The sequence below is a fragment of the Arthrobacter sp. AD-310 genome, from assembly GCF_054656615.1.
This window is the reverse complement of the sequence record NZ_BAAHNO010000024.1, coordinates 1-54,995: the sequence shown is the minus strand read 5'-3', so window position 1 is coordinate 54,995 and position 54,995 is coordinate 1. Positions and strand designations below refer to the sequence as shown.

At 66.2% G+C, this 54,995-nt stretch carries 51 protein-coding genes, 1 pseudogene and 1 riboswitch; of the genes and pseudogenes, 18 read left to right on the top strand and 34 right to left on the bottom strand.

The genetic code is table 11. The features are described 5' to 3' along the window. The 21 genes from ACYQ1Z_RS14890 to ACYQ1Z_RS14790 form a co-directional block, all read right to left on the bottom strand. Window positions 1-1,392 (bottom strand): NAD(P)/FAD-dependent oxidoreductase (locus ACYQ1Z_RS14890; protein ID WP_459793325.1); only part of this gene is annotated, 1,392 nt, incomplete at its 3' end. A gap of 59 nt (window positions 1,393-1,451) precedes the next feature. Beyond that, window positions 1,452-2,846: a S8 family serine peptidase gene (locus ACYQ1Z_RS14885; protein ID WP_459793324.1), complete on the bottom strand. Its 1,395-nt coding sequence runs from the start codon at window positions 2,844-2,846 to the stop codon at window positions 1,452-1,454. A gap of 5 nt (window positions 2,847-2,851) precedes the next feature. After that, window positions 2,852-3,796 carry a Ppx/GppA phosphatase family protein gene (locus ACYQ1Z_RS14880; protein ID WP_459793323.1) on the bottom strand — a complete coding sequence of 315 codons (945 nt, stop codon included), beginning with the start codon at window positions 3,794-3,796 and terminating at the stop codon, window positions 2,852-2,854. Beyond that, entirely contained in the window at window positions 3,793-4,461 is a 669-nt protein-coding gene (locus ACYQ1Z_RS14875; protein ID WP_459793322.1) for a DUF501 domain-containing protein, read from the bottom strand. The genes ACYQ1Z_RS14880 and ACYQ1Z_RS14875 overlap by 4 nt, the downstream gene beginning before the upstream one ends. A 28-nt stretch (window positions 4,462-4,489) precedes the next feature. Then, window positions 4,490-5,152 (bottom strand): FtsB family cell division protein, encoded by a 663-nt coding sequence (locus ACYQ1Z_RS14870; protein WP_459793321.1) that lies wholly within the window; start codon window positions 5,150-5,152, stop codon window positions 4,490-4,492. A gap of 122 nt (window positions 5,153-5,274) precedes the next feature. Further along, on the bottom strand, window positions 5,275-6,555 hold the full coding sequence (gene eno / locus ACYQ1Z_RS14865; RefSeq protein WP_459793320.1) for a phosphopyruvate hydratase: 1,281 nt from the start codon (window positions 6,553-6,555) through the stop codon (window positions 5,275-5,277). A 118-nt stretch (window positions 6,556-6,673) separates the two neighbouring features. Further along, window positions 6,674-7,297: a MazG nucleotide pyrophosphohydrolase domain-containing protein gene (locus ACYQ1Z_RS14860; RefSeq protein ID WP_459793328.1), complete on the bottom strand. Its 624-nt coding sequence runs from the start codon at window positions 7,295-7,297 to the stop codon at window positions 6,674-6,676. Between the two features lie 19 nt (window positions 7,298-7,316). Then, window positions 7,317-8,447 (bottom strand): adenosine deaminase, encoded by a 1,131-nt coding sequence (locus ACYQ1Z_RS14855; RefSeq protein WP_459793319.1) that lies wholly within the window; start codon window positions 8,445-8,447, stop codon window positions 7,317-7,319. Between the two features lie 39 nt (window positions 8,448-8,486). Next, the gene (locus ACYQ1Z_RS14850) at window positions 8,487-9,209 is read right to left on the bottom strand and encodes a DedA family protein (RefSeq protein ID WP_459793318.1); all 723 of its coding nucleotides are present in this window, start codon (window positions 9,207-9,209) and stop codon (window positions 8,487-8,489) included. Between the two features lie 122 nt (window positions 9,210-9,331). Next, a complete protein-coding gene (locus ACYQ1Z_RS14845) occupies window positions 9,332-9,961 on the bottom strand; it encodes a DedA family protein (protein WP_459793317.1) in 630 nt (209 codons plus the stop codon). Window positions 9,962-9,967: 6 nt separating this feature from the next. After that, window positions 9,968-11,281: a thymidine phosphorylase gene (locus tag ACYQ1Z_RS14840; RefSeq protein ID WP_459793327.1), complete on the bottom strand. Its 1,314-nt coding sequence runs from the start codon at window positions 11,279-11,281 to the stop codon at window positions 9,968-9,970. An 11-nt stretch (window positions 11,282-11,292) separates the two neighbouring features. Further along, window positions 11,293-11,709, bottom strand: coding sequence for a cytidine deaminase (locus ACYQ1Z_RS14835; protein WP_459793316.1), 417 nt, complete (start codon window positions 11,707-11,709; stop codon window positions 11,293-11,295). Then, window positions 11,706-13,025: an ABC transporter permease gene (locus ACYQ1Z_RS14830; RefSeq protein WP_459793315.1), complete on the bottom strand. Its 1,320-nt coding sequence runs from the start codon at window positions 13,023-13,025 to the stop codon at window positions 11,706-11,708. The genes ACYQ1Z_RS14835 and ACYQ1Z_RS14830 overlap by 4 nt, the downstream gene beginning before the upstream one ends. After that, entirely contained in the window at window positions 13,022-14,407 is a 1,386-nt protein-coding gene (locus ACYQ1Z_RS14825) for an ABC transporter permease (RefSeq protein ID WP_459793314.1), read from the bottom strand. Before ACYQ1Z_RS14825 ends, ACYQ1Z_RS14830 begins: the two co-directional genes overlap by 4 nt. Then, complete coding sequence (locus ACYQ1Z_RS14820) at window positions 14,400-15,974, bottom strand: ABC transporter ATP-binding protein (RefSeq protein ID WP_459793313.1); 1,575 nt, start codon at window positions 15,972-15,974, stop codon at window positions 14,400-14,402. Before ACYQ1Z_RS14820 ends, ACYQ1Z_RS14825 begins: the two co-directional genes overlap by 8 nt. Before the next feature lie 179 nt (window positions 15,975-16,153). After that, window positions 16,154-17,260 (bottom strand): BMP family lipoprotein, encoded by a 1,107-nt coding sequence (locus tag ACYQ1Z_RS14815; protein ID WP_459793312.1) that lies wholly within the window; start codon window positions 17,258-17,260, stop codon window positions 16,154-16,156. A 250-nt stretch (window positions 17,261-17,510) separates the two neighbouring features. After that, window positions 17,511-18,539, bottom strand: a complete 1,029-nt coding sequence (locus ACYQ1Z_RS14810) for an NADP-dependent oxidoreductase (protein WP_459793311.1) — start codon at window positions 18,537-18,539, stop codon at window positions 17,511-17,513. Continuing rightward, entirely contained in the window at window positions 18,536-18,967 is a 432-nt protein-coding gene (locus ACYQ1Z_RS14805) for an organic hydroperoxide resistance protein (RefSeq protein WP_459793310.1), read from the bottom strand. Before ACYQ1Z_RS14805 ends, ACYQ1Z_RS14810 begins: the two co-directional genes overlap by 4 nt. A 42-nt stretch (window positions 18,968-19,009) precedes the next feature. Further along, on the bottom strand, window positions 19,010-19,444 hold the full coding sequence (locus ACYQ1Z_RS14800) for a MarR family winged helix-turn-helix transcriptional regulator (RefSeq protein WP_459793309.1): 435 nt from the start codon (window positions 19,442-19,444) through the stop codon (window positions 19,010-19,012). A 128-nt stretch (window positions 19,445-19,572) separates the two neighbouring features. After that, complete coding sequence (locus ACYQ1Z_RS14795) at window positions 19,573-20,772, bottom strand: amidohydrolase (RefSeq protein ID WP_459793308.1); 1,200 nt, start codon at window positions 20,770-20,772, stop codon at window positions 19,573-19,575. A 99-nt stretch (window positions 20,773-20,871) separates the two neighbouring features. Further along, a complete protein-coding gene (locus tag ACYQ1Z_RS14790; protein ID WP_459793306.1) occupies window positions 20,872-22,005 on the bottom strand; it encodes a mannose-1-phosphate guanylyltransferase in 1,134 nt (377 codons plus the stop codon). A gap of 280 nt (window positions 22,006-22,285) precedes the next feature. On the opposite strand from ACYQ1Z_RS14790, the gene sdhC reads away from it, so the two are divergent. From sdhC to ACYQ1Z_RS14765, 5 genes are all read left to right on the top strand, one after another. Continuing rightward, a complete protein-coding gene (gene sdhC / locus ACYQ1Z_RS14785; protein WP_015936418.1) occupies window positions 22,286-22,666 on the top strand; it encodes a succinate dehydrogenase, cytochrome b556 subunit in 381 nt (126 codons plus the stop codon). Between the two features lie 3 nt (window positions 22,667-22,669). Continuing rightward, the gene (locus ACYQ1Z_RS14780) at window positions 22,670-23,131 is read left to right on the top strand and encodes a succinate dehydrogenase hydrophobic membrane anchor subunit (RefSeq protein WP_459793305.1); all 462 of its coding nucleotides are present in this window, start codon (window positions 22,670-22,672) and stop codon (window positions 23,129-23,131) included. A gap of 108 nt (window positions 23,132-23,239) precedes the next feature. Next, on the top strand, window positions 23,240-25,036 hold the full coding sequence (gene sdhA, locus ACYQ1Z_RS14775; RefSeq protein ID WP_459793304.1) for a succinate dehydrogenase flavoprotein subunit: 1,797 nt from the start codon (window positions 23,240-23,242) through the stop codon (window positions 25,034-25,036). A gap of 1 nt (window position 25,037) precedes the next feature. Further along, a complete protein-coding gene (locus ACYQ1Z_RS14770; RefSeq protein ID WP_459793303.1) occupies window positions 25,038-25,820 on the top strand; it encodes a succinate dehydrogenase iron-sulfur subunit in 783 nt (260 codons plus the stop codon). Between the two features lie 121 nt (window positions 25,821-25,941). Then, on the top strand, window positions 25,942-26,718 hold the full coding sequence (locus ACYQ1Z_RS14765) for an alpha/beta hydrolase family protein (protein WP_459793302.1): 777 nt from the start codon (window positions 25,942-25,944) through the stop codon (window positions 26,716-26,718). A gap of 4 nt (window positions 26,719-26,722) precedes the next feature. On the opposite strand, the gene ACYQ1Z_RS14760 is transcribed toward ACYQ1Z_RS14765, so the two are convergent. The 10 genes from ACYQ1Z_RS14760 to glyA all read right to left on the bottom strand — a co-directional run bounded on the left by ACYQ1Z_RS14760 (window position 26,723) and on the right by glyA (window position 36,017). After that, window positions 26,723-27,763, bottom strand: coding sequence for a YihY/virulence factor BrkB family protein (locus tag ACYQ1Z_RS14760; RefSeq protein WP_459793301.1), 1,041 nt, complete (start codon window positions 27,761-27,763; stop codon window positions 26,723-26,725). Between the two features lie 37 nt (window positions 27,764-27,800). After that, the gene (locus ACYQ1Z_RS14755) at window positions 27,801-28,397 is read right to left on the bottom strand and encodes a 2'-5' RNA ligase family protein (protein WP_459793300.1); all 597 of its coding nucleotides are present in this window, start codon (window positions 28,395-28,397) and stop codon (window positions 27,801-27,803) included. A 4-nt stretch (window positions 28,398-28,401) separates the two neighbouring features. Further along, the gene (trpS, locus tag ACYQ1Z_RS14750; protein WP_459793298.1) at window positions 28,402-29,442 is read right to left on the bottom strand and encodes a tryptophan--tRNA ligase; all 1,041 of its coding nucleotides are present in this window, start codon (window positions 29,440-29,442) and stop codon (window positions 28,402-28,404) included. 27 nt (window positions 29,443-29,469) lie between these two features. Then, a complete protein-coding gene (locus ACYQ1Z_RS14745) occupies window positions 29,470-30,303 on the bottom strand; it encodes an exodeoxyribonuclease III (RefSeq protein ID WP_459793297.1) in 834 nt (277 codons plus the stop codon). Window positions 30,304-30,313: 10 nt separating this feature from the next. Beyond that, the gene (locus ACYQ1Z_RS14740) at window positions 30,314-30,865 is read right to left on the bottom strand and encodes a hypothetical protein (RefSeq protein ID WP_459793296.1); all 552 of its coding nucleotides are present in this window, start codon (window positions 30,863-30,865) and stop codon (window positions 30,314-30,316) included. 139 nt (window positions 30,866-31,004) lie between these two features. After that, on the bottom strand, window positions 31,005-31,841 hold the full coding sequence (locus ACYQ1Z_RS14735; RefSeq protein ID WP_459793295.1) for an ABC transporter permease: 837 nt from the start codon (window positions 31,839-31,841) through the stop codon (window positions 31,005-31,007). Next, window positions 31,838-32,704, bottom strand: a complete 867-nt coding sequence (locus ACYQ1Z_RS14730; protein WP_459793294.1) for an ABC transporter permease — start codon at window positions 32,702-32,704, stop codon at window positions 31,838-31,840. The genes ACYQ1Z_RS14735 and ACYQ1Z_RS14730 overlap by 4 nt, the downstream gene beginning before the upstream one ends. A 7-nt stretch (window positions 32,705-32,711) precedes the next feature. Beyond that, the gene (locus tag ACYQ1Z_RS14725; RefSeq protein ID WP_459793326.1) at window positions 32,712-33,671 is read right to left on the bottom strand and encodes an ABC transporter ATP-binding protein; all 960 of its coding nucleotides are present in this window, start codon (window positions 33,669-33,671) and stop codon (window positions 32,712-32,714) included. Window positions 33,672-33,818: 147 nt separating this feature from the next. Continuing rightward, window positions 33,819-34,718 (bottom strand): bifunctional methylenetetrahydrofolate dehydrogenase/methenyltetrahydrofolate cyclohydrolase, encoded by a 900-nt coding sequence (locus tag ACYQ1Z_RS14720; RefSeq protein ID WP_459793293.1) that lies wholly within the window; start codon window positions 34,716-34,718, stop codon window positions 33,819-33,821. 3 nt (window positions 34,719-34,721) lie between these two features. Next, a complete protein-coding gene (gene glyA / locus ACYQ1Z_RS14715; RefSeq protein WP_459793292.1) occupies window positions 34,722-36,017 on the bottom strand; it encodes a serine hydroxymethyltransferase in 1,296 nt (431 codons plus the stop codon). Between the two features lie 144 nt (window positions 36,018-36,161). Continuing rightward, window positions 36,162-36,247: riboswitch (ZMP/ZTP riboswitch) on the bottom strand. 43 nt (window positions 36,248-36,290) lie between these two features. Between glyA and purU the strand changes: the two genes are divergently transcribed. The 3 genes from purU (at window position 36,291) to ACYQ1Z_RS14700 (ending at window position 38,483) form a co-directional block, all read left to right on the top strand. Then, a complete protein-coding gene (gene purU / locus ACYQ1Z_RS14710; protein ID WP_459793291.1) occupies window positions 36,291-37,151 on the top strand; it encodes a formyltetrahydrofolate deformylase in 861 nt (286 codons plus the stop codon). An 82-nt stretch (window positions 37,152-37,233) separates the two neighbouring features. Next, window positions 37,234-37,920: a class I SAM-dependent methyltransferase gene (locus ACYQ1Z_RS14705; RefSeq protein ID WP_459793290.1), complete on the top strand. Its 687-nt coding sequence runs from the start codon at window positions 37,234-37,236 to the stop codon at window positions 37,918-37,920. A gap of 44 nt (window positions 37,921-37,964) precedes the next feature. After that, window positions 37,965-38,483, top strand: a complete 519-nt coding sequence (locus ACYQ1Z_RS14700) for a gamma carbonic anhydrase family protein (protein WP_459793289.1) — start codon at window positions 37,965-37,967, stop codon at window positions 38,481-38,483. On the opposite strand, the gene ACYQ1Z_RS14695 is transcribed toward ACYQ1Z_RS14700, so the two are convergent. Beyond that, the gene (locus ACYQ1Z_RS14695; protein ID WP_459793288.1) at window positions 38,480-40,213 is read right to left on the bottom strand and encodes a flavin monoamine oxidase family protein; all 1,734 of its coding nucleotides are present in this window, start codon (window positions 40,211-40,213) and stop codon (window positions 38,480-38,482) included. The genes ACYQ1Z_RS14700 and ACYQ1Z_RS14695 overlap by 4 nt on opposite strands. A gap of 53 nt (window positions 40,214-40,266) precedes the next feature. Further along, window positions 40,267-41,784, bottom strand: coding sequence for an amino acid permease (locus ACYQ1Z_RS14690; RefSeq protein ID WP_459793286.1), 1,518 nt, complete (start codon window positions 41,782-41,784; stop codon window positions 40,267-40,269). Between the two features lie 108 nt (window positions 41,785-41,892). On the opposite strand from ACYQ1Z_RS14690, the gene ACYQ1Z_RS14685 reads away from it, so the two are divergent. Beyond that, window positions 41,893-43,581 carry a PucR family transcriptional regulator gene (locus ACYQ1Z_RS14685; RefSeq protein WP_459793285.1) on the top strand — a complete coding sequence of 563 codons (1,689 nt, stop codon included), beginning with the start codon at window positions 41,893-41,895 and terminating at the stop codon, window positions 43,579-43,581. On the opposite strand, the gene ACYQ1Z_RS14680 is transcribed toward ACYQ1Z_RS14685, so the two are convergent. Next, on the bottom strand, window positions 43,551-44,351 hold the full coding sequence (locus tag ACYQ1Z_RS14680; protein ID WP_459793284.1) for a nitrilase-related carbon-nitrogen hydrolase: 801 nt from the start codon (window positions 44,349-44,351) through the stop codon (window positions 43,551-43,553). The two genes, ACYQ1Z_RS14685 and ACYQ1Z_RS14680, sit on opposite strands and share 31 nt — an antisense overlap. A gap of 204 nt (window positions 44,352-44,555) precedes the next feature. Here ACYQ1Z_RS14680 and ACYQ1Z_RS14675 point away from each other — a divergent pair, with 204 nt between their 5' ends. The 9 genes and pseudogenes from ACYQ1Z_RS14675 to ACYQ1Z_RS14635 form a co-directional block, all read left to right on the top strand. After that, the gene (locus ACYQ1Z_RS14675) at window positions 44,556-45,746 is read left to right on the top strand and encodes an ROK family transcriptional regulator (RefSeq protein WP_459793282.1); all 1,191 of its coding nucleotides are present in this window, start codon (window positions 44,556-44,558) and stop codon (window positions 45,744-45,746) included. 130 nt (window positions 45,747-45,876) lie between these two features. Continuing rightward, complete coding sequence (gene mmsA / locus ACYQ1Z_RS14670; protein WP_459793281.1) at window positions 45,877-47,433, top strand: multiple monosaccharide ABC transporter ATP-binding protein; 1,557 nt, start codon at window positions 45,877-45,879, stop codon at window positions 47,431-47,433. A 45-nt stretch (window positions 47,434-47,478) separates the two neighbouring features. Further along, window positions 47,479-48,765: a multiple monosaccharide ABC transporter permease gene (gene mmsB / locus ACYQ1Z_RS14665; protein WP_459793280.1), complete on the top strand. Its 1,287-nt coding sequence runs from the start codon at window positions 47,479-47,481 to the stop codon at window positions 48,763-48,765. Window positions 48,766-48,814: 49 nt separating this feature from the next. Then, window positions 48,815-49,912: a substrate-binding domain-containing protein gene (locus ACYQ1Z_RS14660; RefSeq protein WP_459793279.1), complete on the top strand. Its 1,098-nt coding sequence runs from the start codon at window positions 48,815-48,817 to the stop codon at window positions 49,910-49,912. A gap of 176 nt (window positions 49,913-50,088) precedes the next feature. Further along, the gene (locus tag ACYQ1Z_RS14655) at window positions 50,089-51,525 is read left to right on the top strand and encodes an ABC transporter permease (RefSeq protein ID WP_459793277.1); all 1,437 of its coding nucleotides are present in this window, start codon (window positions 50,089-50,091) and stop codon (window positions 51,523-51,525) included. Window positions 51,526-51,527: 2 nt separating this feature from the next. After that, window positions 51,528-52,232, top strand: a complete 705-nt coding sequence (locus ACYQ1Z_RS14650) for an ABC transporter ATP-binding protein (protein ID WP_459793276.1) — start codon at window positions 51,528-51,530, stop codon at window positions 52,230-52,232. A 12-nt stretch (window positions 52,233-52,244) separates the two neighbouring features. After that, window positions 52,245-53,315, top strand: coding sequence for a Gfo/Idh/MocA family protein (locus ACYQ1Z_RS14645; protein ID WP_459793275.1), 1,071 nt, complete (start codon window positions 52,245-52,247; stop codon window positions 53,313-53,315). A gap of 207 nt (window positions 53,316-53,522) precedes the next feature. Further along, window positions 53,523-54,461: a hypothetical protein gene (locus ACYQ1Z_RS14640; protein ID WP_459793274.1), complete on the top strand. Its 939-nt coding sequence runs from the start codon at window positions 53,523-53,525 to the stop codon at window positions 54,459-54,461. An 89-nt stretch (window positions 54,462-54,550) separates the two neighbouring features. After that, window positions 54,551-54,995, top strand: a pseudogene (locus ACYQ1Z_RS14635) (hypothetical protein); the annotation flags it as partial.

Genomic DNA, 54,995 nt, shown 5'->3' with positions numbered 1-54,995 from the left:
CGCGGGGGCAGCGGCGGGCTTCGGCGCCGGGGTCGCGGCCGCGACGAAGGCGCCGCGCGGGTTGTCCAGGTCCAGCAGCTGGGTGGTGTCGCGTCCGGCGAAGAACGCAATGATCCAGTTGAGGATCACGCGGAACTTGCGCTCGAACGTCGGCATGGCCAGGCCGTGGTAGCCGCGGTGGGCGAGCCAGGCGAGCCCGCCCTTGAGGCCGATGCTGCCGATGAGGTTGATGTTGGCAACACCCTTCCATTCACCGAAGCCGGCTACAGCACCAAGGTTCTTGTGCTTGTAGTCCTTCAGCTGCTTCTCCCAGCGGGAGGCCCAGAGGTTCTTGGCAAGGCGCTTGGCCTGGCGGAGGGCGTGCTGGGCGTTGGGCACACAGGTGCCGTCCGGCAGGCCCTTGCCGGTGAGGTCGGGAACCGCGGCGATGTCACCGGCGGCCCAGGCGTTCTCCACGATGCCTTCGTCGCCGGCGATGCGCAGGTCCGGCAGGACGCGGACGCGGCCGCGGGGCTCCAGCGGGAAGTCGGTGGAACGGACCATCGGGTTGGCCTGCACGCCGGCAGTCCACACGAGGGTGTCGGCTTCGAATTCCTGCGCGGGGGTCTTGTCCGGCAGGTTGATGAGCTTGAGGGTGCCCTCGGCGCTGTCCAGCGAGGTGTTGAGCAGGACCTCGATGCCGCGGCTGCGGAGGTGCTCGACAACCCATTCGGCCTGCTTGGCGGTGACCTCGGGCATGATCCGGCCCATGGCCTCGACCAGGACGAAGCGGACTTCCTCCTGCTTGATGCGGGGGTTGTTGCGGACCGCGGCGCGGGCCAGGTCCTCCATCTCGGTGATGCATTCGATGCCGGCGAAACCGCCACCGACCACAACGAAGGTGAGCGCCCTGGCGCGGGCGGCAGGATCGGTCATGGTGGAGGCAAGCTCGATCCGCTCAAGGACCTTGTTGCGCAGCGCAACGGCTTCCTCGATGGTCTTCAGGCCGATGCCCTTGTCCGCGAGTCCCTTGATGGGGAAGGTGCGGGTGATGGCACCTGCGGCCAGCACAACGTCGAAGTACGGGACCTCGAAGTTCCCGCCGCCGTCAGCCGGGGCCACAACCGCGGTGCGGTTGGCATGGTCGATGGACGTGACGCGTCCCTGGATGAGTTCCGTTTCCTTGAGGTGCTTGCGGTGGGACACCACAGCGTGACGGGCCTCGATGTTGCCGCCGGCCACCTCGGGCAGGAACGGCTGGTAAGTCATGTAGGGCAGTGGATCCACGAGGGTGACGATGCCACCGGCGTTCGCGATCTTCTTCTGCAGTTTGAGTGCTACGTACAGGCCGACGTACCCGCCGCCGACGACGAGTACCCTGGGACGGTCCTGGAGCTCTGGGGTGGTTGCCATGGTTCAAGGATAACCTAGTTTGTGAAAATCTTCACTAACTGCCGCCGGGGCCGGGAATGTCAGGTCTTTTGGCCCGAGTCCACCGTCTCAATCACTCCCGTTTCGGGGTCTTCCCCGGTGCCGGCAGGGTGGCGGGCAGCCCTCCGCAGCTGGACCGCCGCGGCGGCAATGATTGCCACGAAGAGCAGGGCGAAACCAATCACGACGGCGGCGCCGATGGCAGAGTCGCGTTGTGAGGGCGCCTTCACGGCGGGCATGGTCGGACTCGGCAGGGTTGGTGCAGCGCTGGGCACCTCGGCGGTGGGCACCGGAGCAGGTGTGGCCAGGTTTCCGCGCCGGTGGACGCGGATCCATTCCGCGATGGTCCCCAGGGGGTTGGCCTTCGCTTCCGGGACATCGGCCTTGAGCGCGGCCTCGGCGTTCAGGATGCCATAGCCGTACAGGGGGTCCTTCCCCGGCGCCCCGGCATCCTTGGCCGTTGAGACGATCCGGTTGATGACCTGCTCTGCGCTCATGGCTGGCCACTTCGAGCGGATCAGGGCCGCGACGCCGGCCACGATGGGGGTGGAACCGGAAGTGCCGGCCCATTCGGCATAGCCGCCCCCGGGCAGGCCGCCCAACAGGTTCTGGGCCGGTGCCGCAACCCCGATGCTGATGCCCTGGGACGAGGCGTCCACGCTGGCCGTCCCGCTCCGGTCCAGTCCCGCGACTGTGAGGACGCCGGGGATGGTCGCCGGGGCACCCACCTGGATGTTGCCGCCGATCCGGTTGCCCGCCGCGGCCACGATGACCACATCCTTTTGTTCGGCGTAAAGGAACGCCGCGTCCCAGCTCTGCGGCCACTGCGGCGTGGTGCTGCCGAGGGAGATGTTGATGACCTTTGCGCCGTTGTCCACGGCCCACCGGACGGCCTCGGGAATCTGGTCCTGGTCGCTCTTCCCCGAGGGATTTTGGGACCCGAGCCAGGTGGACACGGAAAGGATTTGCGCCTCCGGGGCAACGCCGATGATGCCGTCCGGGGCAGGGCCGGCAGGTCCCGGGGAAGGGCTGGGCGAGGGACTCGCGGGCTGGTGGCCGCGGCCGGCGAGCATGGTGGCCACAAGCGTGCCGTGCTCGGGCTTGCCGCCAACGCTCTTCTGGCCGTCGGGCTGGCCGGACCCGGAGGCGTCGTAGCCGCCGACCACGGCGCCCTTGAGGTCGGGATGCTGCGCGTCCACGCCGCTGTCGATGACGGCAACCTTGACCCCGGCGCCCTTGGACACTTCCCAGGCCTTGGTGATGCCCGACTCGGCGAGCCAGAACTGCTTGTCCCGCCATTCGTCAGCCTGCGCGGCAGGTGCGTTGAACAGGCCGGTACAGAGGCAACAGGCGGCAAGGACCAGGGCCAGCACCGCGGCTCCTGTCCTGCGTATAGCCTTCCCGGCAGGCAGTACGGGATGAGTCGATGATCGCATGCGGCTCAGCCGATGCTTAGGGCGATGCCGTCAAGGATGTCGTGCTCGCTCGCCGTTGCGCTGGTGATCCGTCCGCCGCTGAGCCCGTTCACGCGTTCGAGGATCCGGCGCCAGACCAGTCCCCCGGCTCCGATGACATCCACCCGCCCCGGGTGCATGTACGGCAGTGCGGCCCGCCCGGACCGGACCATGCCCAGCAGGTCGGTGGCCGCCGCGCCGATCGTCGCGATCGGCAGGTCGGTGCCGTGGATGACGTCCGGCTTGTATTCGGGCAGCTGGAGCGCGTGGGCCGTGATGGTGGTGATGGACCCGGCAACACCGACGACGGCGGTGGCCCGTTCCAGCGGAACGTCCTGGCAGGCAAGGTCGATGGCGGCGTCCACGTCGGCTTCCGCTGCGGCGATTTGTTCGGCGGTGGGCGGATCGTCCCGCAGGTGCCGTTCCGTCAGGCGGACGCAGCCGATGTCCACGGACTTTGCGGCGGTGACCCCGTTGGTGGTGCCCAGGACGAACTCGGTGCTGCCGCCGCCAAGGTCGACCACGAGCACCTGGTGACCGTCCAGGATGGGCAGGACGCTGCTGGCGCCGGCAAATGACAGCGCGGCTTCCTCATCCCCGGAAATCACTTCCGGTTCCACGCCCAGGAGGTCGCGGATGCCCGCCACGAACACGTCCCGGTTCCGGGCATCCCGGCTGGCGGAAGTGGCTACGAAGCGGACAGCCCGGGCGCCGTGCTCCCGGATCAGGCGGGCGTAGTCGGCAGTGGCGGCGAAGGTGCGTTCGAGTGCTTCGGGGGCCAGTTCACCCGTGGCGTCCACGCCCTGGCCGAGGCGGACCACGCGCATCTCACGCCAGACGTCCTTGAGGGTGGTGCCGTTGCTGCGGTCTGTGTCGGCGATCAGCAGGCGGATGGAGTTGGTCCCGCAGTCGATTGCAGCTACCCGGGTCACTGGGCTGCCTCCTGGCTGGCGGACTTCCGGACGGGGGCCGGTCGGCCGACGATGCCGGGCAGGCCCTGGGGACCGTGGCGGCTAAGGTCCTTGGACGGGGCTTCTCCTGTGGTGTCCCAGGCGCCGTCGCAGTAGCATCTGTCCGCCGTCCACCACTCACTGATCTGCTCCAGTGCCTCGTCGCCGAGCGGGTTGACGCCCGGGCCTGCGGCGAGTGATTGTCCCACGAGGACGTGCAGGCACTTGACCCGCGTGGGCATGCCGCCGGCGGAGATCCCGTCGATTTCGGGGACTGCGCCGATGCCCGAGCGCTGCCCGATGGCATCGCGGGCGGCAAGGTAGGCCTCGTGGGCGTCGCGGTACGAAGCGGCAAGCTCCTGGTCTCCGGCGAGCCGGTCGTTCATGGTGTTCATAACACCGGCCGCCTCGAGCCGTGACACCGCGGAGGTGATCACCGGGTGGGTCAGGTAGAAGGTGGTGGGGAACGGGGTTCCGTTGCTCAGCCGTGGGGCGGTGGCCGCCACCAGCGGGTTTCCGCAGACACAGCGCGCAGGGATTTCCACCACGTCACGGACCGGGCGGCCCAGCTGCCGGCTCAGTACTTCGAGGTCGTGTGCGGTCGGTTGGCGGGATTCGTCCCGGGCGGCTGCCGTGTTGTGTTCCACTGTCGCGGGCCGTCCTTCCTCTTGCGGTTCAGTCTGTGGCCGCGCGCGTGATGGACTCCCACAGGGAATCCACCCACGGCAGATCGGCGGGGTCTTGTGCTGCGGCGGCGGTCTGGCTGCTGGTTTCTCCGGCCGGCAGATCGCTGCCGAAGACCCAGTAGCCGGTTTCGCCCGGCATAACCATGTTAATGCGGTCGCGGGCCTGCTGTTTGACGTAGTTGGGGTCGCGCCACCGGGAGACCTGCTGGCGGAGCATGTCGCCTTCGGCTTCCCGGGCGGCGATATCGGCGTTCAGCGCATCGATTTCGGCCTTCTTGTCGAAGAAGATCTTGACCGTGGGGGCCAGCATGATGGTGATGGCAATCATCACCACGGCCAGGGCCAGCATCCGGCCCGAAAATGCCTTGGCGGGGACTGGCTGCTGGTCCTCGGAGGCGGCGTGGCCGGCGTCGGCGCTGCTTCCCTTGCGTGCGGCGCCCGGGCGGGACGTCCCCGCCTTGTGACCGTCGCGGCCCTTCGGGCCGGGCTTCCCGCCGGTGCGGGCCTCCGGGTCCCGGGCCGCTTTGTCCTTGGCCGGGCCGAAATCCGCCTGGATGACGTGGGCGCCGTCCGGGGACCCGCCGCCGTCGGACTTTTCCCCTGCCGGACGGGCGGGGCTGACCTTGGGGACTTTGGGGCGGCGCGTAGCCATGACACTCCTGAAACGCGGCCGGGCGGCGGCCGCCACTGTCTGGGCTGGACCGGTGCTGCTGAAACAACAACGGTGGCTATGGTCTTTCAACCATAGCCACCGTTTATTGGATTGCGCGGCTACTAGCCCTTGAAACGCGGGAAAGCGCTGCGGCCGGCGTAGCGTGCGGCGTCGTCGAGTTCCTCTTCGATGCGCAGGAGCTGGTTGTATTTGGCAACGCGCTCGGAGCGGGCCGGGGCGCCGGTCTTGATCTGGCCGGCGTTGGTGGCCACCGAGATGTCGGCGATGGTGGTGTCCTCGGTTTCGCCGGAGCGGTGGGAGGTGATGGTGGTGTAACCGGCGCGCTGGGCCAGGCTGACGGCGTCCAGGGTTTCGGTCAGGGAGCCGATCTGGTTGACCTTGACCAGCAGCGAGTTGGCGGTCTTGGTGTCGATGCCGCGCTGCAGGATGGAGGGGTTGGTAACGAAGAGGTCGTCACCCACCAGCTGGACCTTGTCGCCGATGGCGTCGGTGAGGGTCTTCCAGCCGTCCCAGTCGTTCTCGTCCAGCGGGTCCTCGATGGACACCAGCGGGTAGTCGGCCACGAGTTCGGCGTAGTAGGCGCTCATCTCGGAGGAGCTCAGCGACTTGCCTTCGAACTGGTAGGCGCCGTCCTTGAAGAACTCGGAGGAGGCGACGTCCAGGGCCAGGGCGATGTCCTTGCCCGGGGTGTAGCCGGCGTTCTTGATGGCTTCCTGGATCAGGTCCAGGGCGGCGCGGTTGGAGGGCAGGTTCGGGGCGAAGCCGCCCTCGTCGCCCAGGCCGGTGGAGAGGCCCTTGTCCTTCAGGACGGACTTGAGGTTGTGGTAAACCTCGACGCCCCAGCGCAGTCCCTCGGAGAAGGTTTCGGCGCCGATCGGGGCGATCATGAATTCCTGGATGTCGACGTCGGAGTCCGCGTGCGAGCCACCGTTCAGGATGTTCATCAGCGGCACGGGCAGGACGTGCGCGTTGGGGCCGCCCAGGTACTTGTACAGCGGCAGGTCAGCGGAGGCGGCAGCCGCGTTGGCCACGGCCAGGGAGACACCGAGGATGGCGTTGGCGCCCAGCTTGCCCTTGTTGGGGGTGCCGTCCAGGTCCAGCATGGCCTGGTCGATGCTGCGCTGGTCGGTGGCGTCGAAGCCGGTCAGGGCCGGGGCGATCTGGTCGATGATGGCGTCAACGGCTTTCTGCACGCCCTTGCCGAGGTAACGGCCCTTGTCGCCGTCACGCAGCTCGACAGCCTCGTGCTCACCGGTGGAAGCGCCGGAGGGAACTGCTGCGCGGCCGATCTGGCCGTCGGAGAGCAGGACCTCGACTTCTACGGTCGGGTTGCCACGGGAATCGAGGATCTCGCGTGCGTGGATGGCATCGATAAGCGCCATGAATTTGCTCCTTATGGGCGATTAACGGGGGGAATCTGGCGGAAAACTCGACGTATTCGTCACGGACTAGCGTAGTCGAGAGTGGTGCGGGTTACGGAAACCTAACCGGACCCGGACGTCATGATGGGGTTGGCTCCTGGGAATTGTCCTGCTGGTAGCGGCGCACGGCCCCGCGCAGGGCCCGTTCGGCGTCGAATCCTGCCATGTGCGCCGAGCGTACGACGGCGAGCAGCCAGTCCCCCAGCGCGTCTTCGGTTTCCGGGATGGGCGCCGCCGCCGGCAGCGCGGCTTGTGCCCTTGCTGCGCGGTCGACCGACTTCTGCGCCCTGGCCAGCGCGGGCAGCGCCTGGGGGATGCCTTCGAACGGGTTGCGTGGCCCGGGCCGTTCGGCCTGCTTGACCGCGTCCCATTTCCGGACGATCTCCTCCACCGTCGCCGGGAAGCTGTCCTGCAGGGTACCGTCCGGCCGGAACACGTGCGGGTTCCGGCGGACCATTTTGGCAACCAGGCCGCGCGCGACGTCGTCGAACCCGAAAGCTCCGCGCTCCTGGCCGAGCCGGGCATGCAGCACCACTTGGAGCAGCACGTCGCCCAGCTCCGCCCGGAGCTCTTCGTCGGGGCCTTCGGTTTCGATGGTCTCGGCTACCTCGTAGGCCTCCTCGATGAGGTACTCGACCAGCGAGGCGTGCGTCAGCGCTCCCATCCAGGGGCAGTGCTCACGCAGTTGCCCGATCACCTCCATGAGGCGTTCAACCGGGGTTTCAGCCAAGGTTGGCGTAGGCGTCGTTGATGTATTCAACCAGCGCCTCCTTCTCCTCCAGGGGCAGGAAGGATGCTTCGGCGGCGTTCAGGGTGAGCTCCAGGAGGTCGTCGAGGTCGTAGTCGAAGGTTTCCACCAGGAGCTCGAATTCGTCCGTGAGGGTGACGCCGCTCATGAGCCGGTTGTCGGTGTTGATGGTGACGTTGAAGCCCAGCTGGTACAGCATGTCCAGGGGGTGGCTCTCGATGCCTTCGCCGAAGCCGGCGATGGCACCGGTCTGGAGGTTCGAGGACGGGCAAATTTCCAGGGCGATACCGCGGTCGCGGATCCAGCTGGAGAGGTCGCCCAGGGTGACCAGGCCCACCGTGTCCTCGGCGTCGTCCTCGAATTCCACCATGATGTCCTCGGCGATGCGCACGCCGTGGCCCAGCCGCAGCGCCCGGCCGTCCACCAGGGCGGACTGGATGCTGTCCAGGCCTGCGGCCTCGCCTGCATGGACGGTGGCCGGGAAGTTCTGCTGCGCCAGGTAGGTGAAGGCATCCTTGAAGCGGGCCGGCAGGAAGCCGTCCTCGGCCCCGGCGATGTCAAAACCCACGGCTCCACGGTTGCGGTGGCGGACCGCGAGTTCGGCGATCTCCTGGCCGCGGTCGGCGTGGCGCATGGCCGTGATCAGCTGTCCCACCTGGATTTCGCGGCCGCTTTCGCTGACTGCCTCGACGCCGGCTTCCAGGCCCTCCTGGACAGCTTCGACGGCTTCGTCCAGGGTGAGTCCCTTCTGCAGGTGCTGTTCCGGCGCCCACCGGACTTCGCCGTACACCACGCCGTCGTCCGCCAGGTCCTCAACGAATTCCTTGGCCACCCGGTAGAGGCCTTCGTGCGTCTGCATCACGGCCACGGTGTGGTCGAAAGTTTCCAGGTAGCGGACCAGGGACCCGGAGTCCGCGGACTCGCGGAACCACTGCCCCAGTGCAACGGGGTCGGTAGAGGGAAGGGTGTGGCCAACGGCCTCGGCCAGTTCGATGATGGTGGCCGGACGCAGGCCCCCGTCGAGGTGGTCGTGAAGGGAAACCTTGGGCAGGGTCTTCAGGTCAAAATCGATGGCAGGGGCGGCGTCAACAATAGGCTCAGTCACGTTCCCACCTTAGGGTGGGCGGGGATTCAAAGCCAGCCGCTACGGTGCCGAATGCCCGCCTTCGGCTGACGGCGAGAGGAGGTTGCGCCCGGCCTGGCCGCCGCTCGCTCCGGAGGGGCCGCCGTCGAGCCATTCGTCGACCTCGCGGGCGTCGTTGCGGGCAAGGTGCTTGTGCCACCAGCGGAGCAGGTGGTCGATGAGGATTCCCAGGACGATGGCGAACACGACGGCGATGCCGGCGCTGAGCAGCGGATTGTGGTGCAGCCAGGGGAAGGAGCTGGCCAGCAGCCCGATGCCGATGGAGTATCCCACCCAGGTGACGCAGGCGAAGGCGTCCAGGAGGAAGAATCGGCGGTGCCCGAAACCGGTGCTGCCGGCCACGTAGTTGACCGCCACCCGGCCCCAGGGGATATAGCGGGCGGTGAAGATGAGCACGGCTCCGCGTTTGTCCAGTTCATACCGCGCCCACGCGAAGGCTTTCCTGACCTTGGGCCGGCGCATCCATTTCCACCGGTCCAGGCCTATCCTGCGGCCAAGCATGAAGGCCATGTTGTCCCCGGCGATGGCACCGATCAAAGCTGTGGTTCCGAGGATCCAGAGGTTGGGTTCCCCGCTGTGCCGGGAGAAAGCGGCGAGGGCGACGATCAGGGTCTCGCTGGGGACCACCATCGCGAAACCGTCCACGAAGAAGAAGACCAGCAGGACCGGGTAAATCCACCACTGGCCCGCTGCATGGAGCACGGCCTCATTAATAAACTCCACGCGGTCTTGCTCCTAGACAATGATGACGCAGCCAAAGCGACGCTGCCGTAGCGGAAATCGTCCCTAAGTGTCCCACGGGCGGGGCGTCGTCCGCTACGCCTAAGCGAAGGCTGACTGCCGGATCACGGCTCGGGCTCGCGGATCCGTTCCACCACGTTTGGCTTGCCCCGGACTTTGTTGATCACAAGGTCCACCACGATGCCAAGCGCCACGGCACAAATAATGGCGATGACCGCGCCGAGCAGGTGGTTTTCCTCGAACCACTGCCCGAAGAAGAGGCCGATCGCCACCGAGTAGCCGGCCCACAGGACGGCGGAGAGGCAGGTGAGCAGGACGAAGCGAAGGTGGTGGTATCCCGTGGCGCCGGCGGTCAGGTTGACGGCCACCCTGCCGATGGGAACGAACCGGGCCACCAGGATGAGTGAGGCGGGGCGCTTGCGCAGTTCCGCCCCCGCCCAGCGGAAGGCGCTCTGCATGCGGGGGCCCCGCATCCAGGACCACCTCCGGGTGCCCACACGGCGCCCGATCAGGTACGCGATGTTGTCCCCCGAGAACGCTCCCAGGGCTGCGACCAGCACCAGCAGCCATGGGTTGGGGACGTCCGCGGTTGCCGCTACGGCGGACAGTCCCACCACCACGGACTCGCTGGGGATGGGCGGGAAGAAGCCGTCAATGACGCAGCATGCCAACACGAGGACGAGCACCCAGGGCTGCCCGGCTGCGGCGAGAATGAAGTCATTGATGGCCTGCATGGGTTCCTATGCTATTCGGTCGAGAATCAGCCGCTGCGCGGGCCGTGATCCCTCCGGCGCGATAACCACCGCGTTCTCCAGTGCTTCCCTGGCCCGGGCGAAGCGTTCGGGGGTGTCCGTGAGCAGCGTCATCAGCGGTTCGCCGGCGCGGATCACCGCTCCCGGCTTCGCATGCATCCGCACCCCGGCACCTGCCTGGACCGCGTCCTCCTTGCGTGCCCGTCCCGCTCCAAGGCGCCAGGCCGCCACACCGACGGCCAGCGCATCCAGCTCCACGAGCACCCCATCGGCAGGCGCGTAAACCACGTCGGACTCCCTGGCCACCGGCAGCGCAGCGCGGGGATCACCGCCCTGGGCCTCGATCATCCTGTTCCAGACGTCCATGGCCCGTCCGTCCTTGAGAGCGGCGGCGGGGTCGGCGTCCTGCACTCCGGCGGCGGCGAGCATCTCTTCGGCGAGCCGGACGGTCAGCTCGACCACGTCGTCGGGGCCGCCACCGGCCAGCACTTCGACGGACTCCTCCACCTCGATGGCGTTGCCTGCGGTGAGGCCCAGCGGGGTGGCCATGTTAGTCAGCAGGGCCACGGTGTTGACGCCTGCGTCCTTGCCCAGGGCCACCATGGTTTCGGCGAGTTCCCGGGCGGACGCTTCGTCCTTCATGAACGCGCCGCTGCCCACCTTGACGTCCAGGACGAGCGAGCCGGTGCCTTCGGCGATCTTCTTGCTCATGATGGACGAGGCGATCAGCGGTATGGCCTCGACGGTTCCGGTGACGTCCCGGAGTGCGTAGAGCTTCTTGTCCGCCGGCGCCAGGCCCGCGCCCGCGGCGCAGATCACGGCTCCCACGTCCTGCAGCTGGGCGAGCATCTCATCGTTGCTGAGGTTGGCGCGCCAGCCCGGGATGGATTCGAGCTTGTCCAGTGTCCCGCCGGTGTGTCCCAGCCCGCGGCCGGAGAGCTGCGGTACGGCGACGCCGAACACGGCCACCAGCGGCGCCAGCGGCAGGGTGATCTTGTCCCCCACCCCGCCGGTGGAGTGCTTGTCCGAAGTGTATTTCAGGCCGCCGTCGGGCCTGCGGAGGCTGGAGAAGTCCATGGTTTCCCCGGAAGCGATCATGGCCGCCGTCCAGCGGGCAATTTCGGCGCGGTTCATGCCGTTGAGGAGGATCGCCATGTTCAGGGCTGCCATCTGCTCGTCGGCGATGGCTCCCCGGGTGTAGGCGTCGATGGTCCAGTCGATCTGTTCCGGGCTCAGGGTGCCCTTGTCCCGCTTTGTGCGGATGATGTCCACGGCGTCGAAGGCTTCGGCCTTGTTGTCCATTGCGCTCTCTGTCACCGGTTCTCCTCCAGGTGTTCGGGACCGAAGGCGTCGGGCAGCACCTGGTCCATGGTCTTAACGCCCGCGGCGGTCATGAGTTCCATGTCCGGGGCGCGGAATTCGTACAGCAGCTGCCGGCACCGTCCGCACGGCATCAGGATGGCGCCGCTTCCATCCACGCAATAGAAGGCCCGCAGCAGTCCGCCGCCGGTCATCTGCAGGTTGCCCACCAGGGTGCACTCGGCGCACATGGTCAGGCCGAAGCTGGCGTTCTCCACGTTGCAGCCGCTGACGATCCGGCCGTCCCCGGTGAGGGCGGCAGCCCCCACCGGGAATTTCGAATACGGGGCGTAGGCGTTGCGCATGGCGGCGACGGCGGCTGCTTCCAGCGCCTGCCAGTCCACTTGGGGTGCAGGTTCCACGCCCGTCATCCCTTGACGTACGGGATGCCGCTGGCGGCCGGTCCCCTGGACTTGCCTACCAGCCCGGCCACGGCGAGGACGGTCACCAGGTACGGCAGCATGGCCATGAACTGGCTGGGGACCGGGGTGCCGATGATTGTCACGATGCTTTGCAGGTTGTCCGCGAACCCGAAGAGCAGTGCTGCGAAGAACGCGCCGATGGGGTTCCACCGGCCGAAGATCAGCGCGGCGAGCGCGATGAAGCCACGGCCGCCGGAGATTTCCTTGGTGAAGCTGTCGATGGCCACGAGGGTGAAGAACGAACCGCCGATACCGGCCACGGCCCCGCCCAGGGTGACGTTCCAGAAACGCGTGGCGTTGACGTTGATGCCCAGCGTGTCCGCGGCCTGGGGGTGTTCGCCAACGGCGCGCACCCGCAGGCCCCACCGGGTCTTGAACAGGCCCACCCAGACCACCAGCACTGCAATGTACATCAGGTAGCCCACAAGGGTCTGCCGGAAGAGGATGGGTCCGATGATGGGAATGCTGGACAGGACGGGGATCTCGATCGCGTCGAGGCCCGGCGGTGAGTTGTACCGGTCGCTGTCCTCCTGCATGACGGTGCTGAAAAGGAAGCCGGTGACGCCGGAGACGAGTACGTTGAGGACGACGCCGACGATGATCTGGTTGACCAGGTATTTGATGCTGAACACGGCCAGGACCATGGAGACGACCGCTCCGGCAACTGCCGCGGCCGCCAGTCCGATGAACGGGTTCTGCGTCATGCTGGCAACAATGGCAGCGGTGAAGGCGCCGCCGAGCAGTTGCCCCTCGATGGCAATGTTGACCACGCCCACGCGTTCACAGAGGACGCCGGACAGCGAGCCGAACACGAGCGGCACGGCAAGGGTGACCGAGCCGGCGATCAGGCCGGCCAGTGAGATGCTCGGGGTGCGGGCGCCGCCCACCACCCAGATCAGGAACGCGGCTACGAACAGGACGATGAACGTCACGGTAAGCCAGCCGGGCGCCGGGCGCCCTTTTGTCTTCAGGTAGACGGCGTACGCGGCGAGCCCCAGCAGCAGGACGGACAGGACGATGCCCGCGGTTTGGGCGTGCACGGCGACCGCGGGCAGCTGGAAGAAGTCCTCGCCGGTGGAGATGCCGAAGCTTGCGGTCTGGCCGGGCGCCAGGAGTCCGAAAAAGACCAGGGAAACCACCGCGAAGGCGGCCAGCAGGACGGGGGTCTTCCAGCCCACCGGTTTGGCCGTGATGTTCGCTGCGCCCGGGTCCGTTCCCGCGGGGCGCGGCATTCCCGGTTTGGGGGATGAAACTGTTGTGCTCATGCTGCACCTCCGGTAGTGGCTGCCTGCCGGGACTTGGCGGCGCGGGCGGGCTTCCTGCGCCGCGGGTTCAGGCCGAAGACCGCGCGCACCAGGGGCGGCGCGGCGATGAACAGGACGATCAGGGACTGGACCACCAGGACGATATCGATGGGGGTGCCGGTCTGGATCTGCATCTGGACGGCTCCGGCGCGGAAGGCGCCGAACAGGAGGCCTGCAGCAAACGTCCCCCACGGCGTCGAACGCCCCAGCAGCGCCACGGTGATGGCATCGAAGCCGTAGGTGGCGGCGACGCCGTCAGTGAGGACCTTCTCGGTGCCCGCCACCTGGGCGACGCCGGACATGCCGGCCAGGGCACCGGCCAGAGCCATGACCAGGATGGTGGAGCGGGAAACGTTGATGCCGGCGGTCTGCGCGGCCTTGGGGTTGGCGCCCACTGCCCGGAACTCAAAGCCCACGGTGGAGCGGTTGAGCAGCCACCACACCAGGACGGTGGCGCCGATGGCCAAAATGAAGCCAAGGTGGAGCCGGTACTGGGTGCCGAATATCTGCGGGTAGACGGCGGTGGGGTCCAGGATGGGCGAAATGGGGTTCGACTCCCCCGGCCGCTGGAACGCCGGAGTGTTCATCAGGTACCGCAGGAAGTACAGCGCGATGTAGTTGAACATGATGGTGAGGATGACCTCATGCGCGCCGGTGCGCGCCTTGAGCACGCCCACCAGACCGCCCCAAAGGGCGCCGCCGACGATGCCCGCCACAAGGACCAGCAGCAGGTGCAGGCCAAAGGGCAGGTGCAGCGCGAAGCCCACCCAGGCGGCCAGGATGCCTGCCACGATGATCTGTCCCTGTGCGCCGATGTTGAACAGGCCCGCGCGGAACGCCAAGGCTACACCCAGGCCGGCCGTGATGAGCGGGGTGGCGATGGTGAGTGTTTCCATGAACGGCGCGAACTGGGCCGCGACGCTGTTGCCGCGGGGGTTGAACACCGAGCCCTGGAAGAGCGCCACGTAGGAGCGCGTGGCGGCATCCCAGACCGCGGACAGGAAGTCGGTGGGCCGGGCAAGGAAATACGTCGAAGTGGTGGCCACCCGGGCGTCCGTGCTGGCGATCAGCAGGCCGCCGATGATGAGGGCCAGCAGCACGGCCAGGACCGACACCAGGCCGCTGCCCGTGAAGATCCGGCGCAGCAGGGTGTCCGGGCCGCCCGGCAGCTTCCCGCTTTGGGCGGTGGCGGGAACGGCAGACGGTTCCATCGCACCGCCGGCGGTGTCAACGGCAACGACGGCGGCGGTTTCCTCTTCGGCGGGGCTGGGCTGGTGCCCCTTGTCCGGGTGCGCGCCGGGTTGACCGGCGGCCGTGTGCTTGGGGGGAAGCTTGTCAGACATGATCGTCTCCCTCGGCGTCGGAGGTGGAAGCCGTGCGGGTGCCGGCCTGCTGGGGGTGTGCGTGTTCTTCGGGCGGGATGCCGGCCATCATGAGGCCCGGGACGTCCCTGCTGGTGCCTGCCGGAACAACGCCCACCAGCTTGCCTTTGTAGAGCACGGCGATGCGGTCGGCCAGTTCCATCACCTCATCGAGCTCAGTGGAGATGATCATCACCGGCGTGCCCTGGTCGCGCTCGGCGACAATGCGCCGGTGCAGGAACTCGATCGACCCGACGTCGACGCCGCGGGTTGGCTGGGAAGCGATGAAAAGCCGCAGGGGCCGCGAGAGCTCCCGGGCCATCACAACCTTCTGCTGGTTGCCGCCGGACAGAGTGCCCGCCGCCGCGGCGGCGGACGGGGTCCGGACGTCGAACTCTCCGATGCGCGCCTTGGCGTTTTCCATGATTTTCGCCGGGCTCATGCTGATGCCTTTTGCGAAGGGCGGTTTGTCATACAGGTCCAGCACCAGGTTCTCCGCCACGGAGAAGGTGCCTACCAGGCCGTCCACCTTACGGTCTTCGGGCACAAAACCGACGCCGGCCCGCAGGACTTCCTTGACGGACCGGCCCAGCAGTTCCTTGCCGTCCAGAGTGACGGATCCGGAGACGCGTTCCTGGAGCCCCAGGATGGCTTCGGTCAGTTCGGTCTGGCCGTTGCCCTGGACCCCGGCGATGGCGAGGATCTCGCCGCGGGCAATGTCGAAGCTGATCCCGTCCACCACGTGCTGCCCGTTGGGGGCGATCACCGTGAGGTCCCGGACCTCGAAGGTTTTTTCCTGTGGCTTGGCAGGTTCCTTGTCCAGGTTCAAACTCACCGCGCGGCCCACCATCATGGAGGCGAGTTCCGTGGTGGGGGCGGTGGGGTCAGCCGAGCCCACCACCTTGCCGCGCCGGATGACGGTGATGGTGTCCGAGACTTCCTTCACTTCGCGGAGCTTGTGCGAAATGAAGACGATGGACGTGCCGCCTGCCTTGAGCTGGCGCATAATGTCCAGGAGTTCGTCGGTTTCCTGCGGCGTGAGCACTGCGGTGGGCTCGTCAAGGATGAGCACGTTGGCGTTGCGGACCAGGGCCTTGATGATCTCCACGCGCTGCTGGACGCCGACGGGAAGGTCCTCCACCAGGGCGTCCGGATCGACGTCGAACCCGTACTGGTCGGAGATTTCCTTGATCCGCCGGCGGGTTTCGTCCAGGTTCAGGAAGCCAGCGGCCTTGGTGGGTTCCGCACCGAGGGCCACGTTCTCCGCAACCGTGAACACCGGTACCAGCATGAAGTGCTGGTGCACCATGCCGATGCCCGCGGCCATGGCGTCACCCGGGCCGCGGAAAGCGACCGGTTTGTCGTCGATCAGGATTTCGCCTTCTGTGGGCTCGTACAGCCCGTACAGCACGTTCATAAGGGTGGATTTGCCGGCCCCGTTTTCGCCGAGGAGGCAGTGGATTTGTCCGGGTTCAACCACCACGTCGATGTGGTCGTTGGCGAGCAGGGTGCCAAAGCGTTTGGTGATTCCTCTGAGTTCAAGTTTCAAAACTCTGACCAATCTCGAAGCGTCCAGTGATCCACCGGACGGGATATATGGCTGCAGCTACAGCCTAGTGGCTGCAGCCCGGGGATGAGCGGGCGGCCGGCCCGGAAATGCGGGCCAGCAAAAAGCGCCACCGCCCGGCCGGTCATCGACCGGGCCGGGCGGTGGCGCTTAGCGCAGAATCAGGCCTTCGGGCTTGCCTTGGACTCAACCTTGAGCAAGCCGTCAACAATGTCCTTCTTGATCTGTTCCAGCTCGGTTTTCAGTTCGGCCGGGACCTGGGAATCGAGATCGTGGAAGGGAGCCAGCTGGACGCCGTCGTTTGCGAGGGTGCCCACGTACGGCGTGTTGTTGAAGTTGCCGTCCTTGTCATCCTTGACCACGGATTCCACGGCCTCGCCCATGAGCTTCATGACGGAGGACAGCATGATGCCCTTGTAGTCGGGAGCCGTGAGGTAACCGTCGGAATCGACCCAGATGAGTTTGACGTCCTTGCCGGCAGCCTTGGCATCGTTCAGCGCCGCTCCCGCGCCCTTGCCCACCGGTCCGGCGACCGGCATCACGATGTCGGCGCCCTGGTCCAGGAAGTTCTGGGTGACCTGCTTGCCGACGTCCTGCTTTTCGAAGTCGCCGGTGAAGGTGCCGTCCTGGGCGTCCTTGTTCCAGCCAAGGAGCTTGACGTCCTTGCCCTTCTGCTCGTTGTAGTACTTCACGCCGTCCGCGTAGCCGTCCATGAAGATGGTCACGGTGGGGATGTTCATGCCGCCGAAGGTGGCGACCGTTCCGGTTTTGGTGGTTCCGGCGGCGAGGTAGCCGGCCAGGAATGCGGCCTGGGCGGTGTCGTAGATGATCGGCTTGACGTTGCTGACGGGGGTCTCGTAGGCGAAGTCGACGATCGCGAAGTGGCTGTCCGGGTTGGCCTCCGCCTGCTTCTTGGTGGCGTCACCGAGCAGGAAGCCCACGGTCACGGTGAGGTCGCAGCCGGCGGTGACCATGGCACGCAGGTTGGGTTCGAAGTCGTTGTTGGTTTTGGACTCAACCTGGTTGACCTTGATGCCGAGGTCGGCCTCAGCCTTCTTCAGCCCCTCGTAGGAGGACTGGTTGAAGGACTGGTCGTCGAACCCGCCGGAGTCGGAAACGATGCAGCCGGTGTAGTCGCTGGCACCGGCGGTGGAGCCGCTGCCGGCTTCCGGAGGCGCGCCGCAGCCGGCCAGGACGAGCGCTGTGGCACCCATGGTGGCCAGGCCGGCAACTGAACCGCGCTTGAGGTGTGCACGCAGTGATGTCATCAAGATTCCTCCAGGATGAGAAAGAGTGGCGCTGCGGCTCGAATTCAATGAGTGTCCGTTTCTGCACTGAAATTCTGTTGTCACTGAGGGCCCGCAGCACTGCGCCGGAGCGCACTGATGCGACCCACTTTAGTGGCCTGCGCCACGTCCCAGTAGCACACCGGGACCTGATCCGGGAGATCGTTTACAAGTTGTTACCAATGAGTAGGGGATGCGCCGGGCGGCACCCCCTACCCGGCATGAGCGGGCACTAGAGCCGGACGAGCATTTTTCCGGTGTTGGCGCCGTCAAGGAGGTCCATGAACGCCTGCGGTGCATTCTCGAGTCCGTCCACGATCGTTTCGTCGTATCGCACCGTTCCGTCGGCGAGCCAGCCGGCCATCCGTTCCGCGAACTCGGCGGCATGCTGCCTCTGCCCGCCGACCAGGAAACCCCGGAGGGTGAGCTGCTTGCCGATGGCCAGCATCAGGTTGCGGGGCGCCGGAGTGGGCTCCGTGGAGTTGTATTGGGCGATGGCCCCGCACATGGCCACGCGGCCGCCGACGTTCAGGACGGACAGCGCAGCCTCCAGGTGTTCGCCGCCCACGTTGTCGAAGTACACGTCGATTCCGGCGCTGCCGGCTGCCTCTTCGAGCTGTTTGCGGACAGGCCCGTCGTGGTAGTCGAAGGCGGCGTCGAAGCCGAGCTCGCGGAGCCTGGCCACCTTTGCAGGCGAGCCGGCGGAACCGATGACGCGGGACGCACCCATGGCCTTGGCGATCTGGCCCACGAGCGAGCCCACGGCGCCGGCCGCACCGGAAACGAAGACCGCATCGCCGGGGGTGAATCCGGCAACCTTGAGCAGGCCCGCGTAGGCGGTAAGCCCGGTCATGCCGAGGGCTCCCAGGAAGGCGGAGGCGGGTGCCAGTCCAGTGCGGGCAGGAGTGGCAGCCGCGGCGTCCACCACGGCGTATTCACGCCAACCGAGGGAATGAACGACGACGTCCCCTTCCTGGTGAGCGCCGGAACGGGACGCGATGACCTCGCCTACCGCGCCGCCGTCGAGCGCCTTGTCCAGGGCAAAAGGCGCGGAGTAGGACTTGGCGTCGTTCATGCGTCCGCGCATGTAGGGGTCCACTGAGATGTAGAGGTTCCGGACCAGGATCTGGCCGTCGCCCAGCTCAGGCAGGGGTGACTCGGCGAGCCGGAAGTTCTCCGGGACCGGCCGGCCGACCGGGCGGGAGGCGAGCTGGATTTCGCGGGTCGAGGTGGGCAGTGCGGTTGAGGGTACGCGGCTCATGCTGCGTACCCCAAGACCTTGATGTCGACGCTGATGTTGCCGCGGGTGGCGTTGGAATAGGGGCAGACCTGGTGCGCCTTGGCCACCAGCGCCTCTGCGGTCGCCAGGTCCAGCGCGGGCAACGCAACTTCCAGTTCGGCCGCGATCCCGAAGCCAGCCTCCCCGTCGAGCCGCCCCAGGTGGATCTTGGCGGCGACGGCGGAGTCGGTCAGGTCCGCGCGTTCTTTCCGCGCTACCAGGCGCAGGGCGGAGTGGAAGCAGGCAGCATAGCCGGCGGCAAAGAGCTGCTCGGGGTTGGTGCCCTGGCCGTCACCGCCGAGTTCGACGGGACTGGCAAGGTTGACCTCGAGCTGCCCGTCGCTGGTGCGTGCGGTGCCGTCGCGGCCGTCGCCGGAAGCAAGGGCCTCTGCCGTGTAAAGGGGCTTCATGGAATATCCGTTCTCTTGGAATCTGTAGGGACGGGGCGGGGGTCAGACCGCGTTGTGCAGGGCGGCCGTAAGCTTGCCGAGCGTCTGACGCAGCTGCTCAAGCTCCGCGGCGGACAAGCCAGCCGCGTCCGCGAGCCGCTGCGGAATGGCCGCAGCCTTTCCGCTAAGGCTGCTTCCCGCCGGGGTCAGGTGGATGGCGACCCGGCGTTCGTCCTGTCCGGACCGGCGCCGCTCTACGAGGCCGAGGGCTTCGAGCCGTTTCAGCAGGGGCGAGAGAGTACCGGAATCGAGGCCGAGTTCAGCACCCAGTTCTTTCACGCCGCGCGGCTCGCTCTCCCACAGCACCAGCATCACCAGGTACTGGGGGTAGGTGAGGCCGAGGTCGTCGAGGACAGGACGGTAGACGGCGGTGGCCGCCCGCGAGGCGGAATAAAGCGCAAAACAGACCTGGCGGTCCAGGCGCGGGGCTTCACTCATGGGAAATACAATAGTTCACAACTAAATTGTGCACAACTTAGTTGGCTGCTGGTGTCCCTGCCGGGAACGCGGAAAGGCCCGACGCCGGCACTTTCGCAAGTGCCGGCGTCGGGCCTTTCCTCCGGGTGCTAGAGGTCGCGGATCGTGCGCAGGGCCGCCGCGGTGAGGACCCGGATGCCGTGGCCCAGGGCCCGCTCATCCAGGATGTAGTCGCCGCGGTGGAGGTCGTATTCCTCCCCGCCGGGGGTCTTGGTGCCCAGCCGCATCATGGCACCGGGCAGTTCCGCCAGGAACCAGGCGAAGTCTTCACCGCCCATCGATTGCGGGGTGAGGACCACTGCACTTTCACCGATTTCGGCGCGGGCGGCAGCTTCGATGATGGCGGTCTCGTGTTCGGAGTTCACCACCGGCGGCACGCCGCGGGTGTGCTCGAGCTTCACGTCCACGCCGTAGGGCGCGGCCACCTGGTGGACTACCTCATCCAGGAGCTCACCCGCTGCGTGCCAGGCGTCGCGGTCCAGGCAGCGCATGGTGCCGGCCATGTACCCGACGCCGGGAATCGCATTGGGTGCCGAACCTGCCGAGATTTGTCCCCACACCACGGAGACGCCGCTGCGGACGTCGACGCGGCGGGACAGCACGGCGGGTACGTTCACGGCGATCTGGGCCAGCGCGAACACCAGGTCCTCGGTCAGGTGGGGGCGGGAGGTGTGGCCGCCGCGGCCGGACAGCTCGATCCGGATGGTGTCCGACGCGGAGGTGATGGCGCCGATGCGCGTGCCGATCTTGCCCACTTCGATCCGGGGGTCGCAGTGCAGGGCCAGGATGCGGGGCACGCCTTCCAGGACTCCCTGCTCGATGCAGGAGTGGGCGCCGCCGGGCATGGTTTCCTCGGCGGGCTGGAAGATGATGCGCACCGTTGCCCCGAGCGGCTCCTCCTGGTGCATCCGGTGCAGGACCAGGGCAATGCCGAGCATGGTGGTAGTGTGCACGTCGTGGCCGCAGGCGTGCGTGACGCCGTGATTTTTCGAGGCGAACGGCAGGCCGGTTTCCTCGATGATGGGCAGCGCGTCGATGTCACCACGCAGGGCGGTGGCGATGGGGCCCTCCCCGACATCCACTGTCAGGCCGGTGCCCTCGAGGCGGCGCGGGCTCAGGCCCGCCGCTTCCAGGCGCTCAGCGAGCTTGTCAGTGGTGCGGAATTCCTTGAACGACAGTTCCGGGTGCGCATGCAGGTCCCTGCGGAAGTCGATCAGTTCCGGCAGGAGCGGCTCGAGCCACGGTGATACCAGGGCGGTCGGCTCAGCTTCAGTAGTGTAATTGCGCACTGAATCACTCTAGCGAGGATGGCGGCGATAGCGGCCATCACTGTTGCCGCGTTACATCCCGGGCACCGATTGGGTCCCGGGATGTAACGGAAGCTGCAATTAAAGGACGTCGGTGTCGCCGCTGGCCTTCAGGGCGTCAACGGCCGCTTTGACCCGCTGAGAATTGGCCATGGTGGTGACCAGCAGCGCGTCCGGGGTGTCCACGATGACGACATCCTCGATCCCGATCAGGGCGATGACGCGCTTGGTGTCCGTGACCACCACGCCGCTGGAGTTTTCGGTGAAGACGCGGGCGCCTTCACCGAGCACGGTGACGTCGTCCACTTCGCGGGCCGAGTTGAGCCGCCCCACTGAAGCGAAATCGCCAACATCATCCCAGCGGAAGGCCCCGGGAACGACGGCGACGTCCCCGGCTTCGGCAGCCGGTTCGGCAACAGCGTAGTCAATGGCGATCTTCGGCAGGGTGGGCCACACCCGGGCCGTGACCTCATCGCGGCGCGGGGTGTCCCAGGCGCGGGCGATCTCCTGGAGGCCCTGGAACAGTTCAGGCTGGTTGGCTTCCAGGTGCTTGAGCAGCAGTGCCACCGGAGCGACGAACATGCCGGCGTTCCATACATAGTTGCCGCTGTCCACGTACTGCTGTGCCACGACCTCGTCGGGCTTTTCGACGAACTCCACCACGTCCTGGGCGCTGGGCGCACCTTCGATGTGGAGGTCCTGGCCGGAGCGGATGTACCCGAACCCGGTGGACGGGTGGGTGGGCTTGATGCCGATAGTCACGATCTTGCCGGCCGCCGCGGTGTGGATGGCTTCCCGCACAGCCTGCTGGAACAGGTCGTCGGGGCTGATCACCTGGTCCGCCGCGAAGGAACCCATGATGGTGCCGGGATCGCGCTCATGCAGGATTGCCGCGGCCAGGCCGATGGCGGCAGCGGAGTCCTTGGGCTCGGACTCGAGGACCAGGTCCGACTCCTTGACTTCGGGGAGCTGGCGGCACACGGCATCGCGGTGGGCTTTGCCCGTGACAACCAGCATCCGCTCCCCCGCCAGGGGGTGCAGCCGGTCATAGGTTGCGCGCAGCAGCGTGCTGCCCGAACCCGTGAGGTCGTGGAGGAACTTGGGAGCTGCGGCTCGTGACAGGGGCCAGAGGCGGGTCCCCACGCCGCCGGCCGGGATCACCGCGATGAAGCGGTCAAGGGGTGATGCCGGGGTTGTCACTTTGTCTGTACTCATCACGGCCTACTTTAGCCGAACGGACGGAACGGGCTCCCTTCCCCTACTACGGGACGGCGCTCCCCACGGACAACGTGTGCAGCGTCCGGGGCAAGGCTTTGTGGTGTTTGTCTCAAAATTTTGGGAAATCCGCGCCACTGCTGGGCACCAAGGAGTTCCTAAATTGAATAAGCTGTTAGCTGAGCCTAGATTTAGGCCTGAGCTACGAGTGCTCTCGCAGCAGGCGTTCCCCCAGCGTGGATCTCATGCCAGCGCCGCTGTATTGCAGGGAGGTTTATCAGTGCCGACAAAACCAGCTGGCACCTTGTACCGCGGCCGTGAAGGTATGTGGTCTTGGGTAGGACACCGAATTACCGGTGTAGTGATCTTTTTCTTCTTGTTGGTCCACGTTTTGGACACCTCCTTGGTGCGTGTGTCACCCGAGGCTTACACCGCCGTGATCGGTGCGTACAAGAATCCCCTGATGGCCCTTGGTGAGACCGGCCTTGTTGCCGCCATCGTCTTCCACGCCTTCAACGGCCTGCGGATCATCGCGGTCGACTTCTGGAAGAAGGGCGCCAAGTACCAGCGCCAGATGCTGTGGGCAGTCCTGGGCCTTTGGGTCGTGACCATGGTCGCCTTCTCCATCCGCCACCTGTCCCTCGCCCTCGGAGGTCACTAAGCAATGAGTGCAACGATCGAGAGCCCCCGCAGCGGGCGGATCGCCCCCCAGTACCGCCGCCACGGCAGTTCCCGGGGCAACTTCGAAATGATCGCCTGGCTGTTTATGCGCCTGTCCGGCGTGGTTTTGGTGGTCCTCATCTTCGGCCACCTCTTCGTGAACCTGATGGTGGGCGAAGGCATCCACGCCATCGACTTCGGCTTCGTCGCCGGCAAGTGGGCCGACCCGTTCTGGCAGTTCTGGGACCTGGCGATGCTGTGGCTGGCCATGCTGCACGGCACCAACGGCGTCCGCACCATCATTAACGACTACGCCGAAAAGGACACCACCCGCCGCTGGCTGAAGACGGTCCTCTACTCGGCCACCGTGGTCATCATCGTCCTGGGCACCCTGGTGATCTTCACCTTCGATCCGTGCCCCGTGGTTGACGGCGTTCCCCTGCCCGGCGGATTCTGCCCTGCCTAGCACCAGCAACATCCCGGGCCCGCGGGCTTTTCCGCGGGCCCTGTTTTGCGGAGCAGGCTCGGCCGCCCCGCTGTTCGATAGAGAATTTTGAGAGAAAGAGCATCCGGTATGCAGGTCCATAAGTACGACGTCGTCATCGTCGGTGCCGGTGGCGCTGGCATGCGCGCCGCGATCGAATCCGGTCAGCGTGCGCGCACCGCAGTACTGACCAAGCTCTACCCCACCCGCTCGCACACCGGTGCGGCGCAGGGTGGCATGTGTGCAGCCCTTGCCAACGTCGAGGAAGACAACTGGGAGTGGCACACGTTCGACACCGTCAAGGGCGGCGACTACCTGGTTGACCAGGACGCGGCCGAGGTCATGGCCAAGGAAGCCATCGACGCCGTGCTTGACCTGGAAAAGATGGGCCTGCCGTTCAACCGCACGCCTGAGGGCCGCATCGACCAGCGCCGCTTCGGCGGCCACACCCGCGACCACGGCAAGGCACCGGTCCGCCGTGCATGCTACGCCGCCGACCGCACCGGCCACATGATCCTGCAGACGCTGTACCAAAACTGCGTCAAGCACAACGTTGAGTTCTACAACGAGTACTACGTCCTGGACCTGCTGACGGTCGAAGAGGACGCAGTCCGCGAGGACGGCACCCCGTACAAGCAGAAGCGCGTTGCCGGCGTCGTCTCGTACGACCTCGCCTCCGGTGAGCTGCACGTCTTCCAGGCCAAGTCCGTGGTGTTCGCCTCCGGCGGCGCGGGCAAGGTCTTCAAGACCACCTCCAACGCCCACACCCTCACCGGTGACGGCATGGGCATCGCCTTCCGCCGCGGCATTCCGCTGGAGGACATGGAATTCTTCCAGTTCCACCCGACCGGCCTCGCCGGGCTCGGCATCCTCCTGTCCGAGGCCGCCCGCGGTGAAGGCGCCATCCTGCGCAACTCGGACGGTGAGCGCTTCATGGAGCGCTACGCCCCCACCATCAAGGACCTGGCACCGCGTGACATCGTCGCCCGGTCCATGGCCAACGAGGTCCGTGAAGGCCGCGGCTGCGGCCCGAACAAGGACTACGTGCTCCTGGACCTGACCCACCTGGAGCCGGCGCACATCGACGCCAAGCTCCCGGACATCACGGAATTCGCACGCACCTACCTGGGTGTCGAGCCCTACACCGAGCCGGTCCCCGTGTTCCCGACTGCCCACTACGCCATGGGCGGCATCCCCACGAACATCGAAACCGAAGTCCTCCAGGACAACGACACCGTCATCCCCGGCCTGTTCGCCGCCGGAGAGGTTGCCTGCGTGTCCGTCCACGGCTCCAACCGCCTGGGCACCAACTCCCTGCTGGACATCAACGTGTTCGGCAAGCGCGCCGGCGTCGCCGCCGCGGAATACGCAAAGACCGCGCAGTTCGTTGAACTGCCGGAGAACCCCACCGCGTACACCACCGAACTGCTGGACATCGCCCGCAACGGCACCGGTGACGAAAAGGTGGCCCAGATCCGCAAGGAACTGCAGGACACCATGGACGCCAACATGCAGGTGTTCCGCACCGCAGAAACGCTGAACCAGGTTCTGCGCGACATCGCGTCCTTCGAGGAGCGGTACAAGCGCATCAACGTCCAGGACAAGGGGAAGCGCTTCAACCTGGACCTGCTCGAAGCCGTTGAGCTCGGCTTCCTGCTGGAACTGGCGAAGGTGATGACCGTGGCGGCCCTGCATCGCGAGGAATCCCGCGGCGGACACTTCCGCGAGGACTTCCCGGACCGTGACGACGAGAAATTTATGAAGCACTCCATGGCGTACAAGGACGACCAGGCTCCCGCGGGATCGGCAGAATCCATTGCCGGCATCCGCCTGGACACCAAGCCGGTTGTCTTTACCCGCTACGAGCCGATGGTGAGGAAGTACTAAGATGACCGCTGAAATCGCTGAGCCAGCCTCAAAGATTGAACTGCCTGCCGGCGTCGGCGGTGGCGGCGAAATCCCCACGTTCGATGTGCACATGCGCGTCCGCCGGTACAACCCGGAGGTCTCGGACGACGCAACGTGGGACGACTTCCACCTCACCATGTACGGCACGGACCGTGTCCTGGATGCCCTGCACAAGGTCAAGTGGGAGATGGACGGCAGCCTGTCCTTCCGCCGCTCCTGCGCCCACGGTGTGTGCGGTTCCGACGCCATGCGCATCAACGGCCGCAACCGCCTTGCCTGCAAGACCCTGCTGAAGGACCTGGACACGTCCAAGCCCATCACGGTCGAACCCATCAAGGGCCTGCCGGTGGAGAAGGACCTCATCGTGGACATGGAGCCGTTCTTCCAGTCCTACCGCGAGGTCATGCCGTTCCTCATCAACAAGGGCCACGAGCCCACCAAGGAACGCCTGCAGTCCGCCGAGGACCGCGAGCGTTTCGACGACACCACCAAGTGCATCCTGTGCGCTGCGTGCACGTCCTCCTGCCCGGTGTTCTGGACCGACGGCCAGTACTTCGGCCCGGCAGCAATCGTGAACGCCCACCGCTTCATCTTCGATTCCCGTGATGATGCCGGTGACATGCGCCTGGAGATCCTCAACGACAAGGAAGGCGTGTGGCGCTGCCGCACCACCTTCAACTGCTCCGAGGCATGCCCCCGCGGCATCCAGGTGACCCAAGCCATCGCCGAGGTCAAGCAGGCCATCCTTTCCCGCAAGATCTAAGCACGTTCAACAACAGATACAACAGCCGACGGCGTCGCTCACCTTGTACGGACAACGTACGGTGGGCGGCGCCGTCGTCATTTCCGTATCAATCCCCCGGCAATAAGAGAAAGGGGACGCCGTGTCCCGCTCCGAAAAGGTTTCCTTCACCGGCTCCACTGGAGAGCTGCTCTCCGGCATCATCGACATTCCTGAGGGTCCGGTGAAGGGCTGGGGTGTCTTCTCGCACGGCTTCACCCTGGGCAAGGACTCGCCGTCGGCGTCCCGGATGTGCAAGGCACTGGCCGACAGCGGGGTGGGCATGCTGCGCTTCGACAACCTGGGGCTGGGCGGGTCAGCCGGCGAATGGTCGGCCGGATCCTTCAGCCACAAGGTGGCGGACACGGTCAAGGCGGCCGAGTTCATGCGCAGCCAGGGCAAGGCGATCTCGCTGCTGGTCGGTCACTCCTTCGGCGGCGCGGCCGTGCTGGCTGCCGCGCGTGAGATTCCGGAGCTCGACGCCGTTGCAACGGTGGGCGCCCCGTTCTCCCCCAAGCACGTGGCCCACGTCTTCGACGCGGCCTTGGACAAGATCCTGAGCGAGGGCGCTGCGGAAGTGGACCTGGGCGGCAAACGCGTGGAGATCCGGAAGCACTTCGTGGAGGACCTTGAGAACGCCGACCTGACCGACTGCATCCGGCAGCTGCACAAGCCGCTGATGGTGCTCCACTCCCCCACCGACAACACCGTGGGGATCGAAAACGCCAGCACCATCTTCCAGACGGCCCGCCACCCCCGGAACTTCGTGTCCCTTGAGGGCAGCGACCACCTGCTGACCGGTAAGGGCCAGGCTGCCCGCGCGGGACGAATCATCGCTGCCTGGGCCGACCAGTACCTCGACGCCGGCCACCCCTCCTGACCCGTCAGGGACGGGCTGGCCTGCCAAGATCCCGGCGCCGGGCAGAGGCACCGGAATCGTGGGCCGGCACCTTGCCGGGCTGGACCTGCCGGGCACCCCACCTGGGTTTGTCGTCAGCCGACCCTGGCGCCTGCAGGTCGGCCTCCCGCACCGCGGCCCAACCGGCCGAAACCAGGTACACCTGGCTGACGAGGTTGAACCAGATCAGCAGCCCGATGATGATCGCGAAAGAGGCCAGGATAGGGTTGCGGCCGGCGCCCGCCAGCAATTCCGTGCTGAAGATCTGCAGCACTGTGGTGCCGACGGCCGCGAGGAGGGTGCCTTCCAGCAGGGCCCTTCGGGACAGTTTCAGGCCGGCCGCCAGCCGGTACATGACGAACGCCGTCACCCAGCCAAGCACAAGCGGCACCGAGATCTTGATGGAAGTGGTCAGCGGACCGGCGACGGCGTCGCTGAGCTGCAGGAAATCCGCCACCCACTGGGCCGCCGTGCCGAAGACCAGCGACGCACCCGCACTGATGACCAGGGCCACGCCCAGCAGGAGGAGGATGCCGGCGTCGCGCAGTTTCAGCACGATGGGGTTCACCAGCAGCGGAGGCAGGTCCAGTACCCCGCGGAGCCCGTCCCGGATGCCGGAGATCCAGCGCAGCGACGTGACGATCGTGACCAGTGAACCGATGACCGCGGTCCAGCCGAGCCCGTCCGGGTTGAGCATCTCCCGGGGGTCAACCAGGCCTTCACCGCCGTCCACCTTCAGGAGGCCCGGAGCGCTCTGGGCCACGCTGGTGACGATGGTGTCCAGCAGGACAGGCTGGCCGCGCAGCACCAGGCCTGCAATGGAAAACCCGGTGGTGAGCAGGCCGGTGATGGAGAAGAACATATTGAAGCCGATCCCGGCGCTCATCAGCGGCCCCCGCTGGATGCTGTAGTGCCGGAAGGCCCGCACGGGGCGCAGGACGTTGATGCGGGCACTGAGCCACTGGAACATCGCCATCAGGGCCGGGAAGGGGCTACCGCCCGACCTGCGTGCCTTGCCCCACTCCATCCGCTTCTGGATAACGGCCAGTTTCAGGCGGGCGCGCTCAGTGGGAAGAGGCTGCTGCTCCGCCTGCTTCTGCGGCTGCTTCCGCGGCTGCTTCCGCGAATCTTGTGCCGGCGTCGTTATCAGTTTCGGTCCCAAAGTCCAGCTCTTCCCGTAGCTGCCATATGCCGTCGGCATCGTGCTCGTAGAGTCCCATGCTAACCACGGGGAAGGTGGCCCTGTAGTTCTTCAGCGCCGTTTCGGCCTCGTCCAGGCTTTCGGCGGCAACATCGTGGGCGATGGTGACGTGGGGATGGTATGCGAAGGGAAGTTCACGCTGCAGCGGGCCCTGCTGCAGCCTCTCGTGCAGTTCAACACATTCGTCGAAGCCCTGCTCGACGTTGATGAAGACCACCGGCGACACAGGCCGGAACGTTCCGGTCCCGGCGATGGTCACCATAAAGGGGCTTTGCCGGCGCGCAACCTCCCGGACATGTTCACGGGTGGCCTCCCAGTCGTGGGTGGGCGTGGTTGTAACGAGCGTGATGTGCGCGGGCACCACGTACGCCAGCGGGTCGCCGAAGGACGCCCGCCAGCGCTGCAGCTCCTCGGCGATGTGAGGCGGGAACCCCAGGATGACGCCTACGCTGGAACCCATGGCGCTAGCGGACTCCAGCGAGGCTGAGGGACGGCAGGAAGCCCATGCGCTCGTACACCTGGCCCAGGGTGACCGAGGCGATCCCGCGGGCGCGTTCTGCTCCTGACGCCAGGAGCCGGTCAAGCTCGGCGGGGTCAGCCATCAGCTCGTTGGTCCGGTTCCGCAGCGGGGTGACGAACTCGACCACCACCTCGGCGAGGTCAACCTTCAGGTGGCCGTACATCTTGCCCTGGTACTCGGCTTCCAGCTCCGCCACTGACTTGCCGGTCAGCGATGAGTAGATGGTCAGCAGGTTGGACACACCCGGCTTCTCTTCCGGATCGAACCTGATATCCGTGCCGGCATCGGTGACCGCCGACTTGATGCGCTTCGCGGCGATCTTGGGGTCTTCCAGCAGCTGGATGGCCCCGTTCGGCGATTCGCCGGTCTTGGACATCTTGGCGCTGGGGTTCTGGAGGTCGTAGATCTTTGCGCTTTCCTTGACGATGGTCGCCTCCGGAACGGTGAAGGTGGCACCGAACCTGGTGTTGAACCGCTGGGCCAGGTTGCGGGTCAGCTCCAGGTGCTGGCGCTGGTCCTCGCCCACCGGCACCAGGTCAGTCTGGTACAGCAGGATATCCGCCGCCATCAGGGTGGGGTAGGCGAACAGGCCCAGGGTGGCGGCGTCCGCGCCGGACTTCTGGGTCTTGTCCTTGAACTGGGTCATCCGGGACGCTTCGCCGAAGCCGGTGATGCAGTTCAATGCCCACGCAAGCTGGGCATGCTCGGGTACGTGGGACTGGACAAAGAAGATGCTCTTGTCCGGGTCGATGCCCGCCGCGATGTACTGGGCGGCGACAATCCGGGTACGCCTGGCCAGCTCCGTCGGATCGAAGTCCACGGTGATGGCGTGCAGGTCCGGGATAAAGAAGACGGCGTCGTACTCCGCCTGCATGTCCACCCAATTGCGGACGGCGCCGATGTAGTTGCCCAGGTGCAGCGAGTCGGCAGTGGGCTTGGCGCCGGAGAGGATGCGCTTTTTGGCGGTGGCGTTCTGGCTAGTCATGGGAGGGTAACTTTCGGTGCTGCGGGCTTAGAGCTTGTAATCGACGACCAGCGGTGCGTGGTCGGAGAAGCGGGTGTCGTACGTGGCGGCACGGTCCACAACGGCCGAGATCGCCGAGGACGCGAGTTCCGGCGTTGCCAGGTGGTAGTCAATGCGCCAGCCGGCGTCGTTGTCGAAGGCTTTGCCGCGCCAGGACCACCAGGTGTAGGGCCCGTCCACGTCCCCGGACATGGTGCGGTGGACGTCGTGCCAGCCAATGTCTTCGCCGAAAAACCCATCGAAGTAGGCCCGTTCCTCGGGCAGGAAGCCGGCCTTCTTGAGGTTGCCCTTCCAGTTGCGGATGTCCCGGGGTGTGTGGGCCACGTTGAGGTCACCCACCACCAGGGCGTGGTCGCTGTGCTTGGCCAGCTCGGGCAGGCGGATGTGCATGGCGTCAAGGAAACGGTACTTGTCCACCTGCTTGGGGGTATCCACCTCGCCGGAGTGGACGTAGGCGCTGGCCACGGTCAACTGCACCCGCTCCCCTGCGGCGTTGCTGACGCGGAAGTCGGCTTCAACCCAGCGTCCGGCGGTGGCGAAGTAGTCATCCCCTATGCCGTTCCGGGTGGCGAGCGGCTCTTCCCGGGAGGCGATGGCCACGCCGGCACGGCCTTTGGCTTCCGCCTCGGCATGCAGGATGTGCCAGCCTTCCCCCAGCAGTTCGCGCACGATCGCGTCGGGGGCCCGGACTTCCTGGAGGCAGAGGATGTCAACGTCGCGCGGCTCCAGCCAGGCAGCCATTCCGTTTTTGTAGGCAGCCCTCAGGCCGTTGACGTTGACGGATGCGATGCGAAGGTGGTCTTTCTTCAATGCCGGGCTCACCCGCTCCACTCTAGTCGATGATGGTGCCGGTGACCGGCTCCCCGCTGCCTCCGGAGGACTTGATCATGTCCCGCGCGTTGGTGGCTGTGATCTCGATGGTTTCGAGGGCACGGTTGATGGTGTCCTGGTTGGCTGCCGCTCCCTTGGCGCGTTCGTCTTCGACCACGCGGACCTGGACCTGGACGATCTTGAACGAGTGGTCCAGCTTGAGGTCCCGGACCTCGTCGGCCTCGCTGCGTTCGGACACCACGCGGGTTCCGCCGTGGTCAGCAGCCGACGACGGCGCGCGGCCGGCAGCGAAGGCGTTCTGGGCTTCGGTCAGTTTCGCGCCGGCCTTTTTGGCGGCTTTCTGGATGCTGAAGACCACAAAGCAGGCGAGTGCAAGCCAGAAGGCGGCGATGACGGCAACAACCCAGCCCACGACGTCGTTCTGGTTGGCCGCGAAGATGACGGCGACCACGAATGCCGTCACCAGGACCATCAGGCCGGGACCGCTGATGCGGAACATGGAAAATCCGCCGGCGGGTTTGGAGGATGACTTGGAGCTGCCCAGAGATTGCATGGTTCCATTCTCTCAAACGCCGGAGTATGCTCCGGTCCCCTTCCACCCCCGGCGAACATACCGCCCCCTCTCCCAACTGAGTCGCAGTAGTTGTCGTTTTGAGGGCCCAAAACGACAACTACTGCGACCTAGTTGGGGGCTACTTCAGGAACAGGCTCCGCAGGCGGAGGGTTGTCAGGAGCATCCCGACGGCGGTCATCGCCAGGTAGTAGCCGATGTGGACCGGGGTGGCGGCTGTGAATGTGCCCACGCTGATCTGTCGCAGCAGTTCCACTCCGTGCCACAGCGGCATGGCCTGGATGAACCACTGGATGGGTTCCGGATACACGCTGAGCGGATAGAACGTAGCGCTGAACAGGAACATCGGCAGCAGGATGAAGTTGATCCAGTCCATCTGCTGGAAGGTCTTCAGGAAGCTGGTGATCCCCATACCCATGCTGGCGAACCCGAACGCGATGAGCACCGAGGCGGGAACCATCAGGAGCGCCCACGGCGAACTGACCAGTCCCATTAGACCCATCACAGCGGTAAATCCCGTGGCGTAGAGCATGCCACGCAGCAGGGCGAGGAAGATCTCCCCCAGGGCAACGTCCAGCGGGCCCAGCGAGGTGTACAGCATCCCCTGGTACAGCTTGGCGAAGTGCATCTTGAAAAAGACATTCCAGGTGGAGTCGTACACTGCCCCGTTCATCGCGGATACGGCCAGCAGGGCGGGGGCAATATACGCGGCGTAGCTGATCTCCCCGCCGCCAGGCCCTTCAACCGTGCCCACAATCGCCCCGAGGCCAACACCCATGGACACCAGGAAAAGGACCGGCTCGAAGAACCCGGACAGCATCACCAGCCAGTTGCTGCTCCGGGTGGCCATCAGCCCCCGGGAAACCACTGCACGGGCGTTGCGTGAATACAGGGGGCCGAAAGACCTCCCGCGTGCAGCTTCCGCGGCGGCTGAGCGGTCCGGGCTGCCAACGCTCATTGCCCCATCCTCTTCTCGAACCGGCGCCTGGTGAGCACCCAGCCGGCTACGGCGAGGCCCGCCAGGACCGCGACGTGCACCAGGGTCAGCAGTACCGGTTCGCGGTAGCCGTAGCTGACCACCCGGCCCAGCTCGGTGCCGTGCCAGATGGGCGAGATCCAGCCGATCCAGCGGACGGCAGGCGGCAGGGTGTCCAGCGGGAAGAACGTTCCGGAGAACAGGAACAGCGGCATCACCACCAGCCGCATGACCAGCGCGAACTGCCCCTTGTCCTCGGTGAGTGATGCGGAGTATGCCATCAGCGGGAGCCCGAAGGACAGCCCGGCCAGGGTGGCCACCAGGATGCTAAGCCACGCCGACCCGTGCGGGGAAGCCCCAAACAACGTCACCGCTGCCAAGTAGATGGCCGACTGCAGGAACAGCCGCAGCGTTACGGCCATGATGTGCCCGGCTGCGATCTGCGCCGGCGCCAGCGGGGAGGCGTGCGGGCCGAAGTAGGTGCGGCGCCACTTGAACCCGGCCATCACCGGGAACGTGAACTCGTTGGCGGCCGTCATCACCGCCGCGGACACCAACAATGCCGGGGCAATGAACGTGAGGTAGCTGACTCCGCCGAACGCCGCGGCGCCCTGGGCATCAACCAGGGTGGCCAACCCGACCCCCATGGCGAAAAGGTATGCCACCGGCTGGCCGACGCTGTACATCAGCATGGACCAGCGGTAGTTCTTCATGACGCGGAGCACCTGCTCGGCGTAGTAGAAGGCTCCCCAGCGCCGGGCTTTCGCCGCTGCCACCCGGGGACTGTGCGCCCGCAGCGTCCGCGGGCGCACGCCCCGCTCGTCAGCCAGCCCCTCGTCAGTCAACCCCTCATCAGTCAATGAGGCTCCGCCCGGTCAGCCGCAGGAAGACGTCCTCCAGCGACGACCGGCGCACCAGCGAAGTCAGCGGCCGCAGGCCGCGGGACGCTACCTGCTCAAGCGCGGCCTCGCCGTCGTCCGCGTAGATCAGCACACGGTCCGGCAGGACCTCAAGCCGTTCGCCGATACCGCCGAGCTCCGCCCCGATGGTGGCGTTCCGTTCCGAGCCGAACCGCAGCTCCACCACCTCCCGGGTGGAGTGCGCGCGGATCAGCTGCGCCGGGGATCCTTCTGCCATGATCCTGCCTTTGTCCACCACCACGAGCCGGTCGCACAGCTGTTCGGCCTCGTCCATGTAGTGGGTGGTCAGGATCAGGGTGACGCCCTGTTCCTTGAGCCGGAACAGCCGGTCCCAAAGGATGTGCCGGGCCTGCGGGTCCAGCCCGGTGGTGGGTTCGTCCAGCAGCAGGATGCGGGGCTCATTAATGAGGGAGCGGGCGATGGTGAGCCGCCGCTTCATGCCGCCGGAGAGCGCGTCCACCTTGGCCTTGGCCTTGTCCGCAAGCTGCGCGAACTCAAGCAGCTCGTCCGCCTTTGGCTGCAGGTAGCTCATCGGCAGGCCGAAGTAGCGGCCATAGACCAGCAGGTTGTCCCGGACGCGCAGTTCCTCGTCAAGGTTGTCCTGCTGCGGCACAACGCCAAGGTGCGCGCGCACTTCCGGACCGTGCGAATCCGGGTCCAGGCCCATGATGCTGAGGCTGCCCGAGGTGCGGCCGGTGACGCCGCCGATCATCTTCATCGTGGTGGACTTGCCGGCGCCATTGGGGCCCAGCAGTCCAAAGGATTCCCCCGCGGGAACAGAGAACGAGATGCCGTCCACGGCCGCCACGTCGCCGTACTTCTTGGTCAGGTTTTCGGCTGAGATGACGGCACCGCCCGGCGGCTGGCTGCCCGTCCAGGGCCCGGACGGCAGGAAGGCTTTGTTGTGCACCCTTCGCAGACTAGTGGAGCTGCCGGGCAGGTGGAAGGGCACTTCCGGTTCCGGGCATTAACGGACGACGGCGGCGCGGCACCATTCCTGTGAAAGGTGCCGCGCCGCCGTCGTGCTGTGCGGTACCGCCTAGGCGATGCCTGCCTGGCGTTCCGCAGCCTCGACCACGTTGGTCATCAGCAGCGCGACGGTCATGGGTCCTACGCCGCCGGGGTTCGGCGATATCCAGCCGGCCACCTCCGCGGCTGCGGGATCGATGTCACCGTAGACGCGGCTCTTGCCCGTCTCCGGATCCGTTTCGCGGGTGACCCCGACGTCCAGCAGCGCCGCGCCCGGCTTCACGTCAGCAGCCTTGACGATGTGCTTGACGCCGGCCGCACCAACGATCACGTCGGCCTGCCGGAGCAGCTCCGACAGGTTGGTCGTGCCGGTGTGGGTCAGGGTCACCGTGGCGTTGACCTCACGCCGGGTGAGCAGCAGGCCGATCGAGCGCCCGATCGTGACGCCGCGGCCGACCACCACAACGTGCTTGCCGGACAGGCTGTACCCGTTGCGTTCCAGCAGCTCGATGACCCCGCGCGGGGTGCACGGCAGGGGCGTGGTGATCTTGTTGTTGACGTTCAGCACCAGCCGGCCCAGGTTGGTCGGGTGCAGGCCGTCGGCATCCTTGGCGGGGTCGATGCGCTCCAGGATGGCGTCCGTGTCCAGGTGCTTGGGCAACGGCAGCTGCACGATGTACCCGTGGCAGGCAGGGTCCGCATTGAGTTCGTCAATGAGGGCCTCCACCTGCTCCTGGGTGGCGTCCGCCGGAAGCTCGCGCTGGATCGAGTTCATCCCGATCTGCACAGACTGCTTGTGCTTCATGGACACGTACAGCTGCGAGGCAGGGTCCGCGCCCACGAGCACAGTGGCGATGCCGGGAGTGACGCCCTTGGCCTTGAGTGCGGCCACGCGTTCGGTCAGCTCGGCTTTGATGGCAGCGGCGGTAGCCTTGCCGTCGAGGATCTGTGCGGTGGTGGTTTCAGCCATCGGTCACCACTGCTCGTGCTGCGGGTAGAGCGGGAAGTCCGCTGCCAGCTTGTCCACGCGGGCCTGCAGGGCCTCGACGTCGGCGCCGGTGCCTGCCTTGAGGGCGGTGGCGATGATCTCGGCGACCTCGGTGAATTCGTTGGCGCCGAAGCCGCGGGTGGCCAGGGCCGGGGTGCCGATCCGCAGGCCGGAGGTGACCATCGGCGGGCGGGGGTCGAACGGCACGGCGTTGCGGTTGACGGTGATGCCCACCGAGTGCAGGAGGTCTTCGGCCTGCTGGCCGTCCAGCGTGGAATTGCGCAGGTCAACGAGGACCAGGTGGACATCGGTGCCGCCGGTGAGGACGGAGACGCCAGCCTCGGCAACGTCGGACTGGTTCAGGCGGTCGGCGATGATGCGGGCGCCCTCCAGGACGCGCTCCTGCCGCTCCTTGAATTCCTGGGTGCCGGCGATCTTGAAGGCCACGGCCTTGGCGGCGATGACGTGCATCAGCGGACCGCCCTGCTGGCCCGGGAACACGTTGGAGTTCAGCTTCTTGGCCCACTGTTCCTTGGCCAGGATCACGCCCGAGCGGGGGCCCGCGAGCGTCTTGTGCACGGTGGAGGTGACGACGTCGGAGTGCGGCACCGGGCTCGGGTGCAGTCCGGCGGCGACCAGGCCGGCGAAGTGCGCCATGTCGGTCCAGAGCAGCGCGCCGACTTCATCGGCGATGGAGCGGAACGCGGCGAAGTCGAGGTGGCGCGGGTAGGCGGACCAGCCGGCGATGATGACCTGCGGCTTCTCCTTGATGGCCTGCTCGCGGAGCTTGTCCATGTCCACGCGGAAGGTGTCTTCCTCGACCTGGTAGGCAGCCACTTCATAGAGCTTGCCGGAGAAGTTCAGCTTCATGCCGTGGGTCAGGTGGCCGCCGTGGGCCAGGGACAGGCCCAGGATCTTGTCGCCGGGGGTGATCATTGCGGACAGCGCGGCGGCGTTCGCCTGCGCGCCGGAATGAGGCTGGACGTTGGCGAACTCGGCGCCGAACAGTGCCTTCACCCGGTCGATGGCCAGCTGCTCGGCAACGTCGACGTATTCGCAGCCGCCGTAGTAGCGGCGGCCCGGGTAGCCCTCGGCGTACTTGTTGGTGAGGACGGAGCCCTGGGCTTCCATGACGGCGCGGGGGGCGAAGTTTTCGGAAGCAATCATTTCCAGGGTGCCGCGCTGGCGGCCAAGCTCCTGGTCCAGGACTGCGGCGATTTCGGGGTCGAGCTCGGCCAGCGGCTGGTTGCTGACGTCTGTTGTTGTGGCTGTAGTAGTCACGGAGAACTCCTGGCTAGGGACGGGCACTGCTTAGGTCAGGCTACCGGCTGGCGCGTCTTCGTACCGCCTTGATGAACGGGGACGAAAGCGCGGCCATGGAATCGCAGCACTGACGCTGCGCAGCTCCACTTCCGGCAAAACATGACCCTCGGCCCAGGCGTACGATCCGTGGTCTTCGTGATTGCCGCTCCCTGGTGGTTAGCCACCCAACGCCAGTTGCGACCCATCCAGCCTACCAAAACCGGCCCCTTCCGCGCGGGTAGGCTATTACGCGTGAGTGAAGAGCAGCTGAACCGAGCCTATGTAGTAACCCTGTCCTGCCCGGACCGCCCCGGAATCGTCCACGCGGTGGCCGGCGCCCTGCTGGAGTCAGGCTGCAACATCACCGATTCCCAGCAGTACGGCAGCCCCGCCACCGGAAACTTCTTTATGCGTGTTGAGGTGGACACCGCTGCATCCGCGGCAAGCCTGCGTGCCGCCCTGGAGCCCGTTGCCGAAGCATTCTCGATGCAGTGGGGCCTGCACGCAGTTGGCCAGAAAGTACGGACCCTGGTCATGGCCAGCACCTCCGCCCACTGCCTCAACGACCTGCTGTTCCAGCAGCGCTCCGGGACGCTTCCCATCGAGATCCCCGCCATCGTGTCGAACCACCAGGACCTCGCGGGCCTCGCCGAGTTCTACGGCATCCCGTTCCACTACATCCCCGTGACCAAAGACACCAAGGCGCAGGCCGAGGACAAGCTGCGCGCCCTGATTGCCGAGCACGATATCGAACTGACGGTCCTCGCCCGGTACATGCAGATCCTGTCGGATGAACTCTGCACCGAACTGACGGGCAAGGCCATCAATATCCACCACTCGTTCCTGCCCTCCTTCAAGGGCGCCAAGCCCTACCACCAGGCCCATGCCCGGGGCGTCAAGCTCATCGGTGCCACCGCGCACTACGTCACCGCTGCCCTGGACGAGGGGCCGATCATCGAGCAGGAGGTCATCCGCGTCGACCACGCCCGCACACCTGAACAGTTCGTGCAGATGGGCCGCGACGTGGAAGGCCGCACGCTGGTCCAGGCCGTGCAGTGGCACGCCGAGCACCGGGTGCTGCTGGACGGCAACCGCACAGTGGTCTTCAACTAAACAGCAGTAGTTGTCGTTTTGGGTCCCCAAAACGACAACTACTGCTACTCAGTTGGGTGCGGGGGTGGCTTAGGGTGAAGCCATGCACGGCAACCCTGATCCGCTGGACCACGAGGCGGATCTCGCCTTGTTCTACGACCGGCACGCAGCGCTGCCGAACATCCGGTCCCACACGCGCCACCGCGTCGAATGCCTCGACTGGTTTATCCGGCTGCTGAAGGATGAACACCGGCACTCGGTGTTGGAACTCGGTTGCGGCACCGGCGACGAGGGCCTCGCGTTCGTCCGTGCCGGGCTGCACTACTGCGGCGTGGACCTGTCAGGCGAGAGCGTGCGCCTGGCCCGCGCAAAAGGACTGGACGCCAGCGTGGCCAGCGGGCGGAACCTCCCGTTCCCTGGCGGCTCGTTTACGGCGGCCTGGACCATGAGCACCCTGCTGCACGTGCCCAACAGCCGGATCCACGGCGTCGTTAATGAGCTGGTACGGGTGTGCGCTCCGAGGGCGCCGGTCGCCGTCGGGCTCTGGTCCGGCCCGGACGAAGAGGTGCTGAATCCGGAGGACGACGACGAGCCGCGCCGCTTCTTCAGCAGGCGCAGCGACGCCGCGGTCCGGAGGATCTTCGGCGCACACGGGGAGGTGGAGCACTTCCGCACCTGGCCGGAGGGCACCGGCGACGAGTCCGGTCCGGGGCGCGGCGCCTGGACCCAGCACTACCAGTTCCTGGTCCTCCGCACCCCGCCAGCACCGCAAGCACCGCCGGTCACATAGCGGCACCCAGGCCGCCGGGTGCAGGGGTGGCTTAGGGTGTTGCCATGGCACCCCTGTACCCCTTTGCCGGCAGCACCCCGGCAGTCCACGAATCAGCATTCATCGCCCCGACCGCATCGGTCATCGGCAACGCCACTCTCGGGCCGGAATCGAGCGCCTTCTACGGCGTCTCGGTCCGGGCCGACACCGCGGCCATCACCGTCGGCGCGGGCAGCAACCTGCAGGACAACGTGGTGCTGCACGCCGACCCCGGCTTCCCCTGCACGGTGGGCGAACGCGTGAGCGTGGGGCACGCCGCAGTCGTACACGGCTGCACGGTGGAGGACGACTGCCTGGTGGGCATGGGCGCCACCATCCTCAACGGCGCGGTGATCGGCGCCGGCTCGCTCGTGGCCGCCGGCGCCGTTGTCCTCGAAGGAACCGTTGTGCCGCCCCGCTCGCTCGTGGCGGGCGTACCGGCCAAGGTCCGCCGCCAGCTCACCGATGAGGAGTACGACGGCGTGCGCGCCAACGCGGCGCGGTACGTGGAGCTCGCGGCGCAACACCGCGAGCTGCACGCCTAGTCCAGACTGACCGGACCGTACTCGTCCAGCAGGTCGCCGGGGCCTGGATTGCCGGGGGCGGATGTGCCGCCGAGGTGGTTGACCACGCCCCACACGGCATTCAACCCTGTGGTGACAGCCCCTTCGGCCCACCCGGCGGTGAAGGAGACGTCGTCGCCGGCCAGGAAGATGCCACGCTGGGACTCGGGCAGCCTGTCCTGCTTAAAGTGCGTGAACAGCCGCTGCTGGTAGCGGTAGTGGCCGGGCAGGTTGGCCTTGAAGGCGCCCATGAAGTTGGGGTCCGCCTCCCAGGACACGGTGATGGGCTGGCCCACGATGTGGCTGGCGATATCCACGCCCGGGTAAATCTGCTCCAGCGAATGCAGCATGAGTTCCACCCGTTCGTCGGCGTCGAGGGCGAGCCACTTCAGGGCGTCGTCGTTCCAGGTGTAGGACAGCAGGATGACGGCGGGCTGGTCGGGGCCGTTGTCCAGCAGGTACGTTGCCCGGTTCAGCCTGTCAGTCAGGGTCATGGACAAAACCTCGTGGCCGGTTTCGGGGTCAATGTCCTTCCAGAACGGCCGGTCCACCATGACGAACGTCTTGGAGGACTGCATGTAGTGCGATTTCTCCATGGCGGTCCAGAGCTCCGCGGGGAACAGCGCTTCCTCGGTGTGGATCCGGGTGGACAACAGCCAGGACTGGCACGTGGTGACGACGGCCGGGTAGCTGGCCTCGCGGCCCCACCGTTCCCGGACGCGCAGGTTGCCGTCCGGGTCCCGGCTGATCTTCCCCACGGCGCCGCGCGGCGAGCCGGCGTGCAGCGACGCCAGCGAGGTGCCCTCCGGCCAGTGTTTTATGTCCGACGGCGCGTGCTGCCACAGTGCCTCGGGCAGCCGTTGCGCTCCCCCGCGGATGAGGCGGTGCTGGTCGTCCGCATCCGTGTAGACCACCCGGAGGATCTCCAGGATGGAGTTCGGGAAGTCGGTGTCCCACCCGCCGGTGCCGAAGCCCACCTGGCCGAACGCCTCCCGGTGGGCGAAGCCAGCCTTTTTGAAGGACTCGCTGGCGGCGATGAAGCCGTAGAAAGTCTGCTCGTCCATGAGCGGCAGCAGCTCGTTCCAGAGCTCCTTAATCCGGGCGGTGTCCCGGGCCCGGATCGCGTCCTGCATCTCGCCGAACCTGGCGCCGTCGTTGACCGCCGCCTTCCAGGCGTCGGCGACTTCACGGAAGAACGGTGGAAGGTCGGTGGGCTTCTCCGCGTAATGCTTTTGGCCGGCGAGTTCGATCACCGTGCTGGACGTGGCCTCGGCCAGGGGGTTGGGAAAGTCCTGGGTCTCCAGCCCGAGCAAGTCGACGTAGTGGTAGAAGGCCTTGCCGGAAACGGGGAACCGCATGCCGCCCAGGTCAGCCACCACGCCGGGCGCAGCAGGGAAAGCCGCGGTGCGGAGGCGGCCGCCGATCCGGTCAGCTTCGTACACAACAGGCCGCAACCCCAGTTTCATCAGTTCATAGGCTGTGACCAGGCCGGACAGTCCCGCACCAATGACGGCAACCTCAGTGCCCAGCATGTGCTCCGGAACGGACCCCAGTCCGCCTGGATGGGCCAGGTAGTGGTCGTAGCTGAACGGAAAGTCCGGGTTGAGCATGGTGATGGGAGCCGTCTGCTCCTCCGGGCGCCGTGGAGCCTTCTCCGCCAGCGTCGAAGTGCTGGACGGGTCCGAGGCCGGAAGTTCGGTGGCGATGGTCATGGAGTGTCTGCCTTAGTGGTTGGTTCGGGCGGTGTTGCGGAAGTTGCGCGCGGTCAGGACTTCGCAGCCTGGGGCGTGACGGACCGGGCCGACAATTCAAGGTATTCCTCGTTGCCGAGCGCCGCCACCCGGGAATTGCGGCGGCCATAGCCGAAGTAGGCAGCGAGGCCCACCAGCATCCAGGCGGCGAAAGTCACCCAGGTGTCGGCGCCGAGGTTGTACATGAGGTAGCCGCACATCAGCGCACCCAGGATTGGGGTGAGCGGGAACAGCGGCACCCGGAACGTCCGTTCCAGTTCGGGCCGGGAGCGGCGGAGGTAGATCACCGCAACGTTCACCAGTGCGAACGCAAACAGGGTGCCGATGCTCGTGGCATCCGCGAGCGCGCCCAGCGGCACCAGCCCGGCGGTCAGGGCGACGGCGGTGCCGACCAGGAGGGTCCCGGCAACAGGGGTTCCGGTCCGGCGGGAGACGCGGCCGAAGATTGCAGGGATGAGGCCGTCCCGGGACATGGACAGCAGGATGCGGGTCTGGCCGTAGAGGACGGTCAGGACGATGCTGGCGATGGCCAGTACAGCGCCGACCGCGAAGACCAGCGCGATCCAGGGCTGCCCCGTGGTTTCTTCGAGGATTTTCACCAGTGCCGCCTCGGTCCCGTCGAACCAGCCCCAGGGGCGGGCGCCGATGGCGGCCACGGCCACGAGGACGTAGATGGTGGTGACGATCAGCATGGAAAGCATGATGGCGCGCGGCAGGTCCCGCTTCGGGTTGCGGGCTTCCTCTCCGGCGGTGGAGGCTGCGTCGAAGCCGATGTAGGAGAAGAAGACCCGGGAGGCTGCAGCGGAGACTCCGGCGGCGCCCATTGGAAGCAGCGGCTCGAAGTTGCCGGCGTTGAAGGCGGTAAACGCCACGGCGCAAAAGAACACCAGGATCCCGACCTTGACCACCACAATGGACGTGTTGATCCAGGCGCTTTCCCTGGCACCGCGCACCAGGAGGATGGTGGCCAGCACCACGATGACCATGGCGGGGATGTTGACCACGCCGCCGTCACCCGGTGGCTGGGAGAAAGCGTCGGGCAGCACGGAGCCAAACACCGCCAGTGTCTCGTTAACGTATTGGCCGGCTCCCACGGCAACAGCCGCCACGGACACCGCATACTCCAGGACCAGGCACCAGCCGCAGATCCAGGCCATGCCCTCACCCATGGTGGCGTAGGTGTAGGAGTAGCTGGACCCTGCCACCGGCACCAGCCCCGCCATTTCCGCGTACGAAACGGCAGACAGCAGCGCGGCAAGGCCCGCGATGGCGAAGGAGATCCAGATGGCCGGCCCGGCCAGCGGAACGGACTCCCCCAGGATCACCAGGATGCCGGTGCCCAGGGTCGCGCCGACGGAAATCATGGTCAGCTGCAGGACACCGAAGCTCCGGACCAATCGTGGTCCGCCCTGGCCTGTCTCCGCTTCGCCGACCATCTGGGCGATTGGCTTGCGGCGGAGCAGTTGCGCGCCGAGGGTCGGCCGGCCTGCGCGGCGGCTGGCCGCCTCGCCGGAAAGTGTTGGCACAGTCATCGTTGACGTCCGTTCATGTCGGTGGGTGGTTGGACTGGTTTCCCCTCACCCAGCGTAGGTGTGTGAGCGGCATCTCAAGATGTGCAAAGTGACCTATAGTCTTCAGTCATGAGACGCATTGCACCAGAGCACGTCGACGGCGGAGGCGTGCAGCCTGCAGAGCTGGACGCTGTGACGCTCGGCGGGTTCCTGGCATCGCTGCCCGCCGGAGTAAGCATGCTTCACGACGCCGGGAACGGCAGCGTGCCGCTCCGGTGGGTGGAACCGAGCGAACTGGAGGACCCCACTCCATACCTGCTGGATGGTGAGTTTGTGCTGACTGCGGGTTTGCCCTTCCGCAGTGGCGGCGGCCCGGACCATGACGCCGCGGCCTCTGGTGGCAGCGGAACCGGCACGGCGGCTGTTGCCGACGATTACGTCCGCCGGCTCGTGAAGGCGGGGGTCGCGGCATTGGGGTTCGGCCTGGAGCCCTATTTCACTGCGGTACCGGATGAGCTGGTGTCCGCCTGCCGGATCCACGGACTTACCCTGGTGGAGGTACCCGCCAGCATCCCCTTCGCCGCACTGGGCCTCGAGTTTTCCAAGCTCCTGGAATCCGGCAACGCCCGGGTGTTCCGGCAGCTGGCCGAGACCAACCGGCATCTGATGCGGGCCGTCCTGTCGGCCCGGCCGGAGCACGAACTGCTGGCGGCACTCACCCAGCGTGTCCCCGCCTGGGCTGTGCTGGTGGGCGCCGACGGCAAGGCGCGCGCCCGGGCGGGCGCCGCCGTCGACCTTTCTGCCCTCCAGCCACTGGTCAGGAGGCTCCTCGCCGGCAGCGGCCCGCGTTTGGAAACCGACGGCTTCGACACACCCGGCTCCGCCCTGGTCTTCGGCCATCCGTTGCGGAGCAGCCGCGACGCGACACTGGGCGGGCTGGTGCTGGGCGCGGACAGACCATTGACGCCGGCCCAGAACAGTATGGTTTCCTCGGTGGTGGGACTGCTGGAACTCCTGGTCCGCCAACGCACCAGCGGATCTCTGGCCCCAAGCCAGCTGGCCACAGCACTGCTGCTGCACCCGGAGAGCCTGGCAGGCGGAAAGGCCGGCGAACTGAACACGCTGCGTGACCTGCTGGCCCAAAGCGTTGCCGGCACGCGGACCGGCCAGGTCCGTGTTGTCCTCGGGATCCGGCCGGAAGGAACGGCCGCCGGTGACGGACCCGTGCGCGGCCTGCTCCAGTGGCGCCGGCTGTTCGACACAAAGATGGTGGAGCTCACCGGGTACGGCTTCGCGGCTGTAACGCGGCTGAAGGTGGATGACCAGCTGCTGGCGGAGGTGGAACAGTTGGGCTGGCGGCTCGTGGTGGGCCGGCCCACCGAACTGCCCGGACTGGCTGCGGCCTACCGGAGCGCCTCGGCCCTGCGCCCGCGGGTGCAGGGCAGCGGCACGACGGTCCGGGAGGAAGAAGTGACGTGGTCCGTCACCGGGCTTCTCGGCAGCGAGGCGGGCACCATGCTGGCTGCCCGCCTGCTGGCGCCGGTCCTGGCGCTCGAACCTGAGCGCCGGGATGCCCAGCTCCAGGTTCTGCGGTCGTGGCTCGCCGCCAACGGCAACTGGGACGCGACTGCCAAGGACCTCGGACTCCACCGGAACAGCGTCCGGCGGCAGGTCAATGCGCTGGCGGAACTGCTGGGATTGGACCTCGCAGCGGCGTCGACCCGGGCTGAGCTCTGGATTGCCCTGCAGTTCGCCGGCGCCGCCGCCCCGCTATCGGACAAGGAGCTTCAGGGAGCCTGGACGTCCCAGGCGCGGTAAAGGTCCGGACGCCGTTCCTCAAGGTACGGCACGATCGACCGCTCACGGCGGGCCGCATCCGGGTCCACCTCGGCGAGGAGCAACTGCGGGCCGTCACCGGCGGCTGCCAGCAGCTTGCCGTCCGGCCCGGCGATGACGCTGCCGCCAAGGAACCTGCAGCCGTCCTCCACCCCGGAGTGGTTGGCATAGGCGATGGTCAGCTGGCTCTCAAGTGCCCGCGCCCGCAGAAGAACCTGTGGGACGTCGTCGAACCCGTGGGCCAGCGCAGTGGGAACCAGGAGCAGTTCCGCCCCGCCGGTGGCCGCGGCGCGCACCGCCTCCGGGAATTCGACGTCATAGCAGATCACTATGGATGTTTGCAGTCCCAGGAAGTCCACGACGGCGGGCCTCTCCCCGGCCGGGACAAAGGCGGCGCGCTCGTCCGGGCCAAACAGGTGGACTTTGCCGTACTCGAGCAACGGGATCCCGACATGGTCCAGCAGCGTCGCACTGATCTGCCAGCCTCCGGCAGTCACCCTGGGAAGGCTGTATACCAGTCCGATCCCGTGGCGTCGCGCGATCCCCGCGAGCCTGTCCCGGAGCCCGGGAAGAAGCGCCGGGTCCAGCTGCGCCCGGACGACGCGGGGCGCATAGCCGACCGGGAAGAGCTCAGGGGTGACCAGCACGGCCGCCCCCGCTGCCGCTGCCTCCCGGGCCGCTTCCTCAAGGGCGGCGCAATTCGCCTCCACATCAAGGACCGCAGAATTTGCCTGCAGGAGCGCCAACAGCACCTGTATCACCTTCCATCTTTGGAATGGCCGCCATCCGGGCCTCTTCACCTCAGCCTAGCCATGAAGTGCATGGCGGGAGCGGGCCATTTGCACCGGGAAACGGGCAGCCCCGGTCGAATCGTCCTGGTCAGCATGGATTACTCGCGTACCGCCCTTGCGTTAACTTCTTGACTCCAATACGGACGATAGGGCAATGTTCTTAGCATGTCCGCAACCCCGCGCTCAACGAGGAGCAAGCCCAAAAATCCGGGCTCACAATCCGCCCTGCGGCAGCTCAACCAGCAACGGATCATCGAGAGCCTGATGGGCGGCCCATCCACGCAGGCGGAGCTCGCCCGGCAGACGGGCCTGTCCACGGCGACAGTGTCCAACATCGTCAAGATCATGCTGGATTCCGGGCTCGCGTCCACGGAACCGATTACCAGCTCAGGCCGCCGGGCCCTCAATGTCCGGCTCAACAGCAACGGCGCGGTCGCCGTCGGCATTGACTTCGGCAGGCGCCATCTCCGCGTGGTCCTGGCCTCCCTCAGCTACCACGTCATCGCGGAGGAATCCGTGATGCTGCCACTGGGCCACCAGGCCGAGGAAGGGATCCAGGCGGCGGTGGCACTGCTGGAAAAACTGCTGCTGGAAAGCGGCATTGACCGGTCGGCCGTAGTGGGCGCCGGCGTCGGGATTCCGGGGCCCATAGACCGCCGCACCGGCACGGTCGCTCAGGGCGCCATCCTTCCTGAATGGGTGGGGATCAACATCCTGCAGCACCTTGAAGAGACCTTGGAAATCCCCGTGTTCATTGACAACGACGCCAACCTGGGTGCCTGGTCGGAGGTGACGTGGGGTCAGCACACCGGGGTCAGCAACCTACTGTTCCTGAAGATCGGTTCGGGCATCGGCGCCGGGCTCATCCTCAACGGCGCCCCCTACTACGGAAACGTTGGAATCACCGGCGAGATCGGCCACGCAACCATCCACGAGCAGGGGCTGGTATGCCGCTGCGGGAACCGCGGCTGCCTGGAAACCATCGCCTCCACAACCACCATGATCGAACTCCTCAGCCGGGGCGAGGACCGGCCGCTGACACCGGCGGACATCGTTCGGAAGGCCCTGAACAGGGACCCCGCCACCTTGCGCGTGGTCGACGACGCAGGCCTTTCCGTGGGCCGGGCGCTGGGGAACGTGGCGAACCTGATCAACCCGGAAGTCATCGTCGTGGGAGGCCCGCTGGCGGGGCTGGGTGACATCCTGCTCGAGCCCATCCGGCGCGGCCTCGTCCGGCACGCGGTCCCCGTCATCGGCGAGACCACCACACTCACCATGTCTTCGCTCGGGGACCGCGCAGAGGCGCTCGGCGCTGCCGCCCTGGTCTTCCAGCACGCCGGAATCCGTAAGACCTAGACCGTTTCGTTATCCCCCAATTGCGTTAAAGACTTGACGACAATCGGTGTGAGCTAGTTTACTTTTCCCCAGACGGCCCTGCGCTTTGCCGGCCGGACAAAGAAGTCATTGCATTGGAGGGTTAGGGCACATGACGTCCCAGGCCACGCAAGCGGAGCCGATCATCCTGGAGATGCGCTCCATCACGAAAGAATTCCCCGGCGTAAAAGCTTTGTCGGATGTGAACCTGCGGGTGAAGGCGGGTGAAATCCACGCAATCTGCGGCGAGAACGGGGCCGGCAAGTCCACGCTGATGAAGGTCCTGTCCGGTGTCTACCCGCACGGAAGCTACGACGGCGACATCGTCTACCAGGGACAGGTCCAGCAGTTCCGGGACATCCGGGCCAGCGAACACGCCGGCATCGTGATCATCCACCAGGAACTCGCGCTGATCCCGGAACTGTCCATCATGGAAAACATCTTCCTGGGCAACGAACCCACCAAGCGCGGTGTCATCGACTGGTCCGAGGCCCGGCTGCGCTCCCTGGACCTGCTGGCCCGCGTGGGACTCCGAGAGGATCCCGACACCCCCATCAAGGAAATCGGCGTCGGCAAGCAGCAGCTGGTGGAAATCGCCAAAGCCCTGAACAAGTCGGTCAAGATCCTGATCCTGGACGAACCCACCGCGGCCCTCAACGAATCAGACTCCCAGCACCTGCTGGACCTGATGCTGGGCCTGAAAGCCAAAGGCATCACGTCCATCATCATTTCCCACAAGCTGAACGAGATTGAGCAGATCGCCGATTCCATCACCATCATCCGCGACGGCAAATCGATCGAAACCCTGAACGTCAAAGCCGACGGCGTGGACGAGGACCGGATTATCAAGGGCATGGTGGGCAGGACGCTGGAATCCCGGTTCCCGGACCACACCCCCAAGATCGGCGAGGTGTTTTTCGAGGTCAAGGACTGGACCGTGGGACACCCCAACGTCCAGGACCGGCTGGTGTGCAAAAACTCCAGCTTCTTCGTCCGCCGCGGCGAAATCGTCGGGTTCGCCGGCCTCATGGGGGCCGGCCGCACTGAACTGGCACGCTCGGTCTTCGGCCGCTCCTACGGCCGCTTCATCAACGGGCACATATATAAGGACGGCAAGGAGGTGGTCCTCAAGAACGTCCGGCAAGCAATCGACGCCGGGCTTGGCTACGTGACCGAGGACCGCAAGTCGCTGGGCTTGAACCTGCTGGACGACATCAAGACCACCACCGTGGCAGCAAACCTCAGGAAGATCAGCCGCAATTCGGTCGTCGACCGCAACCAGGAATTCACCGTGGCTGAGCAGTACCGCAAGTCGCTGCGCACCAAGACCCCGACGGTCGAGGAAGGCGTTGCCAAGCTCTCCGGCGGCAACCAGCAAAAGGTAGTCCTGGCCAAGTGGATGTTCACCGATCCGGACCTGCTGATCCTTGACGAACCTACCCGCGGTATCGATGTGGGCGCCAAGTACGAGATCTACGGAATCATCCAGCAGCTCGCCAACCAGGGCAAGGGAGTGATCGTCATTTCCTCGGAGCTCCCCGAACTCCTGGGCCTGTCCGACCGCATCTACACCATCTTCGAAGGCGCCATCACCGGTGTCCTGACCAAAGAGGAGGCCAGCCAGGAAAGCCTGATGAAGCTGATGACCTCCGCACGAAAAGCCGCCTGACCCTCTGGACCATCCAGAACCTTCCGGACACAAGGACTGAACACCATGAACGCCCTCAAGAAGCTGTTTGGCGGCAACAGCCGCCAATTCGGCATGATCTTCGCCCTGGTGGCACTGATCATCTTCTTCCAGATCGCCACCGAAGGCCGGACCCTTACGCCCGGCAACGTCATCAACCTCTTCAACGGCAACTCCTACATCCTGATCCTGGCCATCGGCATGGTCCTGGTCATCATTGCCGGGCACATCGACCTCTCCGTCGGTTCGGTGGCGGCATTCGTTGGCGTCACCGTTGCCCTCGCCATCCGCGACTGGGGCATCCCCTGGTACGCCGGCGTCCTGCTCGGGCTGCTCCTGGGTGCCCTGATCGGCGCCTGGCAAGGCTGGTGGACGGCGTATGTGGGAATTCCCGCCTTCATCGTGACGCTGGCCGGCATGCTCCTGTTCCGCGGCTTCAACCAGTTCGTCGGCAAGTCGAACACCATCCCGGTTCCCAATGATTTCCAGTACCTCGGCGCAGGCTACCTTCCGGAGGTTGGCCCAGACACCGGCTTCAACAACCTGACCCTCCTTCTCGGCATCGCCGCCGCCGCCTTCGTGGTGTGGGGCGAGCTCCGCTCCCGTGCGCGGGCCAAGGCCCTGGGCGCGGAAGTGCCGGAAATGTGGGTCACCGCGCTGAAGCTGGTCCTGATTGCCGGAGCCATCCTCTACGCCACCTACCTGTTCGCAACCGGCCGCCCGGGCACCTCCTTCCCCATCCCCGGCCTCATCCTCGCCGTCCTGGTCCTGCTCTACGGCTTCATCTCCTCCCGCACCATCCTTGGCCGCCATGTCTACGCCGTGGGTGGCAACCGGCACGCAGCCGAGCTGTCCGGCGTCCAGTCCAAGAAGGTCAACTTCCTGGTCATGATGAACATGTCCATCCTGGCCGGCCTGGCCGGCATGATCTTCGTCGGCCGGTCCACCGCTTCAGGTCCTTTCGACGGCGTCGGCTGGGAACTTGACGCCATCGCCGCCGTCTTCATCGGCGGCGCGGCAGTGACCGGCGGCGTCGGCACCGTGGTCGGATCCATCATCGGTGGCCTGGTCATGGCCGTCCTGAACAACGGCCTCCAGCTCCTTGGCGTCGGCGCCGACCTGACCCAGATCATCAAGGGCCTTGTCCTCCTCATCGCTGTCGCGTTCGACGTCTACAACAAGAGCCAGGGCAAGAAGTCCATCATCGGGTTGCTTACCAGGAACTTCAACCGCCCCTCCGGCGGTGGCCCCAGCAACCCCCTCCAGCCCGACGAAACAACCTCCACCAAGGAAGCGATCGCCAGGGAAGCCTGAGCTTTGCAGCCTGAACACCGTTTCACCACCCAAAGAAAGAGAACCAACAATGAGAATGTTCGGTAAAGCAGGAAAGGCCGCAGCTGTCGCTGCAGTGGCAGCACTGGCGCTGACGGGCTGCGGACGCTCCGAGCCCAGCACGGGCGGCGGAACTGAAGGTGCCGGCGGGTTCGAACAGAATTCCTCCATCGGCGTCGCGCTCCCGCAGAAGACCAGTGAGAACTGGGTCCTCGCCGAGAAGCTGTTCAACGACGGCCTCAGCGGCGCCGGTTTCAAACCCGACGTGCAGTTCGCCAACGGCGGCGTATCAGAACAGCAGAACCAGATCAGCGCGATGGTGACCAAGGGTGCCAAGGTCATCATCGTGGGAGCCATCGATGGCTCCCAGCTCGGCACCCAGCTGAAGCAGGCCAAGGATGCCGGCGCCACGGTCATCGCCTATGACCGGCTGCTGCTGAACACCGAGAACGTCGATTACTACGTGGCTTACGACAACTTCAAGGTCGGCGAACTGCAGGGCCAGGCACTGTTGGACGGACTCAAGGCCAAGAAGCCCAACGGCCCGTACAACATCGAGCTGTTCGCCGGTTCCCCCGACGACGCCAACGCCAAGGTCTTCTTCGACGGCGCAATGAGTGTCCTGAAGCCCAAGATCGACGACGGCACCCTCAAGGTCGTCTCCGGCCAGACCAGCTTCGAACAGGCTGTCACCCAGGGCTGGAAGGCAGAGAACGCCCAGCGCCGTGCCGACACCCTGTTGACCGGCAGCTACACCAGCGAGTCGCTGGACGGCGTCCTCTCCCCCAACGACACCCTGGCACGCGCGGTCCTGACGTCCGTCAAGGCTGCCGGCAAGCCGCTTCCTGTTGTTACCGGGCAGGACTCCGAGGTTGAGTCGGTCAAGTCCATCATGGCGGGCGAGCAGTACTCCACCATCAACAAGGACACCCGCAAGCTGGTTGAACACGCCATCACCATGGTGAAGGACCTCCAGGCCGGCAAGGAACTGGAGATCAACGACCCCAACTCCTACAACAACGGCACCAAAACTGTCCCGGCCTACCTGCTGGAACCGCAGATCGTCACTGCCGATAACGTGAAGACGGCCTACACGGACGATCCGGTCCTCGGCCCGATCACCAAGTAGCACTTAAGTCATAAGCAAGAAGCCCGGTTCCCTTTCCAGGGAGCCGGGCTTCTTGCTGTGCCGGGGAAGCTCTTCACAGCCCAAACACAGGTTCAGCCCGATTCCTGCACAGCATGCCCGGCGAGGGTGGATCCGACGCCGGCCTCCCGCGCCGGCCCCTGAACCATAGGAGTAACGTGAGCGTCCTTGCCCGGAGTGTAGGCAATGCTTTCAGAAATAAGGTGCGAACCGCCGCCGTCGCAACGGTGCTGGCTGTTGCCATTGGGCTGGCCCTGTGCATGCTGGTTGCGAACCAGGCAGTGGGCGCAAAAGTGCAGGAGCTTAGCGCGTCGGTCGGCACGGTACTGACCGTGAACCCGGCCGGCGGCCAAGGCTTCGAGGGCGGTGGCGAGCCCCTCACCACCGGGCAGGCAACCACAGCCGCTGCCGTCCCCAACGTCAGCGCCGTCGTCGGAACCTCCGTACTGCGGCTCCGGAACGCCGCCGAGGCCGCCGCCCAGGCAGCCACTGGCCAAACCGGTCCCGGCGGGCAGGGCGGGCAGGGCAGTCCCGGCGGGCAGGCGGCAGCCACCCTGACCACCAGCCTCACCGCCGCCGTTGATGCCGGCACACTCGGAAACCGCAACCAGGCGGCCAACGGCAGCACCGGCACCACGTCCGCGCAGCCCGTCCGGTCGTTACCCATCACCGCCACCGGTATCGGTGCGGAGATCGACACCACCGGCAAGGCACTCAACATCACTGAAGGCACGGGCCTCGGCGACTACGCGGCCGCCTCCACCAGCGCCCTGCTGGGCACCACGCTGGCGGAGAAGAACAGCCTGACCGTCGGATCGAGCTTTACCATCAATGACCAGACCTACACGGTCGCAGGATTGTTCGACGCCGGCACAACCTTCGGCAACAACGCCGTTTACATCACGCTTCCTACTGCGCAAGCCCTCGCCGGGCTCCCCGACGAACTGTCCAGCATGATTGTCACCGTGAACTCCCTGGAGAACGTCGAGTCCACCAAGACAGCCCTGCAGGAGGCGCTGGGCACCGACACGGCTGACGTCACCCAGGGCCAGAACCTCGAGACCGCCGTCAGCTCCCTCGGCAGCGTCAAGAACATTTCCTTCATCGCGTTCATGGCAGCCCTCGGCACCGCCGGCCTGATCATCCTGCTCATCATGGTCATGCTCGTCCGGGAGCGCCGCCGCGAAATCGGAGTGCTCAAAGCCATCGGGGCCCCCAACCGGACCATCGGCCTGCAGTTCGTCCTGGAAGCCCTGGTGTTGGCAGCGCTGGGCAGCGCCGCAGGCGCAGTCATCGCCGCTTTTGCCAGCAGCGGCATCGCCTCCGCGCTGATCAGCACCAACAGCACCACGACGGCGGCCCCCACCGCAGGACGCGGTGTGCCGGGCGGCGTCGCCGGCGGCGGAGCTGGCTTCCCGGGCGGGAATCCGTTCGGTGGCGCTTCCCAGCTGCTGACCTCCGTCACTGCCAGCGCCTCCCCCGGAGTCATCGCGGCCGGCATCGCGGCCGTATTCGGCGTCGCCATCATCGGCGCGCTGGTTCCCGCGCTGCTGACCGCACGCATCCGTCCCATCGAAGTCCTGCGAGGAGAATAGCCATGATTGAAGTCAAGAACCTGGTCCGCACCTTCAACTCCGGTGACCGCACCATCAAACCCGTCAACGACGTCAGCTTCGAACTCGGGCAGGGCACCCTCGCTTCCATCGTGGGTAAGAGCGGCAGCGGCAAGAGCACCCTGTTGTCCCTCCTGGGCGCGCTGGACAAACCCACCAGCGGAGACGTCGTCGTGAATGGCGCCAGCCTGGCGGGGATGCCTGACAGCAAGCTGACCGATTACCGGCGCCGTGTCATCGGCTTCGTGTTCCAACAGTTCAACCTGATCCCCAACCTGTCAGCCGTGGACAACGTCATGCTGCCCATGGAATTCGCCGGGATGCGCAAAGCCGCCAGGCTGGAGCGCGCCAAGGACCTGCTGGAGCAGGTTCAACTGGTCACCGAAAAACACGACCGGCGGATCAACCGGCTCTCCGGCGGCGAACAGCAGCGCGTGGCAATTGCCCGCGCCCTGGCCAACGAGCCCAAACTGATCCTCGCCGACGAGCCGACCGGGAACCTCGATGAGCAGACGGGCGACCACATCATCTCGCTCCTGAGCTCCCTAAGCCGCGACCACAACACCACCATCCTTGTGGTCACGCACGACCGGGCCCTGGCGAACAAGACCGACCGCCGGTTCCGGCTCCAGCAGGGCAAACTGACGGAGGAGCAGGTCCATCCCCGGACCCCGCAGCCGGTCCTGTGACAGGATGGCTGGATGACCGCCCTCATCGCCACGCCGTGGTTGTCCAGCCAGCCGGATACAGATCCCCGTTCAGCCACCGGCACACCTCTCCGTTGGGGAATCATTGCCACAGGCGGAATCGCAAGGTCGGTAGCCCAGGACCTCGCGTTGCTGGCGGACGCCGAACTCTACGCCGTCAGCTCCCGCGCGCAGGCGACGGCGGACGGGTTTGCTTCGGAGTACGGCGTCGCCAAGGCGTACGGGGACGACGGCGGTGTGCACGGCTACCAGCACCTGCTCGCCGATGACGCCGTAGACGTTGTGTATGTGGCCACGCCTCATGCCCAGCACCACCGGATCGTCCTGGCGGCACTCAACGCCGGAAAGCATGTCCTGTGCGAAAAAGCGTTCACCATCAATGCGCGCGAAGCGGCGGAGCTGATCGAGGTTGCCCGCGACCGCAAGCTGTTCCTGATGGAGGCCGTCTGGAGCCGCTTCCTGCCCAGCATGCAGCGCGCCTTCGAAATTGCGGCGTCGGGTGAACTGGGCGACATCCACTGGGTGTCCGCCGACCTCGGCTTTCCGGCGCCCTACTCTCCAACCTCCCGCCTTTGGGCGCGCCACGACGGCGGCGGGGCGCTGCTCGACATCACGGTGTATCCGCTGCTGTGGGCACTCGGTACGCTCGGGTTCCCCCAGACCGTCAGTGCGACGGGCTTCGTAAACGACGACGGCGTGGACTCGCAGAATGCCCTGACGCTCGGATACAACCACGGCGCCCAGGTCCAGCTCACCTCGTCGCTGCTTTCCCACGGCCCGCGCACTGCGACGGTGGCAGGAAGCCTCGGCTTCTTGCAGAGCATCGGGTCAATCAACAATCCCCGCCACCTGACCGTCGCCATCGGCCGGGACCACCGGCGGACCGAGGCCTTCGACGTAGTGGGCAAGGGTTACACGTATGAGCTCCGCGAAGTCACCAGGTGCATCCAGCAGGGCATAACGGAGAGCCCGGTCATGCCCTTGGAGGATTCACTCAACACAATGCGCCTTTTCGACGGCGTGCGCGCCCAGCTGGGAGTCGGCTACCCGAATGACAGCCGCTAAATCCGTCCGGACGGAAGTACCAATGTTTTTTAACGCTTTGATCGCTCCCACACATCTATTACTTGACGGGAATAAACGGAATCTTTCCGCGGCGGCGCGCCAATATTCATTTCCTGTTGATTTGTTGTAGAGGAATCTGGACTTTCGGCAATATTGCGTTTTAGGCTATTGGCATCGTCGAATGCAACAGTACTGGGGGTGGTACGCATGGGTGAAGAACGCTCACCATGGCGTGCCCTGCGGCCGGTCCTCCTGGCCGGAGCCGCAGCCCTTTCCTGGCTGACCTTCTCATCGACGCAGGCCTCCGCAGACACCTTGCCGGACACTTCTTCCCTGTTGGGGGGCGTCACCAGTTCAGTAACGTCGGTGACGGAGAAGATCGCCCCGGCCGTGCCTGCAGCGCCGGCCGCCACACCCGCTGCACCGCCATCCACTGGCCTGCTCCAGCCGGTTGTCGGCGACGTCTCAGGCGTTGCGGACAACCTGATTGCTGCCGTTCCGGTAGTGAACCAGGTGGTTCCGTCCGGGACGGTTTCCGCTGTTGCCACGCCCATTGCCCAGGTAGCAGATGGTGCGAGCACGGCACTGGTGGAGACGGTCGTCCCGCCTGTTGCGGAGTCCCTGCCGGTCCTGGAGCCGGTTCTACAGCCAGTATCGGATCTGGTTACGGGCTCCGCTCCCCTCCCCGTGGAGGTTCCGGAGCTGCCCCTCGTGGTTCCCGCGGAGGACCTGCCGGACGTGGCTTCGCCCGCGCCTGTGGAGGTGCCAGGCAAGACAATCCAGCCCGACGAAACCGCGCCGCTGGATGCCGTCGACGTCGAAGTAGCGGGACAACAGGCACCCGCCAACCCCGAAGTGGAGCGGGGGGTACTCGCCTTGGCTGGTGCCGCGGCACCGATGGCCGCGACGTCGCTTATCGGTGAACAGCCCGCTGACACCGATCCTTCGTCCAGCCCTGCCCTGGCGCCAGCCGTGCCGGGTTCCGGCACGGGAAGCGGCGGTTCGACGGGCAGTTCGCCAGGCTCGGCAGCATGGCTGAGCACTTTTGGTTTCGCCCTGCCGTTTGCCGGCTCTGAGCTTGCCGGCGAAGCCTCTGATCATGCTCCTGCACCGGTGTCGTTCGACCCCGGTTCTTCCCCTGACTAGTTGAGTCCGCGCTGCCTTCTGCGGCAGCACGCGGTCATTTGGGCAGCTGAAAAGCGCCCTGAACCTCAACTTTCTCAGGAGTAAACACCATGAGTTCCAACCTTTGCAGGGGGCTGCTTGGCACCCTCTTCGCCGGCGGGCTCCTCGCCCTCGGCTGCACCGCGGCAAATGCTGCGGACACTACCAGCGGATCGGACCTTTCCGCTTCCGCACTGATCTCGGCGGCGGCGTCCGCGGATACGACGTCGTTGGGCCTGCTGGGTGACCCAACGCCGTCCGAAGCAACGGACGTCGCCGCCGTAGTGGATGCTTCGGTGGGGCTGGGAACAGCCACTGGAGTTGACGGCGGAACTACCACCGGCGCCAGCGACCTCGCCGTAGCCGCAGACGCCGCCCTGGCACTCGGCACCGCCACGGGCACGGACGGCGGAACTACCACCGGCGCCAGCGACCTCGCCGTAGCCGCAGACGCCGCCCTGGCACTCGGCACCGCCACGGGCACGGACGGCGGAACCACCACCGGCGCCACCGACC

Excerpts from the sequence above, each read along its gene's own strand:
- ACYQ1Z_RS14885 (WP_459793324.1), bottom strand. The coding sequence starts at position 2,846 with ATGCGATCATCGACTCATCCCGTACTGCCTGCCGGGAAGGCTATACGC.
- ACYQ1Z_RS14870 (WP_459793321.1), bottom strand. The coding sequence starts at position 5,152 with ATGGCTACGCGCCGCCCCAAAGTCCCCAAGGTCAGCCCCGCCCGTCCG.
- eno (WP_459793320.1), bottom strand. The coding sequence starts at position 6,555 with ATGGCGCTTATCGATGCCATCCACGCACGCGAGATCCTCGATTCCCGT.
- ACYQ1Z_RS14860 (WP_459793328.1), bottom strand. The coding sequence starts at position 7,297 with ATGGAGGTGATCGGGCAACTGCGTGAGCACTGCCCCTGGATGGGAGCG.
- ACYQ1Z_RS14845 (WP_459793317.1), bottom strand. The coding sequence starts at position 9,961 with ATGCAGGCCATCAATGACTTCATTCTCGCCGCAGCCGGGCAGCCCTGG.
- ACYQ1Z_RS14840 (WP_459793327.1), bottom strand. The coding sequence starts at position 11,281 with ATGGACAACAAGGCCGAAGCCTTCGACGCCGTGGACATCATCCGCACA.
- ACYQ1Z_RS14835 (WP_459793316.1), bottom strand. The coding sequence starts at position 11,709 with ATGACGGGCGTGGAACCTGCACCCCAAGTGGACTGGCAGGCGCTGGAA.
- ACYQ1Z_RS14830 (WP_459793315.1), bottom strand. The coding sequence starts at position 13,025 with ATGAGCACAACAGTTTCATCCCCCAAACCGGGAATGCCGCGCCCCGCG.
- ACYQ1Z_RS14825 (WP_459793314.1), bottom strand. The coding sequence starts at position 14,407 with ATGTCTGACAAGCTTCCCCCCAAGCACACGGCCGCCGGTCAACCCGGC.
- ACYQ1Z_RS14815 (WP_459793312.1), bottom strand. The coding sequence starts at position 17,260 with ATGACATCACTGCGTGCACACCTCAAGCGCGGTTCAGTTGCCGGCCTG.
- ACYQ1Z_RS14810 (WP_459793311.1), bottom strand. The coding sequence starts at position 18,539 with ATGAGCCGCGTACCCTCAACCGCACTGCCCACCTCGACCCGCGAAATC.
- ACYQ1Z_RS14805 (WP_459793310.1), bottom strand. The coding sequence starts at position 18,967 with ATGAAGCCCCTTTACACGGCAGAGGCCCTTGCTTCCGGCGACGGCCGC.
- ACYQ1Z_RS14800 (WP_459793309.1), bottom strand. The coding sequence starts at position 19,444 with ATGAGTGAAGCCCCGCGCCTGGACCGCCAGGTCTGTTTTGCGCTTTAT.
- ACYQ1Z_RS14790 (WP_459793306.1), bottom strand. The coding sequence starts at position 22,005 with ATGAGTACAGACAAAGTGACAACCCCGGCATCACCCCTTGACCGCTTC.
- ACYQ1Z_RS14780 (WP_459793305.1), top strand. The coding sequence starts at position 22,670 with ATGAGTGCAACGATCGAGAGCCCCCGCAGCGGGCGGATCGCCCCCCAG.
- sdhA (WP_459793304.1), top strand. The coding sequence starts at position 23,240 with ATGCAGGTCCATAAGTACGACGTCGTCATCGTCGGTGCCGGTGGCGCT.
- ACYQ1Z_RS14770 (WP_459793303.1), top strand. The coding sequence starts at position 25,038 with ATGACCGCTGAAATCGCTGAGCCAGCCTCAAAGATTGAACTGCCTGCC.
- ACYQ1Z_RS14760 (WP_459793301.1), bottom strand. The coding sequence starts at position 27,763 with ATGGAGTGGGGCAAGGCACGCAGGTCGGGCGGTAGCCCCTTCCCGGCC.
- ACYQ1Z_RS14755 (WP_459793300.1), bottom strand. The coding sequence starts at position 28,397 with ATGGGTTCCAGCGTAGGCGTCATCCTGGGGTTCCCGCCTCACATCGCC.
- trpS (WP_459793298.1), bottom strand. The coding sequence starts at position 29,442 with ATGACTAGCCAGAACGCCACCGCCAAAAAGCGCATCCTCTCCGGCGCC.
- ACYQ1Z_RS14740 (WP_459793296.1), bottom strand. The coding sequence starts at position 30,865 with ATGCAATCTCTGGGCAGCTCCAAGTCATCCTCCAAACCCGCCGGCGGA.
- ACYQ1Z_RS14735 (WP_459793295.1), bottom strand. The coding sequence starts at position 31,841 with ATGAGCGTTGGCAGCCCGGACCGCTCAGCCGCCGCGGAAGCTGCACGC.
- ACYQ1Z_RS14720 (WP_459793293.1), bottom strand. The coding sequence starts at position 34,718 with ATGGCTGAAACCACCACCGCACAGATCCTCGACGGCAAGGCTACCGCC.
- ACYQ1Z_RS14705 (WP_459793290.1), top strand. The coding sequence starts at position 37,234 with ATGCACGGCAACCCTGATCCGCTGGACCACGAGGCGGATCTCGCCTTG.
- ACYQ1Z_RS14700 (WP_459793289.1), top strand. The coding sequence starts at position 37,965 with ATGGCACCCCTGTACCCCTTTGCCGGCAGCACCCCGGCAGTCCACGAA.
- ACYQ1Z_RS14695 (WP_459793288.1), bottom strand. The coding sequence starts at position 40,213 with ATGACCATCGCCACCGAACTTCCGGCCTCGGACCCGTCCAGCACTTCG.
- ACYQ1Z_RS14690 (WP_459793286.1), bottom strand. The coding sequence starts at position 41,784 with ATGACTGTGCCAACACTTTCCGGCGAGGCGGCCAGCCGCCGCGCAGGC.
- ACYQ1Z_RS14685 (WP_459793285.1), top strand. The coding sequence starts at position 41,893 with ATGAGACGCATTGCACCAGAGCACGTCGACGGCGGAGGCGTGCAGCCT.
- ACYQ1Z_RS14675 (WP_459793282.1), top strand. The coding sequence starts at position 44,556 with ATGTCCGCAACCCCGCGCTCAACGAGGAGCAAGCCCAAAAATCCGGGC.
- mmsA (WP_459793281.1), top strand. The coding sequence starts at position 45,877 with ATGACGTCCCAGGCCACGCAAGCGGAGCCGATCATCCTGGAGATGCGC.
- mmsB (WP_459793280.1), top strand. The coding sequence starts at position 47,479 with ATGAACGCCCTCAAGAAGCTGTTTGGCGGCAACAGCCGCCAATTCGGC.
- ACYQ1Z_RS14660 (WP_459793279.1), top strand. The coding sequence starts at position 48,815 with ATGAGAATGTTCGGTAAAGCAGGAAAGGCCGCAGCTGTCGCTGCAGTG.
- ACYQ1Z_RS14650 (WP_459793276.1), top strand. The coding sequence starts at position 51,528 with ATGATTGAAGTCAAGAACCTGGTCCGCACCTTCAACTCCGGTGACCGC.
- ACYQ1Z_RS14645 (WP_459793275.1), top strand. The coding sequence starts at position 52,245 with ATGACCGCCCTCATCGCCACGCCGTGGTTGTCCAGCCAGCCGGATACA.
- ACYQ1Z_RS14640 (WP_459793274.1), top strand. The coding sequence starts at position 53,523 with ATGGGTGAAGAACGCTCACCATGGCGTGCCCTGCGGCCGGTCCTCCTG.